This is a genomic window from Morganella psychrotolerans (assembly GCF_001676055.1).
Classification (GTDB): Bacteria; Pseudomonadota; Gammaproteobacteria; order Enterobacterales; family Enterobacteriaceae; genus Morganella; species Morganella psychrotolerans_B.
The window spans coordinates 230,686-288,356 of record NZ_LZEX01000042.1; the positions used below are offsets into that span (position 1 = coordinate 230,686).

A 57,671-nucleotide genomic window follows, 5' to 3' on the forward strand; every position below is an offset into this window, starting at 1 on the left:
GCACCAAAGAAACCGCCACCATTCGTACCAAGGAGTTTGATCGCTTCCTGAGAGGCAACCGGTCCCATCGGTACTATCTGCTGTACGCCTTCAGGGGTGATAATCATCTGATAATCATGAAAATTCTGGATAACACCCTGAGAGATAAAAAACAGCGCAATAATGACCGATAGTGGTAATAACAACCACAGCGTGATCCGGGTGAGATCGACCCACGCATTACCGAGAGTGTGCACACTGTGTCGGCACAGTGCGCGGATCAGCGCAAAGGCGACCGCAATCCCGGTGGCAGCAGACAGAAAATTCTGCACGGTCAGCCCCGCCATCTGGCTGAAATAGCTGACGGTGGATTCACCGCTGTATGACTGCCAGTTCGTATTGGTTACAAAACTTACCGCCGTATTCAGCGCCAGATCCCATGACATTCCCGGGAAGTGACGCGGATTAAGCGGTAAATCGGCCTGTAACATCAGGATAGCCATCAGCAGAACCAAACCAAGACCATTAAACAACAACAGTGCAGTCAGATAACGCTGCCAGCGCATCTCTTCGTTGCGGATCCCCGCAAACCGCCACAAGGTTCTTTCCACGCTGCCGATAAACGGCAAAGGTGCGCCGTCAATAAAGCGCACCAGGACATGGCTGAGTAATTTTGCCGATATCAGCAAAACGATCAGAAACCCGGCAATGAGTAAAAATGCATTCGCTGCCATCAGAATTTCTCCGCATTAATTAAGGCATAGAGCAGATACGCCAAAAGCAGGATCGTGCCGGCAAGACCCGCGATAAAACCCAGACTCATAATTAATCCTTACACCAGTGAGTTATTCAGGATGCAGTCTAGGAAACGGGGTGCAAAGATGTTGCAAAATTCAGGAGGGAAGATATAAAAAAAGTGTAAAAATACAAAACCGCCCGGTAAGCATATGCCGGGCGGTTCAGAAGGACGGGGGAAAATCAGTATTATTCAGTGCGTCTGACAATATACTCGTCAACCGCAGTCAGATTTTTACAGGCCAGGGCGATGTCATGATCACACCCTTTCTGAAAGAATTTCCGGCTTTTTACCGGGTCGATATAAAAATAATACGCACCGAGATCCACATATGCCTGAAACTCACCCTGTACGATAGCTTTATTATAATATTTCGTTGCCTGGCCAATATCGTCCACTTCAGAATTATAATGCTTTCCCATCACAAGGAGACTCGCACGATGGTTTTGCTCTGCTGCTTTCAAAAATAGCGCCAGTGCTTTTTGATCACTCTGCGGCAAATACCGCCCGGCAATATATTGCATACCGACAAAAAACTGTGACTGAGCATCGCCGGCTGCTGCCTGTTGCAGAAAAATAGCCAGAGCATCATCGATATACTGACGGCCTTTCACCACATCGCCCGGTGTACCGGCACCTTCTTCATACGCCACGCCCAGACGAAACATTGAATACGCATCACGACCGGCAGCACCCGCCTGATAGTAGCTAAAGGCTTTTTCCGGTGAGGCTTTCACACCATAGCCATGCTGATAAATATCGCCTAATTTTCCGTTTGCCGGAATATAGCCGGCATCAAGAGATTGCTGAAATAAAATACGGATAGCCCGGTAATCCGGTGGCGCAATACGTCCGGCGGAATCAGCTAATAAAGCCTCACCCCAGTCATAATTTTTCTCTGCCGACGCCGGTGGAATACATATCAGTGAAATAAATATACTTACTATAACGCCAAGGTTTTTCATATTTACTGTCCCTGTACAACCTTTAATAACATATTAATCACCCGGATAACTCCGGATTACACCATGTAATATAATTGAAACATAAATATAGGTAAAATGTCGAGATCATCGCAATGTTATTATTGAAATTAATGTTATTTTAAAACTTAGACTCTCACCAAAAATAAATACCATGTGAGTATTACTTAGCTAGGTTGAAACGGATTTCAATTAAATGAAGATACCTAAGATAATTCATCAAATTAACACTCTCGGAATACAATCATCAACAAAAAATGAATTACAGGCAATGTCAGAACTAAAGTGTAATAACATTGACTGGGAATACCGATTTTATGATGAACAGCAAATTTTTTTTATTTTTATTCGGCAATGACAAGCAGCGTTATATGGATGCCTACTACAGCATCAACCCCGTTTATGGTGCTGCAAGAGCTGATTACTTTCGGTATTTAATTATCCGTGAGTTTGGTGGTGCTTACTTTGATGTAAAAAGCTATACAACGATATCATTAAATAAAATCATTCAACCTGATGATGAAATGGTTATTTTCAAATGGCAGGGACACCCGGAACTATCCTATGAAGGTTATGGCATTCATAGTGAAATAAAAAAAGGAACGGAGCATCAGCAATGGAATATATTATCGACACCAAACAATAAATATATTAATAATGTTGTTGAAAGAGTTACTCAACATATTGAAAATTATACACCTGAAAAATACGGTGTCGGTATGTATGGCGTACTCAGGACAACCGGACCCATTGCTTATACCAATGCGATTAATGAATTAGATTGTTATGACGGAATACGGTTTGCAGGAAATAATGCTGATAATCATGTTATTTATGCAAAAAATCACTACAGAACCAGTAAGCATTACTCTCAATTATATGAACCAATTATTTTACGCGAATGAATAACAGAAGTATAATGACTCACATAATGTGTCAAAGAGATATAAATTTCCTGATATATCCCGACATATATTGGTTCATAAAATGCTTATGGAATATGCAATGAGAATCGCTATCGCAGCAGGATTATTTTGTACCGCCCTTTTTTTTTACATCTGCGCTTAACGCGCAACCGTCCCCGGTAAAGCAACAGGAAGCCGCCGCCCTGAGCGGTAATATTACGGCTCAAATAAAACTGGCTGATAAATATCTGGCACAAAAAGAGACTGTGCAGGCGGAGTACTGGTACAGAAAAGCGGCAGAGCAAAACAACCCTTATGCGCAAAATGCCCTCGGTAAACTACTATTGCTTGGCGACCAATCCCCTGATTCACTGATGCAGGCGAAAATCTGGTTTGAAAAGGCTGCAACACAACAATATGCACCCGCGCAAACCAACCTGGGTAATGTTTATCTTCATTTAGCTGATTTAAATGATAAAAAAAAATAATAATATTGTGCATGCCCGCTACTGGTTTGAAAAAGCGGCCCGCCAAAATGTCGCTGTTGCGCAATTTCAGCTGGGTATGATGTATCTGCATGCCTGGGGAGTAAAACAGGATATCAGCAAAGCCAGAACCTGGTTTGAGAAAGCCGCCGCACAAGATCAGCCTGATGCACTTTATCAGCTTGGCCTGATGTATTACGGCGGCAAAGGATGCGAAGGTGATAACTGCGCCATTGCCCGCCATTTTTATGAAAAAGCAGCTCTTCAGTCACATGGTACGGCACAGTTCTATCTTTCAATGATGTATTTACAGGGGCACGGCGTGGCGCAGGATTATGACAAAGGCGTATCCCTGATGCAGGCGTCATGTGATAACGGTGAACCGGAAGCCTGCCCGTGGGCAAAAAATCTGACAGAAGAGAGCGATAAATTCCGTCAGATTTTTTCGGTAAAATAAACCGGTTCAACCGCCCAGATAGGCGCTTCTTACGGCTTCGTTAGCCAATAGCGCCTGACCGGTATCTTCCAGTACCACCCGCCCGTTTTCAAGTACATAGCCTCTGTCTGCCAGTTTCAGCGCCTGGTTTGCATTTTGCTCCACCAGGAAAATCGTCATCCCGGCATCCCGCAACTCACGGATAGTGTCAAAAATCTGCATGATAATGATGGGGGCGAGCCCCAGAGACGGCTCATCCAGTAACAGTAACTGCGGACTGCTCATCAGTGCGCGCCCTATCGCCAGCATCTGCTGCTCACCGCCGGACATAGTTCCCGCCCTCTGATGACGACGCTCCTGAAGGCGTGGGAAGAGTTCATACACCTGTGCTATCCGGCTCTGATACTGTGATTTAGTGGCAAAAAAACCGCCCATTGCCAGATTCTCTTCCACCGTCATGCGCCCGAAAACCCGCCGACCTTCCGGCACCAGCGCAATATCTTTGCGCATAATTTGTGCTGTCGGCAGAGAAGTAATGACTTCGCTGTTATAACGGATCTCACCTTCGGTTGCCCGTGGCTCACCGCACAAGGTACTGAGCAGTGTGGTTTTTCCGGCGCCGTTAGCACCAATCAGGGTGACGATTTCCCCTTTTTTAACTGACAGACTGACCTGATGCAGCGCCTGAATTTTGCCGTATTGTGCGCTGACATTATTAAATTCCAGCATTAATACGCCTCCCCTAAATACGCGCGGATCACATCAGGATGATTACGAATTTCAGCCGGTGTGCCGTTTGCCAGCGGTGTTCCCTGGTTTACCACATAGATCCGGTCAGAAATCCCCATCACCAGTTTCATATCATGCTCAATCAGCAACACCGATACATTATGCTTTGCGCGCAGCTCAATAATCAGTGCATCCAAATCGTCTGTTTCTTTCGGGTTCAGCCCGGCAGCAGGTTCATCCAGCATCAGAATATCCGGACGGGTCACCATACAGCGGGCAATTTCCAGCCGCCGCTGCTGACCATACGCCAGATTTCCCGCCTGACGGTTTGCCACTGAGGTCAGTCCGGTGCGCTCCAGCCATACGATGGCATTTTCCATGGCTTCGCGCTGATCCCGGCGGAATGACGGCAGTGTCAGCAATCCTGCCAGCAAACCGCTTTTGTGAAGCTGATGCTGCGCCACCAGCAGATTTTCAATCACGGTCATCTCTTTAAACAGGCGCACATGCTGAAAAGTACGGATCATCCCGCGCTTTGCGATAGCCTGCCCGGATAAGCCCTGTATCGGTTTACCGCGCAGCAGAACCTCTCCGCCCGCCGGTTTATAAAATCCGGTTAAACAGTTGAAAATAGTGGTTTTCCCGGCACCATTCGGGCCGATCAGCGAGACAATTTCGCCCGCACTCAGGTGCAATGAAACCTGGTTTACTGCCAGCAATCCGCCGAAGCGCATTGTCAGGTCTGATACCTGCAATAATGTGTCTGTCATTGTGCGCCCCCGGTTTTCTCAGCAGAGCCGGTACGGATTTTCAGATGCGGGCGTGACATCGGCAATAACCCCTGCGGACGCCAGACCATCATCAGTACCATCAATGCACCGAGCAGCAACATGCTGTAGGCATTCAGATCCCGCATCATTTCACGGGAAACCACGAGGATCACTGCCGCAAGAATAACAGAGGTTTGTGATCCCATACCGCCCAGCACCACCACCGCCAGCACAAAGGCCGATTCAGCAAAGGTGAAAGATTCAGGGCTGATAAATCCCTGACGTGCGGCAAACAGAGTTCCGGCAATACCGGCAAAGGCGGCGCTGATGGTGAACGCTGTCAGTTTAATACGTGTCGGACTTAACCCTAAGGAGCGGCAGGCAATTTCATCTTCGCGCAGCGCTTCCCACGCACGTCCCATCGGCATACGCAGTAATCTGTTGATGATAAATAAGGTGATAATCACCAGCAGCAGTGCAACCAAATAAAGGAAAATAATGCGATCCCCGGGGTCATACGCCAGACCAAAGAAATTATGAAAGGTATCCCAACCGCCCTCTTTGGCAGTTCTGCCAAATTCCAGCCCGAACAGAGTGGGTTTAGGGATCTGACTGATCCCGTTCGGTCCGCCGGTCAATTCGGTATTATTCAGCAGCAGAATACGGACAATTTCCCCGAATCCGAGAGTGACAATCGCCAGATAATCCCCCCGCAACCGCAACACCGGAAAGCCAAGCAGCAGCCCGGAGAGCGCGGCAACAATACCTGCCAGCGGCAGGCTCTGCCAGAATCCCCAGCCGAAATAGTGATTCATCAGCCCGTAAGTGTAGGCGCCGATAGCATAGAAACCTGCGTAACCCAACACCAGCAGCCCGGACAGCCCGACCACCACATTCAGCCCGAGACCGAGCATCACATAAATCAGTGTTAAGGTAGCGATGTCCACACTGCCGCGTGAAACAATAAACGGCCAGATAATTGCCGCGACAATAATCAGCCCGGCGATAATTTTTTGGGACGTTGTGGAGCCGTCAAAGTCCGGCAGCAGCCAGTTTTTTTTCGGCAGACGTGCCGTAAGCTGTTTCAGTGACGGGCGCACCAACTGAAAAACAAAGACAAGCACACAGCCAATACCGATCCACTCCCAGCGGATACTGTCGGCGTTGCGCACAACAAGCTGTGTGCCGTCGAGTGACAGTTGCAGCCCCATCATAACCGAGGCCAGTACAAACAGGGTCACAGTGGCGATAATGGCATTTATCCAGTGAGATTTTGTCATACTTTTTCAACCTCCGGACGCCCTAAGATCCCGGTCGGCATCACCAGCAACACAAGAATCAGCAAGCTGAATGAAACCACATCTTTGTATTCCGTACTGAAATACGCAGAGGTCATCGCTTCAGAAATACCGAGGATCAACCCGCCGATCATGGCGCCGGGAATACTGCCGATCCCGCCGAGAACCGCAGCAGTAAAGGCTTTCATTCCGGCCATAAAACCAATGTACGGATTGATCACGCCATAGAATTGCCCTAACAGAACCCCGGCGACCGCCGCCATTGCCGCGCCGATCACAAAGGTCAGCGCTATCACGCGATCAGTATTGATCCCGAGCAACCCGGCCATTTTCAGATCTTCCGCGCAGGCACGACACGCCCGTCCCATGCGGGAGTAGCGGATAAACAAGGTCAGCGCCAACATCGCCAGCACGGTTACTACCCAGATAGTTATCTGCATAGCAGAGATGGTCGCGGCAAATCCGCCGCTTTCACCCAGTGTCCAGCGCCCCTCAATCAGCCCGGGCAACGCGAGATCACGCGAGCCTTGCGACAGACTGACAAAGTTCTGCAGAAAAATGGACATTCCGATCGCCGAAATCAGCGCAATCAGCCGCTTTGAGTGACGGACGGGCCGGTATGCGACCCGTTCGATACTCCAGCCATACGCCGATGAAATCACAATCGCGGTAATAAATGCAGCGGTTATCAGCAACCAGCCGACATCGATCCCCAGCATCATCAGACCGGCAATCACGATAAACGAGACGTAGCTGCCGATCATATAAACTTCGCCGTGGGCAAAATTGATCATGCCGATAATGCCGTACACCATCGTGTAACCGATAGCGATCAGAGCGTAAGTGCTTCCCAGCGTTAATCCGTTCAATAATTGCTGCGTAAAATATAATAATTGTTCTGACATAGCGCACTCCCTGAAATACACGGCCTGCATAAGTTACTGCGGCGGATCAGTTCAGCGGTGAAGATGTTCCGTCTTTGTGCCACTCAAATACGCCGAATTCGAACCCTTTCAGGTCGCCGTTTGGTGTCCAGTTCAGTTCGCCCATCACCGTTTCAACCGGTTTTGCTTTCAGGTCAGCCGCGAGATCAGCTGGTTCCATACTGCCGCTGCGGGTCATTGCGGTAGTCAGGGATTGCAGTGCCGCATAGGTTGTCCAGATAAACGGCCCTGATGCATCCAGCTTTTTCGCACTCAGTGCATCAACAACCGGTTTGTTCGCAGGGACCTGGTCATAGCGTTTCGGCAGTGTTACCAGCATGCCCTCTGAGGCATCACCGGCGATATTTGAAAGTGAAGAGTTCCCCACGCCTTCCGGTCCCATAAAGCGGATATTCAGGCCGTTCTGTTTTGCCTGGCGTAAAATTTGTCCCATTTCAGGGTAATAGCCGCCGAAATAGACGAAATCGACATTCTCTTTTTTCAGGCGGGCAACCAGCGCGGAGAAATCTTTATCCCCTGCGGTCACACCTTCAAACAGCACCTCTTTCACACCGGCTTTGTTCAGGCTCTCTTTGACGGAACGCGCCAGACCTTCACCGTACTGCTGTTTGTCATGCACAACAGCGATGCGCTGAGGTTTGATGTTATTCATAATGTATTTTGCGGCAGTCGGTCCCTGGTCAGAATCCAGCCCTGTGGTGCGCATTATCAGAGAGTAACCACGGGTGGTTAAATCCGCATTGGTCGCCGCAGGGGTGATCATCAGAACGCCTTCATCTTCATAAATATCTGACGCCGGCTGAGTTGAAGAGGAGCAGAGGTGTCCGATAACATAGCGCATGCCGTCATTAATAACTTTATTGGCAACCGCAACTGCCTGTTTCGGATCACAGGCGTCATCATATTCTTTGATAACCAGCTTATTACCATTGATGCCGCCTTTGGCATTAATATCTTCGACGGCCTGGCGCGCACCGGTAAATTCCATGTCGCCGTATTGCGCAACCGGACCGGACATCGCCCCCACAACCGCAACATTGATATCTTCTGCATATACTGTTGCACTCAGTGCACAAGAGACTGCCCCGGCAATGATTGCTGTTTTAATTTTTTTATTCATCGGAAATATCCCCGTCGGTTATCTGCTGAGTGACCGAAAATCAGTAAATTACGCGCATTACATAAATTAATGCTTTATTTTCATGTTATTAATCAGGCTTTTTATGCTGAAAAGCAAATCACAGAGGGAGATAATTGCATCACATGAAGAATAATATCCGGTAAAAATCGGGTGTTTTTCCGGCTAACAACAGTGTTATAAACTGGTTAATGATTCGTTACGGGCTACTTAATGCGGAAATTCTCCGGTAAAAAAATAATTTTCCCTCACTATTCCGATAGCTTTGTCCGACATTTGTTATTAGATTCAAACGAGAAATACCCTTATTCATTCAAACTGCAGGTTCGTTGGCTGCGGTCAGCCAGCCGGGTCACATACTGATGTATGCTCCCCGACCGTCTTCTCTTGCCGCCTGCCTGCATCTTGAATGACGTTGGGTAGATATTATTTTTTATAAAATTCAATTTATTACTTTATTTTATCCGGTTCGGGATTTTCCTTTATAATTGTACTGATGAAATGGTCCGCCACATGAATAAGATGATGAGCATGATCGCACTCCTTTTTGCGCTCCCGCTGAGCAGTAATGCCGCCACGCCGGTTCAGTGTGATGAAACCGCACGCACGATCAATCAGCAAAATACCTTTATTGTTACCGGAACCGCGTATCACGGTCCGGTTAAATCCATCAGTACCACCTCTTACCGCTCCATGGGGCTTATCCTGTGGGTGAAGGAAAAAATTCAGTTCGATTCCTGTGCCGCCCTCACACAATATGATTATGAATACCGCGAGATGGCAATGGAGGAGGGACAGGTGCCGATCACCCAAAACACACATGTTGTTCCGGGATTTCCGGATCAGGTCATGCTCACAATCAGCAGCAGTACCCCCGAAGATACCCAGTTGAACACGATAATCAGCCAGGACTACGGGCGGGATGCAGACCAGCGGATAACCCGCCTGACAGAATCGTATGAAATTAAACCGGAAGGTGATACCTGGCAGACCGAAACCCGGTATCGTTATCACGAAAACCGTCTTGCATCTGAAAAAGAGACGGAAGGAGATGAAACGCGGATCACCATCTACCGTTATAACGATGACGGACTGCTGACAGAGAAAGATCAGCCAAATATAATGACGCAGGAATATGCCTACAACGATCAGAAGCAGATAATTAATATTACCCAGAAATTACCGACATTCTGGGGCAAAAGTGCCTATTCTTATACCTGCTTTAAATGGGATCAGTACGGAAACTGTGAATTACAAACAATGATTAAAGCTATTCAGTTACAGGATTCCGCCGCTATTCAGAGCAGCGGGATCACACTGGAATCCCGCTACGAATATTACTGATTTTTTATTTTATATCCGACGTCATTCAAGATGCAGCCAACGAACCTGCAGTTTGAATAAATAAGAGTATATCCCCTAAATAATTCGGGATGCCTGTAGGCGACAAGCGAAGACCGCTGGGGAGCATACATCAGTATGTGACCCGGCGGGCTGAGTGCGGTCAACACCCAGGCATCCTGAAGTATGACGGGGATATTTTTATTGCCAGGGTGGCTGCAACATTACGGGCAGTTACCTCAACATTCTGAGCCGCCTGCGCCAGTGCGTCCTCCTGAGAACTGATGCCACGGACAACAGAAAAAACCGCGTCAATGCCGTGGTCATGCACACAAGCATAATCATCACTCATGCCACCAACCAGTGCGATAACCGGTATGCCGCAGGCTTTTGCCACCCGCGCCACACCCACCGGGGTTTTTCCGTGGATGGTCTGGCTGTCCATGCGCCCTTCACCGGTGATCACCAGATCAGCGCCCTGTACCACACGGTGCAGATCCAGTGTTTCGATAACCATCTCTATGCCGGGCTGCATTTTAGCATCCAGCCACGCCATCAGCGGAACACCCATACCGCCTGCCGCACCGGCTCCCGCGACATCAATCACGGATTTTCCGGTCAGAGATTCAATGATTTCACCATAATGGTGCAGTGCGACATCCAGCTCAGTGACAACTGCTGGTGTTGCCCCTTTTTGCGGCCCGAAAGTGGCAGATGCGCCTTTTGGTCCGCACAGCGGATTATTGACATCACAGGCAACGACAAATTCTGTCAGTGACAGGCGCGGGTCCAGTTCCCGCATATCGACAGACGCCAGCGATGCCAGTGCACTGCCGCCAAATGATAAAGAGTAGCCCTGAGTATCACGAAATACCGCGCCCAGCGCCTGCATCATACCTGCACCGCCGTCATTTGTGGCACTGCCGCCTATCCCGAGGATGATTTTTTCAGCGCCGTCATCCAGCGCCGCCAGAATCAGTTCCCCGGTGCCGAATGTTGTGGTGATACGCGGATCACGCTTTGCCGCCGGTACCAGATGTAAACCGGATGCCGCCGCCATTTCAATAACAGCGGTTTTACCGTCACCGGACAGCCCGTAGAACGCGGTAACTTTATTACCCAGCGGCGCAGTAACCGTCACTTCTTTCAAAGTTCCCTGTGTCGCCTCAATCATTGAGACAACCGTCCCTTCCCCGCCATCCGCCATCGGCAATTTAATGTACTGCGCGTCCGGGAAAATAATTTTAAAACCGGCTTCCACAGCATCGGCGACCTGCATGGCGGTCAGGCTCTCTTTAAAAGAGTCCGGGGCAATCACTATTTTCATACTTACTCCTTTAACCGCCAAATCCGAAGACACCGAAAATCAGTGTGGAAACAATCGCTATCACCAGCCCGACCAGGGTTTCGTATGGCAGCAGCTTCAGACGCTCATGCACCTGCATATTCACACAACCGCCCGTGGCATGGAAGAAACTGCCGTGCGGCATCTGATCAAGTACCACGGCACCGGCGTGTACCATTGCCGCACCTGCCAGTGCTGTCACACCAAGGTCGAGCAGTGTGGAGCTGAATACCGCAGAGGCCACCGCAGTACCGGCGGTTGTTGAGGCAGTCGCCATTGACATCAGCGCCCCGGAAATCGGTGCCAGCAAATAGGAAGGTAATCCCGAGGCGGTCAGTCCGTTAATCAGCACATCTTTTAACCCGGAGTTGGCGATAATACCCGCCAGTGTTCCGGTACCCAGCAGCATAATTGCAACCGGTGCCATACGGCTCAGACCAGAAGTAATAAAGTGATTGGATTGGCGGATGCGCCCCATAATCAGCGCCCCGGTTAATCCGCCCAGTGGCAGTGCGATCAGCGGATCAACACTGATACCCGCAATCGGACGCAATGACAGCAGAAAAATCGCGACCAGCGGTGCACTCATGGATGCCCAGAAACCCGGTAATTCACCGTGCTGCGTCACAATCAACTCTTCTTTTGTCACTTTTGAGCCACGGTGAACCAGGCGTTTCGCCAGGAAATACGCAACAATCAGCCCGAAAATCCCGGGGACAATCCCTGCTGCCATCAGAGAGGTGAGCGGCACATTAAAGTTATCCGCCGCCGCGATAGTGTTCGGGTTTGGTGACATCACGTTACCGGCTTTCCCGCCGCCAATCATTGCCAGCAGGATCGCCATTTTGGAGAGATCAGCGCGGTGTGCAATCGCCAGCGCAATCGGTGAAACCGTAATTACCGCGACATCAATAAAGACGCCGACGGCGGTCAGCAGCAGTGTTGCCACCGCCAATGCCAGCAATGCCCGCTTTTCACCGACTTTGCGGACGATGGTTTCGGCAATGGTATTTGCCGCACCTGACTCAATCAGAACCCCCGCCAGAATACCGGCAGCAAGAATACGCAGCACAGCATTAGTTATGCCCTGTGCGCCGGTCACCATCAGCGTCACCGTCTGTATCAGATCAGCCCCGCCAACCAGCCCTCCGGCCAGTGCGCCCGCCATCATCCCGTAAACCGGCGGTACTTTTTTAAGTATTAATCCTATTGCCACAACCAGCGCAACCATTGCGCCCAATGCTGAAACTGTCACCATGAGCTGTCCCCTCCGGTAATTATGATTATTTGAATAAAACGGCGTTTATTATGGCGCGGCAGAACAGGATTAGCTTGAGAGGTTCCGACAAAAAACGGATAGCCGGAATGGCGTAACTTGTAGAATGCTACAAAAGGCTATTCGGTGAGGATCCCGAAATACAGCTGAATAACTGATTCTAATCTATTGATATTTAAGCCAGTAATCGATTCAACACGCGTGAGACGGTAGCGCAGTGTATTTGTATGAATATGCAGCATTTTTGTAGTTTGAGACAGATCACAATTCTGATCAAAATAGGTCTTCAGTGTGTGGCATAACACATTTCGGGTATCTGCCGCCTTCAGTTGCTGCCAGGCTGAGGTCAGTTCAGCCGCTTCCCAGCTGTCACGAAATCCCTGCAATAATGCGGGCAGCTTAACTTCATCATAAAAAATCGTTTTCTGCTCATACGCCGGGGTCAGCCCGAGTTGTTGTACCGCGCAGGCACTCTGCCATGATCGGTGTAATCCGTTGTTTGCGTGAAAGAAACCACCGACATACATCTGCAATTCAGGCGAAGAGGGTAGCTGCCGCCGTAATGCCTGTAACTGTTTGCGCAACGGCGAAACCAGCCGGAAATTCTCATCACATATGACAGGTTTGAGGACAACAAGGGAATTGATGCCGCGAATACTGACCAGAAGATCCATTTTCAGATTATCAATGTATTCGACTAACTGATGAAATTGTTCATGATCCGGCGCCGGCAGAGAGAGGATCAGCGCAACACGGGGTTTGTCAGGCGAGATCCCGAGATAAGCGGCGATAGATTTAACCGACTGCGGCTGCTGCTCCGGGCTTATCAGCTGACTGACAAGTTCATCACGATAACGCCTGTCCCACTGTGATTTTTCAAGTAAATCGACCTGTTCAAGAACCAGTTCGGCGGCCATGCGCACCAGTTCGGCATAGTTGCGCACCTCATCCGGTTTACCGGAAATTCCGACCACGCCGACCATGCTGTCACGGAAAATCACCGGCAGATTAATCCCCGGTTTTACCCCTTTCAGTGTCGCTGCCGTTGCCTCATCAATCTCAACAATCCGGTTTTCCGTCAGTGCCAGTACCGCACCTTCATGGCGCTGGTTAACCCGCTGCGGATCACCGGAGGCAATAATCACGCCCTGCGCATTCATTACATTCACAGAATAACTGAGGATTTGCATGGTCCGCTGAACAATCAGCCGCGCGGTTCGCTGGTCAAGCCGGGCCGGGGTCATATCAGGACTTTACGTGTGTCAGTTTTGCTGCCGCAATAGCCGATTCAATGGCTTTTCTTGCCAGCGGGCTGTTGCGCCAGCAAGTGGAGCCGGTCAGCGCGGCACCGGCACTGAGTAGTGAGGGCGCATCTGCGGTGGCAAGCTGAGTCAGTGTCGAAAAACCCATCTGTTCCAGGCGCTCAACCACTTTGGCGCCAACACCTTTTACCGCTAATAAAACGGCTTTGTCTTCGGGGGAAAATGGCATATTGCTCCGTAAATGACTATACCCTTATTCATTCAAATTGCAGATTCGTTGGCGCAGGGAAGACTGCATCCTGAATGACATTGGATATACCAGAAAATCATACGGCTACCATAACAAATTGCGGGAAAAATGGGAGCGGAGAAAGAGAAAAAGAGACTAAAAGGAATAATTCAGAGCAGGGAGGATGATAACGGGTAAAGGAATGAAAAGCATGCGCGCCATGGATGGCGCGCCTGAGCTTACAGGGAGGTATTCACAGCGACTTTTCATTTTGCCCGTTATCAGCATACCGGACACAAGACACAATCAGTCTTCAATAGCCTGGCGCAGTTTTTTCATGGCATTTTTTTCCAGCTGGCGAACACGTTCAGCAGAAACACCATATTTATCAGCCAGTTCCTGCAATGTTGTTTTGCTGTCATCATCCAGCCAGCGGGCGCGGATAATATCACGGCTGCGCTCATCCAGGGTATCAATCGCCATGGTGAGTTTATCTGTGGCGTGGTTATCCCAGTTATCTTCTTCAATTTCATCTGCGAAATCAGAGGATTTATCCTCCAGAAACAGCGATGGCGCTATAACCGGATGATCACCGTCGTCGTCATCGGACATGTCAAATGCCATATCCTGCGCCGCCATACGCGATTCCATCTCCAGCACATCTTTGCTGGTGACACCCAGTTCCTGAGCAACCATTTCGACTTCTTCCTGGTTAAACCAACCCAGACGTTTTTTAGATTTACGCAGATTAAAGAATAGCTTACGCTGTGCTTTAGTGGTGGCGATTTTTACAATACGCCAGTTACGCAGCACATATTCATGGATTTCTGCTTTGATCCAGTGAACCGCGAATGACACCAGACGCACACCCATTTCCGGATTAAAGCGGCGCACCGCTTTCATCAGCCCGATATTTCCTTCCTGGATAAGATCCGCCTGAGGCAACCCATAGCCGGAGTAGCTGCGGGCAACATGGATGACAAACCGCAAATGAGACATGATGAGCTTTTTCGCAGCATCAAGGTCGCCATCATAATAGAGGCGCTCAGCCAGTTCTTTCTCTTCCTCTGCCGTCAGCATCGGATACTGGTTTGCCGCACGGACGTAAGCTTCAATGCTTCCCTGCGGAACCAATACTAAGGATTGGGTATCTTTAGTCATTCAGTCCTCGATATGAATAAAAATGACGTCGGCAGACGATAATGACAAATAGTGTACAGCATGAGGCGCAGTTACGCCTACCACTTCGTGCCTGCGCTATGAAGTACCGGCGGAGAGAGAATTGCCTTCCGCCGGTCTGCCGGTCTGCCGGTCGGTTATTGCGGCATAAAATGGCGTAAATGACGAACTGTAGCCAGCCAGGCGGCAATCCAGCCGATCATACCGGAAACCAGCACAATCAGCAGTGCCTCATCCCAATCCAGCCCGGTTAAGGTGAATGTTGTACCGAAAATTGCCGCGACACCTGTGACAACCGCCGCTAATTTCCATACCAGCAGTGATGATAATAACAGTGATAATATTGCCCCTGATGCCCCCAGCAACATACCACCGTTCAGGAACGGACGCAGAATAAAGCCGTCTGTTGCCCCGATAAGCTTCATCACATTGATGGTTTCCCGGCGGCTGAAAATATTGAGCCGGACACTGTTACCTATTACCAGGAACAGCGCGATGATCATCAGAACGCCGATAATTGAGGCGATTTGCCCGACAAGCCCGGTCAGTGCCGCCAGGCGGGCAAACCAGCTGTCATCCATACGGACTTCATCAATTCCGGACAATGCGCTGACACGATCACGCAGTGTCATCAGTGTATCACTGCTCTGCATATCAATTTTCGGCGTTACAATAGCAACAGCCGGTAACGGGTTCTCTTCCAGCATATCCAGTGCAGTGCTGAAGCCGGACCAGGCACGGAATTCTGTTATCGCCTGGTCGCGGGAGAGATAATTAACATTATCCACGCCGTCGAGGGCTTTCAGTTCATCCACCAGCTTTTGTCCGCCCTGCTCATCCAGACCTTTATCCAGATAAACAGTCAGTTGCGGTGTCGGATACCACTGCTCCGCGGCATGACTGACATTTTTCCACACGATGTAAAAAACACTCGGCAGTGTCAGGGAAATCGCAATCACCATAACGGTCAGCAATGTGGAAAGTGGCTGGCGCAACATATCACCGACCGTATTTACCCACGCATGACGCCACTGTTCACGCCAGCCGCCTTTCAGCGCTTTGGACTTGGACGGTATTTTTTTTACGGGTTTACGCGGTTGCTTAGCCATGAAGATCTCCCGTCATACGCCCCTGACTCAGAGTGAGCACACGGTAATTCCGGCGCTCAATCAACATAATATCATGTGTTGCCATCAGAACTGTCACACCCGCCCGGTTAAATTCTTCAAACAGACGCAGGATCCCTTCTGATAACTCACTGTCGAGGTTCCCGGTCGGTTCATCCGCCAGCAGCACTCTCGGTTTATTCACCACCGCACGGGCAACACCCACGCGCTGCTGCTCCCCGCCGGAGAGCTGAACCGGAAAGTTACGTGCTTTATCGAGCAGTCCGACTTTATCCAGTGCGGCACTGACACGGCGGCGGATATCTTCCTGACTCGCGCCGGCAATGATAAGCGGCATCGCCACATTGTCATACACTGTGCGATCCATCAGCAGATGGTGATCCTGAAAGATCATACCGATTTGGCGGCGCAGAAACGGCACCTCACGGTTTGTCAGGCGGCTGATATTATGTCCGTCAAATGAAATAGCCCCGTCACTGGGACGCTCAATTCCGCAAATCAGTTTCAGCAGGGTACTTTTCCCTGCGCCGGAATGCCCGGTCAGAAACACCATCTCAGCAGGGCGGACATGAAAATCCACCCCCTGGAGTGCCTGCCGGCCGCCTAAATAGGCTTTACTGACGTGTTCAAAGCGGATCATGGATGATTAGTCCTCCCGGGCAAAAAGTGCCTCAATAAAATCATCGGCTTTGAAAGGACGCAGATCGTCAATACCTTCACCAACCCCGATATACCGGATAGGAATACCGAATTGATCCGCAATGGCAAAGATAACCCCGCCTTTCGCCGTACCGTCAAGTTTGGTCAGAGTCAGCCCGGTCAGCCCCACGGCCTCATTAAAGAGACGCGCCTGACTGACGGCGTTCTGCCCGGTGCTGGCATCCAATGTCAGCATAATTTCATGCGGGGCATCCTCATCGAGTTTTTTCATCACCCGCACGATTTTCTTGAGTTCTTCCATCAGGTGCGCTTTATTTTGTAAGCGCCCTGCGGTATCTGCGATCAGGACATCAACGCCTTTCGCTTTTGCCGACTGGATAGCGTCAAAAATCACAGAAGCCGGATCAGCCCCGGTATGCTGTCCGATAACAGAAATATTATTGCGTTCACCCCAGACCTGAAGCTGCTCAACCGCAGCTGCGCGGAAGGTATCTCCGGCAGCAAGCATCACAGATTTGCCCTGAGCCTGATACTGACGCGCCATTTTACCGATAGTGGTGGTTTTTCCGACGCCATTCACGCCGACCATCAGGATCACATACGGTCTTTTATCTTCGATAACCAGTGGCTTATCTACCGTTGCCAGGATCTCGCCCATCTCTTCACGCAATTTGGTAAACAAGGCTTCCGCGTCTTTCAGATCACGGCGGCTGGCATGCTGTGTCAGGCTGGTAATAATTTTACGGGTGGTGTCCACCCCGACATCCGCCACAAGCAGCTGTTCTTCCAGCTCGTCGAACAGATCGTCATCAATTTTTTTGCCACGGAAAATACTGAAGAAACCGGAGCCGATATTTTCACGGGTACGCACCAGGCTGCGTTTCAGGCGGGCAAAAAAGCCCTCTTTAGCCGGTTTTTCCTGTGTGGCGGCCGGTGCAGGAGATTCATTTTCGATCTCTTGTGCATCTTCTGCATCTGCCTGCGCCTGTGCAAGGCGCAGCGCTTCTTCTTCCTCAGCCAGACGCTGTTCTTCTGCTAACTGCACCTGTTCTGCTATTTCAGCATCACGGCGGGCTTGTTCTTCTGCTAACCGCGCCTGCTCTGCCATTTCAGCATCATGGCGGGCTTGTTCTTCTGCTAACCGCGCCTGCTCTGCTATTTCAGCATCACGGCGGGCTTGTTCTTCTGCCAGGCGCTGTTGTTCAGCAGCCTGCGCCAGACGCGCGTCTTCCGCGATGCGCTGCTGTCTGGCAGCCTCTGCGTCACGCAGTGCCTGTTCTCTGACCAGGCGTTGTGCTTCTTCTGCACGCTGCTGCTCTGCGGCTTGTTCTTGTGCAAGACGCTTTTCTTCCGCTATACGCTGCTGTTTGGCTGCCTGTGCATCACGCTGGGCCTGCTCTTCGATCAGACGTTGCGCATCTTCTGCACGCTGTTGCTCTGCTGCCTGTTCCTGCGCAAGACGCTGCTCTTCTGCCAGACGCTGCTGTTTGGCAGCCTCTGCATCACGCTGAGCCTGTTCTTTACCAGGCGTTGTGCTTCTTCTGCACGCTGCTGCTCTGCGGCCTGCTCTTGTGCAAGACGCTGTTCTTCTGCCAGGCGCTGCTGTTTGAGCGCCTGCGCATCACGCAGTGCCTGCTCTTTCGCCTGACGTTGTTCTTCTTCTGCCCGCTGCTGTTCTGCCGCCTGCTCTTGCGCAAGACGTTTTTCTTCCGCTAAACGCTGTTGTTCACTGACTTCTGCGTTACGACGTGCCTGCTCTTGCGCAAAACGCTGTTCTTCAGCAGCTTGTGCATCGCTGCGGGCTTGTTCTTCGGCTAACCGGGCCTGTTCTGCCATTTCAGCATCACGCTGAGCCTGTTCTCCGGCTAATCGTGCCTGCTCTGCCATTTCGGCATCACGGCGGCTCTGCTCCTGCGTTAAACGGGTCAGCTCTGCAATTTGTGCATCACGGCGTGCCAGCTCTTCGGTTAAACGTGCCTGCTCTGCAATTTGTGCATCACGCTGAGCCTGTTCTTCGGCTAAGCGTGCCTGCTCTGCCTGTTGTTCCTGACTCTCCTGTGATTGATTTTCATCATCTTTACGACCAAAACCCAACCAGGAGAAAAAACCTTTTTTCTTATCTTTTGCCACAGCCACTATACCCCTTGCACACTGTTACCCGTCACCCCCGGCGCCTGCGCGTTCCGGAAAATGTTGAGCAGATATGGCGTAATTATCATCATTAATTGTGAATTAGACGCAGTCTATCATTTCACAGGATGGTTGCGCATCGGCTTTCCGTGATTTCAGGTTAAATTTAAACGAATTTTTACAAAACATGCGTATAATATGTCGCTGTTTTCCCGTCAGATATACCCTTATTCATTCAAACCACAGGTTCGCCGGTTGCGGGAAGCCTGTCTGCATCCTGAATGACGTTGGGTATATACTCGTCATACTTCAGATTAATAAGTTGCGAAAGTTATGGTAAAAAAAGCACATAGCGCACCTCAGGGGCAAATCCGTATTATTGCCGGTCTGTGGCGCGGACGAAAACTGCCGGTTCTGACACACGACGGCCTGCGCCCGACCACTGATCGCGTGCGTGAAACCCTGTTTAACTGGCTGATGCCGGTGATCAATGGTGCGCGTTGCCTTGATGCATTCGCGGGCAGCGGTGCGCTCGGGTTTGAAGCCCTCTCCCGCCATGCCGCTGCCGTGACATTTATTGAACTGAACCGCGCGGTTGCCACGCAAATTACGGCTAACGCCCGTTTGCTGGCCTGCGATCACGCAACAGTGGTAAATCAGAGTGCGCCGCAGTTTCTGGCACAACCGGGAACACCGTTTGATGTGGTGTTTCTCGATCCGCCGTTCCGTAAAGGGTTATTACAGGAAACGGTTGATTTGCTGGAACAAAATGGCTGGCTGAGTGCCAATGCCATGATTTACGCGGAAGCGGAAGCAGAATCAGATCCGCTGGTTATCCCGGCAAACTGGTTGTGTCACCGGGAGAAAGTGGCCGGTCAGGTTGCGTATCGTCTTTACCTGCGGCAGGCAACTGCTGAGCAGGCTAATTAACAGGAGTCCGTATGTTCTGGATTAATATCGGCCGGTTGCTGATGTTATCAGTGTGGAGTTTTTTGATTTTCAGCCTGGTTCATCCGTTCCCGAAACCACTGAATATTTTTATGCATATCGCCACTTTTTTTTATGGTCGTGATGCACGGTTTGCTGATGGCGATGTTCAATGCCGGTCAGCCGAAAGATAAAAAACTGACCGCCGCCGGCAAACTCAGGGTCTTTCTGTTCGGCGTTTTTGAGCTGCTTATCATGCTGCGTCGTCAGCAGGCAGAACTGAAATCCCCGCCTGCGGGCGATGACGACAAACACGACCAGCCCTGATCAGCGCAGCGGCTCATAACGGATAAAACGGGTGCCCTGCATAAAAAGCGTTCCGCGTGAATGCAGGGTTATCTCCCGGTATTGCGCCTCTTTTATATATACCACGATAGTTTTCCCGGACAGCGGGCGGAAATGCACCTCATAACGGAAGGTTTCCGGGAAGACCACATCCCGCTCGCGTGAGCGCATATTCGGGTACGGATAATCCTTTTTCTCTGCAACCGTCACTTCAGATGTTGTTACGACAGAGCTGTCATTAATCTCATTTTGCTTTCTCTGTTCGAGGAAACGACGTGCTGCCAGTACAATAATAAGTGCGGCAACAATAAAACCTAATAATCCAAATTTATTCATGGGTATGCTTGTTTTCCTGCAATCTTGTTGATCGTGACCTGTAAATACGGGATATTAGCAAATATTCAGGTGTTATTCGCCCTCAACATATCTAAAGGACACCCCATGAATTGGCCATTTATCGCTGTACTTTTTTCCGGCTGGCTCTATATCGATGCCGCCTACCGGGGACCGGACTGGCAGCGCTGGGTCTTCCGTCCCGTCACTCTGCTGTTGTTACTACTGTGGGCATGGAGCGGTGATTACGGGCTGGATATCTCCGGTTACCTGGTGTGCGTCGGGCTGTTAGTCGCGATTGTGTCTGACACCATCCGCCTGGTCGCAGACAATAAAATCGATCTCTCTTTGTACACCAGTGCCGTGTTTTATCTGTTGTATGCCCTGAGCTTCGCCCTGCTGAATAATTTCACATTTTATATTCCGTTGCTGATTACATTGCTGGTGATTGCTGTCGCCGTTCCGGCATTGCTCTGGTACAAACTCGGCGATCACAAAATTCCGGTACTGACCGCACTTCTCAGTGCGCTGGTGATGGCGTGGCTTGCCGGTGAACAGTTCTTCGGGCTGGGAACCGATTATAATTTCTCCCTGATGATCGGGGCATTCTGTCTGGTACTGAACCTGATCCTCTGGCTGGTGAACCGCTTTCTGTTCTCGTTTAAGCTGGCAAAAGCGGTCTATTCCACTTTCTATTTCCTCGGTCACTTCCTGATTGTCCGCGCGATCACACTAATGTAATCACGCCACAAAACAGCAGGAACGCACAATTTGCCTAAAATTATGTGTTCCTGCTGTTGACTCTGGAGTCTACTCCAATGTGTACACTTCCTGTTAATGAGACAAATTAACAACAACTGAACTGTTGAACAGGGAGGTGTTTATGCACCCGAACAAAGACAAACATGAGCATACGCACAGCACCAGCTGCTGCTGCACCGGTAAATCAGAGTGCTCCGCCGGTCAGACCGCGGCGGCACATCAGAGCCATGATCATGATGCACATGACCACAGCGAACACGCGCAGAAGGAACATGACGAAGATGAGTCCCGCGCGCATGACCATGCCACGCACGATCATGCGCATACTGACTCACATCATGACCACGCCAGCCACGACCATGCACAGAGAAGTTGCTGCTCACACGATAAAGCCGCAAATGATGATGTCACACCGCCTGAGTTATCCGGCAGCCGCCGTTATAACTGGCTGATTGAAGGTATGGACTGCCCGAGTTGCGCGCGGAAAATAGAAACCGCCGTCGGCAAAGTCGCCTCAGTCAGACAGGCAAAAGTGATGTTTGCCACCGAAAAACTGGTGGTGGATGCCGGTGAAGATGTGCGCGCGGCAGTCACAACTGCTGTACAACAGACAGGCTTCACGCTGTACGACCTGAATGACAAAAATGCAGCACCAAAGAAAAAAGAAGAAGTCAGTCTGCTGAAACAAGCGGCACCAATGATTATCCTCGCGATACTGATCGCCCTCAGTTACGGGCTGGAGTTGATTAATCCGACCCTGGGTAAATATGCCTTTATCGCGTCAACGCTGATCGGGCTGTACCCGGTTGCAAAAAGTTCGTTTCGCCTGATCCGTTCCGGGTCGCCGTTTGCCATTGAAACACTGATGACGGTTGCTGCCGTCGGCGCGATTGTTATCGGTGCCACAGAAGAAGCGGCAATGGTTATCCTGCTCTTTCTGCTGGGTGAAATGCTGGAGTCTTATGCGGCAGGCCGTGCCCGCCGTGGTGTCAGTGCGCTGATGGCACTGGTACCGGAAGATGCGGTGGTGATTAAAGACGGCAAAAAGACATCTGTGCCGGTTTCACAACTGCGTCCGGGCGATATTATTGAAATTGCACCGGGCGGACGTTTACCGACCGATGCCGAACTGCTCAGCGAATTCGCCAGTTTTGATGAAAGCGCACTGACCGGGGAATCCGTTCCGGTTGAGCGGGCACAGGGTGAAAAAGTCGCGGCAGGCTCGCTTTCCGTCGACAGAGCAGTACAAATGAAAGTGGTTTCTGAACAGGGACAGAATGCGATTGACCGCATCATGACGCTGATTGAAGAAGCCGAAGAGCGCAGAGCGCCGATTGAGCGGTTTATCGACCAGTTCAGCCGTTACTATACGCCGATGATCATGCTGCTCTCCGCGCTGGTGATTGTGGTTCCGCCACTGTTTATGGGTGCTGAGTGGTATCCGTGGATCTACCGTGGTCTGACGCTGCTGCTGATTGGTTGTCCGTGTGCGCTGGTGATTTCCACCCCTGCGGCGATCACCTCCGCACTGGCAGCTGCCACCCGTCGTGGTGCGCTGATTAAAGGCGGTGCCGCACTGGAACAACTGGGTACAGTGACCACCGTTGCCCTGGATAAAACCGGCACACTGACAGAAGGTAAGCCACAGGTTACGGATATCGTTGCGCTGAATAATCACAGTAATGCGGATGTTCTGACCTTTGCATCATCAGTTGAAAGCGGCTCACACCACCCGTTAGCCAAAGCGATTCTTGAACGCACAGCTGAACTCGGACTGACCATCACAGAAGCCGATAACCGCAAAGCACATGCCGGTAAAGGGGTTGAGGGTAACCTGAATGGTACAAATGTACTGGTCAGCGCTCCGGGCAAACTGGCAGAAGGTCTGCTGACGGAAGCCAATGCAGCTGAAGTTATCCGCCTTGAAAATGAAGGGAAAACCGTGGTCGCGGTGGTCGCAGACCAACAACTGACCGGGCTTATCGCCATGCAGGATACACTGCGTGACGATGCCGTGGAGGCTATCGCACAGTTGCGCAACATGGGCGTCAATGCGGTGATGCTGACAGGGGATAACCCGCGTGCCGCCGCTGCTATCGCCAATGCGGTCGGAATGGATTTCCGCGCAGGGCTGATGCCGGAAGATAAAGTAAAAGCGGTGATGGCGCTTAATGAAGAGCACCGCACCATGATGGTGGGCGATGGTATCAATGACGCGCCGGCAATGAAAGCCGCCGGTATTGGTGTCGCCATGGGCAGCGGGACAGACGTGGCACTGGAAACCGCCGATGCCGCCCTGACCCATAACCGCCTGACCGGTATTGCGGAAATCATCGCGCTGTCCCGGGCAACACGCAGAGTTATCCGCGAAAACATTGCTATCGCACTGGGTCTGAAAGCGGTCTTCCTGGTAACCACGCTGATGGGGCTGACCGGGCTGTGGGTCGCGGTACTGGCTGACTCCGGTGCAACCGCACTGGTTACCGCCAACGCCGTGCGCCTGCTGCGGGCAGTGAAAAAGTAACCCGCTGATATCGCAATGCTGTAAAACATAATGCAGTAAAACAGAAAGGGGATGCAAATTGCATCCCCTTTCTGTTACCGGCTATAAACTACCGGTTACCGGACCACTAAAATCGTGGCTTTAATGTGTTTGAGGTACGCCACAATCGTGAAAGTGACAATCACCAGCAGTGACCAGGAACCCCACTTTCCGGCATGGACTGTTGCCCACGCACCAATCTGGTTCGGATACTGCCAGACACCAAAAAAAGTCCCGAAATTTTCTGCCAGCCAGATAAAAAAGCCAATCAGCACAAAACTGAGTAACAGCGGCATTCTGCGCTCTTTATCATACGGCGTGAAATAGACCATCGTGCGCGCATACAATCCCAGAATAAAGGCGGTGAGATACCAGCGGTAATCGCCGATAAAATGATGCGCAAAGAAATTGACATAAATGGCCAGCGCGACAAGCGTTGCCAGCCAGTAGGGCGGGAAATTTTCAATACGGACATGCAGGAAGCGCCAGGCCTGAATCACATAACTACCGACCGCCGCGTACATAAAACCGGTAAACAGCGGCACATTCCACAACTTTGTATAGGCAAAGTCCGGGTAACTCCATGACCCGATAGCCGATGAGGTTTTGAATAATTCCATAACAAACCCCACGACGTGGAAAATACAAATCGCTTTCAGTTCATCCACCGTTTCCAGCTTTTTCCACACCATACCAATCTGAAACAATACCGCCAGGATCAGCAGGAAATCATAACGCGGAATACCGTAAACACCTTTTGCAGGGACTAAAAAGAGTGCCAGAAAAAAGAAGGCGGCAAATAAACAGGCTCTCGCCTCTTTCAGACCAAAAAACCAGAATTCAAGGATAAACCGGCGCCAGCCGGTCAGTGACGAGTGTTTCTGCGCCAGCAGAAAGGTATCGAGGCTACCAGGCATGGAACTGTCCCTGAAAAATAATTACAGCGCACTGTCATGTTTACAGATCAGATAGCGGTACGGCGTATTATCTGTGTCCTGTGCGACCAATTCGTGCTCCATAAACCGGCAGAAGCCCGGGATATCCCGCGTGGTCGCAGGGTCATCTGCCAGCACCAGCAAGGTTTCTCCCGCATTCATGCCGCGAATGGTTTTACGCACCAGCATTACCGGCTCAGGGCAGCGCAGCCCGAGGGTATCGAGGGTTTTATCAACACAAGAAAAAGCATCTGACATCATTGTTGTCCCGTCAAAGAAAATGGCGGGGAATTATACCGCAAATAACAATACTACGCCTGTGTATCTGTTTTTAGTGCCTTACATTAAAAACTGTTATTTCAGCCCGCCGTTCTGTCAGACAGACTGTTGTGGTATACCTTCTACGGAGAACTGAAATGAAAAAACAAACACCACCGTGTCTGATCCCCGCATTATTAACCTGTTTACTGGCAGCAGCCCTACCGGCAGAAGCTTGTACCCGGCTGGTCTATAAGGGAAATAATGAGCATGTTCTGACTGCCCGCTCAATGGACTGGTCACATACTATCGGTACCAATTTATGGCTGTTTCCCCGCGGCATGTACCGTGAGGGCGCCCCCGTTGATCACGGGCTGAGATGGACATCCCGCTACGGCAGTGTCATCGCTTCCGGCTTTGATGTTTCCACAACAGACGGCATGAATGAAAAAGGCCTGACGGCAAACTTGCTCTGGTTGTCAGAATCCGTTTATCCGCCGGACAGTAAAGACAAATCTATTCTGTCTATCTCCGCATGGGCACAATATATTTTGGATAATTTCGCTACAGTTAAAGAAGCAGTGACGGCTCTGCGCAAATCAGAATTTATTGTTGTATCCGATGGTTTTCCGGGTGCCGGGAAATATGTATCACTGCACCTGTCTATTTCTGATGCTACAGGTGACAGTGCAATCATTGAGTATATTAATGGTAAGCAGGTGATCAGCCATTCAGTCAACTATTCTGTACTGACAAACTCTCCGGTGTACAGTGAGCAAATCGCGCTGAACAACTACTGGAAAGAAATTGACGGGTTCAGTTCATTACCGGGAACAAGCCGTTCCGCAGATCGGTTTACCCGGGCCTCTTTTTACAGCAACCATATCCCCCGGACACTCACAGAAGATGAAACGCTGGCGTCTGTGTTCAGTATTATCCGTAATGTATCAGCACCTTATCGCTTGGAAAACCGTGCCAATTCAGATAAAGTGGCCACCAAAGCACCGCGTTCTTCCACACGCTGGCGTACCGTGGCGGATCAGAAAAACAAAGTGTACTTTTTTGAATCGGTCGTAACGCCTAATACATTTTGGATCAATCTGAATGATCTTGATTTTTCGGAAAAAACCGGAAAAGTGAAAATGTTGGGGCTGGGCGAAAAACAGTCGAATATCTATTCCGGTAATGCCGCAGGGGCATTCATTGAAGCCGAACCTTTTGAGTTTGCCAGTATCAGCTATGCCGCTGAGCAATATGAGATTAGTGAGAAATAAATCGTTTAGTTCCCCGCCATCCGGCAGGGAACTATCAGTCACGACAACAAAGACACCCGCTTTGATTTTGTTGCGCAAACGGCGTATCATCCTGCGCTGAGTTTATTGGGTTCCCTAACCCCAACCACCAAAAAGGTACAATATGTTTAATTTATCCCCCCGGCAGCGGCTTATGGCGCTGACCTGGTTATCGCTTTTCCATATTCTGATCATTACCTCCAGTAACTATCTGGTGCAGTTGCCGATCACTATTTTCGGCTTCCACACGACCTGGGGCGCATTTACCTTTCCCTTTATTTTCCTGGCAACTGACCTGACAGTGCGGATCTACGGCGCACCATTGGCGCGGCGAATTATCACCTCTGTGATGATACCGGCACTGGCTATCTCCTATGTTGTCTCTGCCCTGTTCTTTCAGGGCGACTGGCAGGGATTTGAGGCGCTGACACACTTTAATCTGTTTGTGGCACGAATTGCCGCCGCCAGCTTTATGGCTTATGCCCTCGGGCAAATTCTTGATGTGCGCGTATTCAACCGCCTGCGTCAGAACCACCGCTGGTATGTTGCGCCTGCTGCTGCGATGTTTGTCGGCAATCTGATTGATACGCTCGCCTTTTTCTTTATCGCCTTCTGGCGCAGTACCGATCCGTTTATGGCGGCAAACTGGGTGGAAATCGCGCTGGTGGATTACAGCTTTAAAGTGACCATTTGCATGCTCTTTTTCCTGCCGGCTTACGGCGTGCTGCTCAATCTGATCCTGCGCTCGTTTTTCGAACAAAAAGACGACGATTCTCTGCCCGCGCATCACTAACCTGTCATTTTTCTGACACGCAGAGTGATTATCCTCACTCTGCGCTGTCGGCTGTATCACATTTTCCCCATCTGCTGCAGTACTCCCGGCCATTACAGTGCGTCAGGTCTCACATATCCGTTGTTGTAACTGATAGTCTGATTCAGACGGAATAATCCCTCACAGACACCATAACGCGATGCATTCAGGAGTTTGAGTATGTTAAAAGTGATCCAATCTCCGGCCAAATATATTCAGGGCCCGGACGCGCTTTACCATGTGGGTAAATACATCAGACCACTGGCAGAAAAAACGTTGGTAATTGCTGATAAATTTGTCCACGGACTGGTAGGCGAAATCGTAAATGAAAGTCTGAGCGAGTATGAAGTTTCCGGTGTCGTTGAGATCTTCGGGGGCGAATGTACCCATGAAGAGATCGAGCGCCTGACCAAACTGGCGAAAAACCATAAATGCCAGGCGGTTCTGGGTGTCGGCGGTGGTAAAACACTGGATACCGCAAAAGCGGTTGCGCATTTTGCAAAGATACCGGTGATTATTGCCCCGACTATAGCCTCCACAGATGCGCCGACCAGCGCACTGTCCGTTATTTATAATGAACTCGGCGCGTTTGACAGCTACCTGTTCTATCCGCAGAACCCGAATGTGGTTGTGATGGATACCAATATTATTGCCCGCGCCCCTGCCCGCCTGCTGGTTGCCGGTATGGGTGATGCTCTGGCTACCTATTTTGAAGCCCGCGCATGCAGTGCAGCCGGTAAAATGACCATGGCAGGCGGCGGCACAACGCTGGCGGCGCTGGCTCTCGCCGGTCTGTGTTTTGATACGCTGCTCAGTGACGGCATCAAAGCCAAACTTGCGGTGGAAGCCGGTGTCAGTACCAAAGCGGTGGAAAATATTATTGAAGCCAATACGCTGCTCAGCGGCCTGGGTTTTGAAAGCGCCGGTCTTGCGGCAGCGCACGCTATCCATAACGGTTTTACCGCACTGGAAGAGTGCCACCACATGTATCACGGTGAAAAAGTCGCCTTCGGCACAATCGTTCAGTTAGTGCTGGAAAACGCTCCGGCAGAAGAGCTGGAGATGGTTCTGGAGTTCTGCGTACAGGTCGGTCTGCCGATTACACTGGAAGAACTGGGTGTGGATTGCATCGGTCCGGAGCTGGAAGAAAAAGTGATGGCGATTGCCGAACTGAGCTGCGCCGACAACGAAACCATCTACAATATGCCGTTTGAAGTCGATTCAGACCAGGTTTACGCCGCCATCATGGCAGCCGATCGCATGGGTCGCGACTGGCTTTATTAATTGATTATGTAAGTTAGTTTGGGATGCTTGTGGGTGTTAAGTGAACGTGGGCATCAGATAAAATAAATGGACTGGTTCCGGATGCAGGATTACAACCGGAATCAGTCACATGAAAGCCTGAATAATCTTCCGCCTGAGATTTCTCGGAAGTAGTTGAAAAACTCTAATCAGAGTTGCTTCAGATAAGGGGAAGGAAGTCGACTGTCCACATTGGGACATCAGGTTTTTTATCCGCTGATATTACTCATATACAAAAAACTATTAAGTGAAATAAAAATTATATCCACGTCGGAAATTAAGAACTTTCTGTGATTTATATAGGCAACTAGTTAAAACGCTATCTCTCTTGTAAGCTATACAAATAAAATAAGGGGTAATCTGTAAAATAAATTTAAAGGGTGTATTTATGACTAAGAATTTAATATTTATTTCATTATTCGTATCAGTGCTTGCTATATCTGGTTGTACTCAAAAAGATCGGGATGCCATATCCGATATGACTTATGCTTTAACCGGAGTACCCGGAGCAAAACATAAGAATGCGCAAAATGGTGAATATCAAGGTGGTGAAACCGACGGTCAACGGAGACTAAGAGAAAGACAGGAACAATTTGCGAAGAAAAGAACACAATGGTATGGCAAATCAATTGATGACCTCATCGAATCCTGGGGTAGCCCCTGGGGAATACACCAAAGAACAGATGGCGGCAAACAATATACCTGGAAGTATTTGCAATATATGAATAATGGGGCAAATCACACCACGTGTGTAGATAACTTTACTACCGACAAGAAAGGTATTATTAAAAAATGGACATCTCAAGGTTGTTGGGATCATATTTAAATTTGATATTTTTATGTGCAGTAAAAATTATGGACCCTGTATTACAGGGTCGAGATAGCTATCACTGAAGAAAATAATACAGTAGATATCAAATAGTAAGACATTATTATCCCCCTCAGTTTTATATCCTAACCCTATTTTCCTTATGCAGTTTATAAGGAAAATAGGAAGTTAACTAGTTACCTACATAAATAACAGAGTATTCTTAATTTTCGACAACATTTATTTTTTGATTTTACCATTTAAGTTTTTCGTTCGTCTGCTGTCTGCTTTCCCTAAAATAAAACAACTATAATTAGATTATGGCATTAGCGGTAATCCTCCCGAAAAACCAGAGTGTTCATAAGTGGAATTATTACCATGGCTTTTTTAGGCGGTTATGGGATTATTGAAAAAGCAGCAAGAGCTAAAGATAGGTTGTATATTAGTCATCTTATACTATTCCACACTCTGCATTTAAAAAATATAGAAATGGCGTATTTTGTGGTAGAGCCTATAATATCTCCTGAGTTATATATGATAAGTAGTGAAAAAAAAGACGGTAAACCAAGTATTTGAGTCTATAGTTAGAATGGCTTACTCTAAATAAGGAATTGGAAGATGAAGGGATTTTTAAAAGTTGAGCTAGAACATTTACGATTATATTTGATTGGCTTATTCCTTGTTACATTGTTAGGACTTCCTGAATCGTTGATCTTTTCTATTATTTTATTTGTTATGTTGATAGTTCTATACATTAAGCCTATTTATTTTTTAATAAAAAAGAAAAAATAGGCTTATTTGTTTTATTATATATTTTGCGTGTTAATTGAGTAGCCACTGGTTCCTGCTGTTATATGACTCCACGAAATTGATTCATATCTCAAAAGTATTTTTTCATGAGAGATTATGTTTGAACGATTATTTTTTTCGGGAATGATTGATTGAAGTCAACAATAGTTGCTTTTGTTATCTTTATTTAAAAGTATCTTTCTAACTTTCCAGATTGACTTATTCTGTAAAAACTAAACTCTGCATTTAATAATTCATTTACAGCTACTGAAACACCTAACAATGGAGATGATTTATCTATTGATTTTGTAAACAAAATGGGATGATGTACAGAGTTTTGCATTCGACTTATATTATAATCAATATCTAATACTTGCATTTGATCTTTGTGGCTTTCTTGATATCGATTTCCTATTGAATCAAGGGTTGAACAACCCGCTGATATTAACCCTTGTTTCTCACCTTGGGTTTTCATGAGTATCTGGCTTTTCATTTTATTTCCCCATGTGATATTTAGCTTTAGTAAGCCATTGTTTCTATCGTAAGGCAATAAAAATATCAAATAAATACTTAACCTACCGAGGTAAATTTGTTGCGTTTTTTACACTGAAATGATGACGATTTTTAAAGAAATAGTTCACAAGCCATTTTGAGTTAGGGTACTTATAATGCAGGGGTAGCCGAATATTCAAGACCACCGAAACCAAAGGCTATCCCCGGTGGTGATCTGTCCCCCGCCCCCAAAAACACAGATAATCTCCAAGGTTTATTACATTAAGGATTAATCCTGATTTTATCCGCGGTGAAATTAGCTACTCTTCCCTCATCTGATGTTCGGTCATTGACCTTATTATTTCTGAATCGGAATTTTAATCATGCGAATAATACCCTGGTTTATTGTTGGATTATCCGCCACCCTTCTTGCCGGTTGCGGCAGTTACGACCCCATCGACCGCACTATTGTCAGTTCTAAAGTCCTTCGTTCTACCGATGCCTTTAACCCGACCGTTACCAACCGGAGTGAAGATAGCTTTATTGGTTTCTCCTATGACCCGAAGAAAAAAGAGTTTCTGATAGTCGGGGAGAAATATTCCTATATTGCGCCGGTTGCAAAGAAAGTGCAGTTCATCATCGATACCCCGGCTATCCGCGATAATATCCGCGTGCGGTATCGTGATGAAAAGGGCTGGGGAGTCTGGGATTACAAACTGGTTGATAAAAACGGTATTCCGCTGGAGAAACCGGAGTTAAGTGATCTCACCTTAATTCTGTGTTTTAACAACACAGTTGCGCAGTCACAAATTGATGAATACAAAAGAACATTTGAATCAAGCCGGATTTATTTTACTCTTTTCCTGAAAGAGCCGTGCTTTTATTTCCCGTTGGGTGACAGCCGCGCGCAAATGTTTACCACCACGCCTGAATCAAAGCGGGCAATAAAAACAAAACTGCCGCGCCCGTTTCCGTATCTGATTGATACCGTCACAGCCAAAGACAAAGCCACACTGGAGTCTCAAAACCGCAAAGCAAAAGCCCTTTCTCCGCTGGCAACCGTTGCGGACGGCCTGCTGACATTTGGTCAGTATCTGGCACTTCCTTTCACTATCTGGCACTAAAAGTACAGGTTACGGATGAAAAAATATTTTTTGCTGCTCTCACTGCTCCCGCTGCTGAATGGTTGTATGTCCGATGAAGAATGGCGCGCCATGAAAGCCTCAGAAAAGGCGGCGGGCGAGCGGGAAATCTGTAAAAAGGGTTCGCTGACGCTCGGGCGGGATTACGCTCTGGCGGGTGTGGAAAGCGCGCCGGGTCTGGTGCAATACCGGGAACTGTGTGAAAAACACGACTTTGTGGTTGATCAAAAACAGTGGGACAGCGGACACAAGAGCGGCGTGGCACAATATTGCACCCCCTTGCAGGCCTATAAAACCGGGAAACAAAATTACATCTATGAAACCACTCTCTGCCGGGCAAAAGCTGCGCGGATATCTCAGCTCAATGCGGCATGGGCAATGGGACAGCGCTGGAAAGATATTAACTATCAAATAAACGAGCTGGAAACAGAATATAACGATCTGGAGAGTACCATCAGGGATCTGGACTACCGTAAAGACAGAATGGAAGATAAAGAGGATGCCCGCGAAGCCCGCTATCTGCTGCGTCGTCTGAAGCAGGAACAGCGTGATTCTGAACGGACTCTGCGCCAGTACCGCAGCCAACTGAGCGCGCTGGACAGCCAGAACCTCTCCGCTATCGTGAAATATAATTGATCAGACATATAACGGATAACCTGATGATAAAAATTGTCTCCGTACGGCGTATTTTGCTGCTCTCTCCGCTGCTTCTGCTGACGGCCTGCGGCGCTATTGGTAATGCCAGTGATAATTTTGATGCAGAGCAATATAATGCCTCTCCCGCCGGGATCGCTGAATCACAGGCGCGGGAAGCCGAACGCATGAAAGAGGTGCAGATTCTGCACGAAAAAGAGAAACAGGTTTGTCTGTCCTATCAGGCTGACTGGCGCAAAACCGGATATGATATCGGAACGCGGGGCGGCAACGCGCAATACTATAATTCAACTCTGCGTGATTGTGAGCGTTACAAGCTGAAATTCAATCAAAAACAGTGGGAAGCCGGTTATCAGCAGGGGCTGAAAGACGGTTACTGTGTTTATAATACCGCGCTGTATGTCGGGCCTGAGTACGCGTTTGATAATATGATGGAAACCTGTTCGCCGCTGCTTTCAGAGCGTCAGCGGCAGAATATGCTGATCTTTTTCACCAAAGGCCGGATCATTGCAGATCAGAAATCCGAACTGTCCGATGCGAAATACGAACTGTCTCAGCTGGAAAATAAACTGCGCTACAGTGATGACAGTGAGACTTCCCGCGAAGATCGCCGCGAGTACCGCTCGCTTAAACACACAGTGGCTGATTTACAGTACAGGCTGGAGCTGCTGCACTCTGAAGCACAGCGGCTGATACTGGAAACCGGCGGCCGGTAATATCAGCCGCCTGTATGAATACTATGCGGCAGGCAGGATCTCTGCCGCTATGGTATCCACTGCCTCTTTTAAATCTTCCAGCGTTATCTGTTGCTGTTTGTTACTCAGCTGAACCCCGTTATTCTTCCTGATCGCCTCAAGATGAGCCGTTTTCGTGACTGAATCTGTAATTTTCCATTCAAAAAAGAGATTGGTATCCGCATCCCGGTTACCGACCGCAAGCTGAGTTCCGGCAATAATCAGCATCACCGGCAGCACTTCATACGGCTTCATCTCTTTGTTTGTCAGACTGACCGAGGTTATCACCCCGCTGAAATGCAGCACTCCGGGAGCGGCAGTTTCCGTCAATGTATAATGTTTCGCCAGTTCCCGTTTGATTTGCTGATTAGTGTAGTTGAGCAACACAGTCATAAATTGTTTGCCCATCTGGTTATTTTTATTCAGCGGCCTGAAAGACACGGGGGTAAAAATAAGTTTGGTTTCCGGCTTGTCTGTCCTGAACTCCGTTGATGTCCATGCTTTTATTTTATTGCCGGACACCGTATCTTCTTCATTCAGACGCTGATAGTCACTCAGAAAACCTGATTGTTCCGTCGTATCAGGCAGGCGGCTTGAACATGCCGCCAGCAGAAAGAGCGCTGCCGCGGTTATGATGGATTTTGTGACTGTATTCTTTGTTGCTTTACTCTTTGTTGCTTTACTCTTTACTGCACAACACATATTACGCTCGGTATCTTTATGATTTTTAAAAAGTTACCGGGATGCTAACACTGAAAAATATAATAATATGAATAGAAAATGCGATTTACCCGGTTGTTGGGTATAACCCCTTTTACTCAGCGGCAAAAAACCGGCCGTAGCCGGTTTATATAATAACTTATTAATATCAAAGATAATTTATGCCAATGCCCGCGCCAGCAGGGAGATCGGATGCTCACATTTTTTGCTGGTGGACATTTCAATCTGCCATTTGCAGGTTTCGCAGTCACTGATCACCATATCAATGCCGCACTCTTCTATCTGGCGGAAAAGCGGCGAGCCAATGGCCTGCGAGGTTTCATAATTTTCTTTTTTGAAACCGTAAGTCCCTGCAATACCACAACATTGTGAATCCAGCACGATCAGTTCCACGCCGGGAATTGAGCGGATAAGTTCGAGTGAATACGCCGTCCAGCCCATTTTTTCCATATGACACGGAGTGTGATACCCCACTCTCAGCGGCGTATGACGCAGCTCAGGTTTGCGCCCTTCCTGCATCAGCCGGTAGAGGTAACGCGTCACCAGTTCAATGTTATCACGCAGCGGTGCGGTATCCACATCCAGAATATGCGGATATTCATCCCGCAGTGTGAATGCGCAGGTCGATGAGGTTGCAATAACCGGCATGTTCTGCTCAACAATAGCTTTAGTGAGCGATTCCACATTCACCGCCGCCTGTTTTTTTGCCTGTTTTTCAAAACCATTGGCGATCAGTGCCACACCACAGCATTTTTCCCGCTCCAGCAACTGCACACCGATCCCCATGCTGTTAAAAACGCGGATTAAATCTTTACCGAGCTGCGGATGGTTATAATTCACATAGCAACCATGGAAATAGGCGACCTGCTCACTGAATGTATTCTGTACCGCCTGCTGTTTTTTGTACCAGCGGCGGAAGGTTCCGAAAGAGTATTTCGGCAGTTCGCGGCGATGGTCGATTTTCAGTGCGGCATCCAGCAATTTACGCACCGGTTTCAGCCCGGTAATGGTATTCACAACCGGCGCAAACGGCGAGGAGAGCGATCCCATCAGGTCGGTATGGCTTAAAATCGCATCACGGATTTTCGGACGGGACGGATGATACGCCAGTTTTGCGCGCGCAATAATATCGCCGATTTTCACATCAGACGGACACGCCACTTCACAGCGTTTGCAGTTGGTACAGAGTGTCAGCGCATCGTCATACAGCATCGAATCTTTCAGGCGCAACCGCTCTCCGTCAGGACCGGCTTGTTTCGGACCCGGATAGTCCGGGTTAACTTTTGCCACCGGACAGTAAGTTGTGCATACCGTGCATTTTATGCAGTTCTCAAACAGTGTTTGTCCCGCGCTCATGCATTCACCTCCGTTTCATGCATTCCTTTTTTGTCAGCCGCCGCCTGCGTCAGGATCTGCTCTGCGGCGTACATGGCTGTCGCCAGTGATACCCCGGCGCCACACCCTTCCTGTAGCGGGTTATAGCCGCCCAGCACCGCGCCTATTGCATAAAGATTGGAAATTGTGCCGTTATCATCGGCCGGGTTCAGATGTGCATTTACCGCCACACCCGCCTCCATATAGCGCTGACGCGCAAACAAATCTGCTGATGTCCATGCATTGCGCGCCAGAGTTTGCGTTAAACGCAGATTGAGTAACGGCTCATAGATATGGTCAATATCACTGACCAATCCATTACTGAAGAAACTGCCGGATGCCAGAACAAATTGATCCGCCTGCAACGGAATATCGCCGTGATTACGGCTGAATAACTGTGTGATACGCGAGCCTTCGCGGCGTGCTGAAACCACCGTATCGCCCGGCATCACAAACCCGCCTGCGCGGCGAAATCGGTTCAGCAGCGCCTGGTGCAGACGGATCCCTAACAGAGAGGGTGGCAGCGTCGGTAACTGATACACGGTTTTACCGAGCTGTTGTTGCAAAAATGCCACCGCATCCCGGTCATCCAGACCAAAACAGGCGGGTAACACCAGCGCCTGCTCTGTGATACCACACTGTTTCAGTTCGTCTGCCAGCTCCTGCCGGTTCTGCGGGATATCCAGCAGGCGGGCAATATTAACAGAGCGGAATTCACTCGGATTATTACGCAGCTTATCCAGACACGGCAGATGAATAGTATAAGCCTGCGCCGGATGCCCCGAACGGGTGAGTGCTGCCGCCGTCATTTCTGCCTGAAAATCAAGAAACCCGGTGATACCGATAATGGCAAGCGGCGGCAGATCTGCGCTGTTTTTTTCCTGTAAAACCGGCACAACCGCAGGGCTGAGCCAGCTCATGCGCCATTGCCCCATCGGGGTTAAACGCCAGTGGTTTTTCTCTGCCTGCCCCTGTAATTGCAGCTCATCCTGTTGCAGCAGCGCCATTGCCTGACTGATTGCCCGGCGAACCCCGCATTCACCCATCACACTATAAGGATGAGACGGTGCCTGGCGCGCCAATTCGGCCAGAGCAGAAAAAGGCTCGGTCACCGGCTGCCCGTCCGGCAGAGCCGAGAGCAAATCCAGCGAGGCGGAGGAGAAATGCAGCGCGCTTTGTCCGGCACTGATAATCGCACAGCTCAGTCCGCTTTCCGCCAGTTTTACACCGCAGGTCAATCCTGCCAGCCCGCTGCCCGCTATCACCACATCATATTTCATACTGTTCTCCCTGCCCGTCATCTGCGCCGGTTTCCAGGCCGCAAAGCCCCTGATAAACCCAGCTGGTGAATTCACTTTCACGCAGCGCATTTCCCCATGCTATCGGGCGAACCCCTTTCCAGCGCTCATTGAGAAAATGCATCAGTTCTGTTTCCGATTTTTCCGCTGTGGTGACCTTCAGCTGTGTCAGTAAACCGGCGGCACGACAGGCACACAGTTCGCCCTGACAGGTTCCCATACCCACACGGGTACGGCGGCGTAAATCGAGCAGGTTTTTCACTGTCAGACTTTCCACCGCATAACGCACTTCACCGGCGGTGACAGCTTCACATTCGCATACCAGGCTTTTATCAAGGCGCGTGGTGTGCGGCAGTTGTGCAGCACGGTCGCCGTGACGATAAACCGCAGAGCCGCGTAGTGGTGCCGGCAGAGAAATGACTTTACGCAGCGTTTGCTCAGCCGACTGTGCAGAGCCCGGCAGCGGTTCATCGGCTGTTGAGCAGAGCGCGGCGTGTCCGAGTTTTTCGCACACCATATTTGTTGCCCATTCTGCCATCAGGCGATATGTCATCAGCTTGCCGCCGGTGATCGTCATAAAGCCGCGCAGTCCGTCGCGTTTTTCGTGATCGAGCAATACGATGCCGCGGCTGATATTGCGCCCGGTAGGATCATCATCTGCCGCCACCAGCGGGCGGACACCTGCGTATGCCCGCAGAATACGCGCCTGCGCCATAGCCGGTGCCAGGCGTGACCCTTCGCGGATCAGCGTATCCACTTCATCCGCGGTGACAATCATGTTGTCGATATCATCATAGGGAATATGAACTGACGTGGTGCCGATAAGCGAAATGGTATCGCCCGGCACCAGGATATCGGCATCACTCGGTTTACGGCAGCGGTTGATCACCCGCTGGTTGATACGGTGTCCGAGGATCAGGAGCGATCCTTTGGCAGGCAGCATGTTAATGCGCAAATCCGCGTACTCCGCAATGCGCTGTCCCCAGATCCCCGCCGCATTCACCACCACATTGGCATACAGCGGATAGCGGCGCTGTTCATGATGATCATAAACCTCCACACCAATGACCTGATCGCCATGACGTAAAATGCTCATCACTTCGTGGTACGTCAGCACCTGCGCGCCGTGTTCGCGGGCATCCAGCATATTGGCGGCGGTCAGACGGAACGGATCGACCGTGCCGTCCGGCACTTTAACCGCACCGAGCAGTGCCGGGTTAACGGATGGCTCAAAACGCAGCGCCTCTTCCGGCGACATCTGTTGTGTATCAATGCCCGCTTCACGGCAGGCATCCATAAATGTGTTCTGATACTCAGGGGCGTCTTCCGGCAGTGTAATGAATAACCCGCCGGTATCGTCAACACAGTGACGGGCTATCCGCCGTAAAATACGGTTTTCCGCAATACACTCACGGGCGGATTCAGGATCGGTCACCGCATAACGCGCGCCGCTGTGCAACAGACCGTGGTTACGACCGGTCGCGCCGGTCGCAATATCAAACCGCTCCAGTAATAGTGTACGCAAACCGCGCCGGGCACAGTCCCGAGCCATCCCGGCACCGGTTGCCCCGCCACCGATAATAATGACATCGGTTTCATTTACAGGTGAATCAGACATATGTTCCTCTCAGTCACATTCCTTTTGTACCCTTATTCATTCAAACTGCAGGTTCGTTGGCTACGCTCATCCAGCCGGGTCACATACTAGTGTATGCTCCCCGTCTGTTTTCCCTTGCCGCCTTCCTGCATCCTGAATGACGTTGGGTATATTATAGAGAGAGCTTAGCCTGTTTTTACAACGCCGTGATTGATAATGAGCAAAAACGAAAATAAAAACGCAAAATCGGCGCGAAAAAAACCATAGTCGTGATGAATGTCACATACCTGCAACACCTGTTATTTTTACCGGTGAAATACCCGAAAACTGACTGATTTAGCAGATATTTTCATGCCGACTCACACTGCTACCATTTATTTATTGTTAAGCCAATAATATGCGCTATGCTTTTATCGCTAATTATCTGTTTACTCTATATATTCGCCTTAACGTAAAAGAAACAAAATAATATACAAATAAATAATTACTCAAGTTATCACACTGAGTTACAAGGTAATCATCCGTAAAAACGTACAATTAGCGATGAAAACCCTTGGTTACATCAAATTTAAACGATCCGCTATTCGCTATACTTCAGACAAGGCATCATTTTATTACGAATCTGTAACCGCGAATGATTGGTATTCCAATCGACTGAAAGGATTCGGTTACTGATAACAATTTTAAATATTCGTTTTAGATCCATTTTTGTATTTTAACTTTCGATTTACCTGAACAATGGAGAAGCACAGTGCAAACCTTTAATGCCGATATCGCAATTATCGGGGCTGGTGGTGCCGGGTTACGGGCAGCAATTGCTGCCGCAGAAGCCAACCCGCACCTGAAAATTGCTCTGATCTCAAAAGTCTACCCGATGCGCAGCCATACCGTTGCCGCAGAAGGCGGCTCTGCGGCTGTGACGCAATCCCATGATTCCTATGATTATCATTTCAATGATACGGTGTCCGGGGGCGACTGGTTATGTGAGCAGGATGTAGTTGAGTATTTTGTTGAGCATTGTCCGGCTGAGATGACTCAGCTGGAACTGTGGGGCTGCCCGTGGAGCCGCAAAGAAGATGGTTCCGTGGATGTCCGTCGTTTCGGCGGGATGAAAATCGAGCGGACCTGGTTTGCCGCCGATAAAACCGGCTTCCACATGCTGCATACGCTGTATCAGACCTCGCTGAAATACCCGCAAATCCAACGTTTTGATGAGCATTTTGTTCTCGATATTATTGTCGATGAAGGTCAGGCCCGTGGTCTGGTGGCACTCAATATGATGGAAGGCACGAAAGTTCAGATCCGCGCCAACTCAATCATTATGGCAACCGGCGGCGCAGGACGTGTTTACCGTTATAATACCAACGGCGGTATTGTGACCGGCGATGGTATGGGAATGGCCTTCCGCCACGGTGTTCCGCTGCGGGATATGGAGTTTGTCCAGTATCACCCGACCGGTCTGCCGGGCTCAGGCATTCTGATGACAGAAGGCTGCCGTGGTGAAGGCGGGATCCTGGTTAATAAAGATGGCTATCGCTATTTGCAGGATTACGGTATGGGACCTGAAACCCCGCTCGGTCATCCTGAAAACAAATACATGGAACTCGGACCGCGCGATAAAGTATCTCAGGCATTCTGGCATGAGTGGCGCAAAGGCCGCACAGTGAAAACAAACCGTGGTGATGTGGTTTATCTGGATCTGCGCCATCTCGGTGAGAAAAAACTGCTTGAGCGCCTGCCGTTTATCTGTGAATTATCAAAAGCCTATGTCGGTGTGGATCCGGTAAAAGAGCCGATCCCGGTTCGTCCGACCGCGCACTACACTATGGGCGGCATTGAAACTGATCAGTATTGTGAAACCCGGATCAAAGGGCTGTTTGCGGTCGGTGAATGTTCGTCTGTCGGCCTGCACGGGGCTAACCGCCTTGGTTCAAACTCACTGGCAGAGCTGGTGGTCTTTGGTCGTCTGGCAGGGGAACAGGCAGCAAAACATGCGCAGGAAACCCATTCCGCCAACAGTAATGCTATCGATGCCCGCACAGCGGATATCGAAAACAACCTGAAAGCACTGATGAACCAGAAAGGCACAGAAAACTGGGCAAAACTGCGCGATGAAATGGGCGAGTCCATGGAAGAAGGCTGCGGTATCTACCGGACGCCGGAACTGATGCAGAAAACAGTCGATAAACTGGCCGAGCTGAAAGAGCGCTTTAAACGGGTTGAAATCACCGATCACTCCAGCGTTTTCAATACTGATCTGCTGTATACCATTGAATTAGGATTTGGTCTGGATGTGGCGGAATGTATGGCGCACTCGGCAATTAACCGCAAAGAGTCCCGTGGTGCACACCAGCGTCTGGATGAAGGCTGTACGGAGCGTGATGACGTCAACTTCCTGAAACATACCCTCGCTTTCCATAATCCGGATGGCTCGCCGCACCTGGAATACAGTGATGTGAAAATCACCAAATCCGCGCCGGCAAAACGTGTTTACGGCGGCGAAGCTGCTGCGGCTGAACAGGCGAACAAAGAGAAGGAAAACGTCAATGGCTGAGATGAAAATGCTGAAAATGTCCGTCATGCGCTATAACCCGGAAACGGATAATGAGCCGCATCATGTGACCTATCAGGTGCCTTACGATGAGCAGACTTCACTGCTTGATGCGCTGGGCTATATCAAAGATAACCTGGCGCCTGACCTCTCATACCGCTGGTCATGCCGTATGGCTATCTGCGGCTCCTGCGGCATGATGGTCAATAAAGTACCGAAACTCGCCTGCAAAACATTCCTGCGGGAATATCCGCAAGGAATGCAGGTTGATGCTCTGGGAAATTTCCCGGTCGAGCGCGATCTGGTGGTCGATATGACACACTTTATTGAGAGTCTGGAAGCGATTAAGCCTTATATCATCGGTAATGATCGCAAGCCGTCCGAAGGACCGAATAATCAGACACCGGGACAGATGGCAAAATATCATCAGTTCTCAGGCTGTATTAACTGCGGTCTTTGCTACGCCGCCTGTCCGCAGTTCGGGCTGAATCCGGAATTTCTCGGCCCGGGTGTCCTGACTCTGGCGCAGCGTTACAACACTGACAGCCGCGACCATGGCAAGAAAGAGCGTATGGCGCAAATCAATGGTGATAACGGCGTGTGGACCTGTACATTCGTGGGCTACTGCTCTGAAGTCTGTCCGAAACATGTGGATCCGGCGGCAGCAATTCAGCAGGGGAAAGCCGCCAGTGCGGAAGACTTTATTATTGCCCGTCTGAAACCACAATAAGGAAGAGAGAGATGACGACCAAACGTAAACCTTATGTGCGTGAAATGACACCGACATGGTGGAATAAGCTCGGCTTTTACCGTTTTTACATGGTGCGCGAAGGCACGGCGGTTGTTCAGCTGTGGTTCAGCCTGCTGGTGATGTACGGCGTTTACTGCCTGAAAGGCGGTCCCGCTGACTGGGCAGGTTATGTCCAGCTGCTGCAAAACCCGGTTGTGGTGTTAATCAATATTCTGACACTGGCCGGTACGCTGCTGCATACCATCACCTGGTTCCAACTGGCACCAAAAGCAGTTAACATTGTGATTAAAAACGAAAAAATGGGACCGGAGCCGATTGTTCGCGGGCTTTGGGTGGTTACCATCATTGTTAACGCCGTTATTCTCGCCGTTGCACTGCTGTGATAAGGAAGGAAGCCGAAATGATTAATCCGAATCCGAAACGCTCACAAGAACCGGTTTTCTGGGGTTTGTTTGGTGCGGGCGGTATGTGGAGTGCGATTGTTGCACCTGCCGTTATTGTGCTGCTGGCCTTTATGCTGCCGTTTGATATGGCGCATGGTGCGCTCAATTACGGGCGGATACTGGCATTTTGTCAGAGCTTCATCGGTAAAGTGTTCCTGCTGCTGATGATTATCCTGCCAATCTGGTGTGCGCTTCACCGCCTCCACCACTGTATGCATGACCTGAAAATCCACGTCCCTGCCGGACGCTGGGTATTTTATGGTTTAGCCGCGATCCTCAGTGTGATGGCTGTAATTGGTGTGTTTACCCTGTAATCACGGTAACTGCCTGATCAAAAAGACCGGCTCTTTTGAGCCGGTCTTTTTGTTATTGCACCATTATTATCTATTATGCCACTTCTGCCATATTCAACTGCCAATAGCTGAGCTGAACATGAGAAAGCCCGCGAAACGTCAGTGTGGCAGGCTGCGCGGGAAAATAACGGTTACTCATTACCGCTACACCATCATTGATAAAAATCTCAACACTGGAATGATCAGTAAAAATGTGGAGTTGTGTCACTTCACCCTGCCAGTAACGATGCAGCCAAACGCCGCTGATCAGACTGCGGCGTGATAAACGGACTTCCTGTCCGTCATAGGAAAAAATCAGCTGTTTACTGAAATTAAGAATAAGCGGTCCGGTCAGTTTGATGATAACTTCCAGGCGTCTGGCATTAAGCTCCAGGGCATTATCTGCCTCACCCGACCACTGTCCGCCTGCCCCGCGCAGTTGTTTAAGCTCGCTGAGCGGTTGCTGATACAAATGCCCTTTGCGCAATGACAATTCACGCGGACAGGTCATCTGGTGGATCCAACCGTTTTTGATAGTCGGTTGCAACATTTCTTCACCATCAGGCACCCCCATCCAGCCAATCATAATACGGCGGCCATCTTCAGCGAGTGATGTCTGCGGTGCATAAAATTCAAACCCGGCATCCACTTCATTCACCTGAGGTTTATGGTGGTAAATTTTGCTTTCATAATCGAACTGTCCGACCAGATAAGTGCTCGGATAGGTATTAAGGAAGCGGGTTGCTTCACGGGGCATTCCCTGAGGACAGCATAATAAAATCCATTCACTGTTCAGTTTAAACAGATCCGGACACTCCCACATATATCCTGCATCGCCCAGGCCACCATAATGACTGCCGGCCAGGATACCGCGCAGCGTCCAGTCGCCCAATTCAGTAGTATCGTACAGCAGTACCCTGCCTTTATCATTATTGTCACGGGCACCCAGCACCATATACCAGCGGTCATTATGCCGCCAGATTTTCGGATCACGCACATCACTGCTGTACCCTTCCGGCAGCCCGAGTACCGGTCCGTATTTTTCAAATCCACCGTCAGGTTTCTCCCGCGCCAGACACTGCCTGGACATCCGGGAGCCGTCACTGTATTCAATATTACCGGTATAACAGAGTGTCAGAGTGCCTTCGTTATCCACCGCACTGCCGGAAAAGCATCCGCCGGAATCATTATTTCCGGAAGGCAGCAGCGCAACCGGTGCATGAAACCAGTGAACCAGGTCTTCTGAGTGCCAGTGTCCCCAGCATTTTTTCTCATGCTCACAGCCGAAAGGATTCCATTGATAAAACAGATGCCAGCGACCTTTATGATAAATAAATCCGTTAGGATCATTCATCAGACCGCAGACTGGCGCGGCATGCCAGCCGGATAATGCGGATCCCGCTGTGCACGCCCCTGATGCTTCATTAAGGCCTGAATAATCCCTGACAGCAGTGTCGCCTGAACCATATACTTATCCTCGGTGTTATCTTTCAGAAACCATGAAACCATAAACACGGTACTGAATGCGAGTACCATTCCCTTCAGATAATTCAGAATCTGTACCCAACGTCATTCAGGATTCAGGCGGACTGAGTGCCGCCAACAAACCTGCTGTTTGAATGAACAAGGATATATCATTACTGTCTGTCATCCGGGTGATTTTATTGTCCGGTACATAACCGGCAATCGCATTGATACAGAGATAAGAACTTCGTGAACATATAATGAAGTTACATACTACCGGGTTAAATCACAGGTTTTCAATATCACTAAATCATTTAATTTCATAATTAATATTTATCACAAACCAGATCATTGTGCGATAAGAAAAAAACAAAAAACCCGCATATATGCGGGTTTATACATAACAAAAATCGAATTATTCCTTTATGACAGTACCTGTACAAAAATTAAGATTAACCTTTATACAAACAGATGTTTTCAAAAAAAATAAAACTAATTTTTGTTATTGCTTGTTCATAAAAAGCGGTAATTAACCTAATAATTTACCGAACAGTTTACCAACAACAGGGATACCTTTCAGAGCAGTCTCAACACGGCCACCCAGTTTGTTACCCATACCACCAACCAGTGCTGCGCCTTTTTCTCCGCCAAATTTAGTACCGATACGGCCACCAAATGAAGTCATAGCATCCTGCAGACGACCAGCACCAGAAACGGTATTAACTTCAACGATATTTAATTCTTTCATTTTTAATCCTTTACGCCCATCCCGGGCAATATAATGTATATATCCATATTAAAGTACTGCGATAATATGCTTATCGCCACTTTTTATTTTGTCACGCAATTAATGTGACGCGGCTATTATAATCCCGGAAACATAAAGAAACAAAGTTCTAAATGATTATTTAATTCATGACGAAAAGTGTTTTACACTATAAATACAAACATTAAATATTAATATTACTTATATCTGAATGCGATGACTATTACGTGCAAATCTTAGCCAGAAAATCATAGTGATAAAAAAAAAACACCCGATGATAATTCGGGTGTTTTTTTTAAAACCGAAAAAACCGGCAGGAATACTATGCGTTACCACGCAGAAAATAAGAAACATCTTCTTCAACACTTTCCATTGCCAGCAAAGCATCCAGCGTATCGCGGGCTTCCTGCTCATCAATAATGCTCATCGCAAAACCGACATGCACTAATACCCATTTGCCCAACATAGCTGCCGTTTCACCTTCACAAACCAGCGCGATGTTTACATCCCGTCTGACACCACATACTTCAACTTGCGCATTGTCTGTCGCAGATTCACCTACAGTGACAATTTGCCCGGGAATACCTAAACACATAACCGGCTCCTGATTTGCTAAAATACCCTTACGGGGTTATTCAATTTCGATTTGCTTCACCTGCATGGCATCGCTGCTGTCTACCTGAAGATTATGACTGCCGCAATGCGGACACCCGGTACTTAATCCGGGCACACTGACCATCTTCTGACAGTCACGGCACCAGGCTTGTGCCGGTACAATGGTAACATGCAGCTCAGCACCTTCCGCCACCGAATCACGGCAAACGATATCAAAACAAAAATGCAGCGCATCCTTTTCAATACAGGACACGGTACTCAGTTCAAGCCAGACTCCGGTAACGCGCTGCGCCCCGCTCTGTTTTGCCTGCTGTTCAATAATATCAAGCGCATTCTGACATAACGTAACTTCATGCATCAGCCGGGCCTCAGGACATCAGATCAGCCGGCATTTCAAATGCTGCACGGCGACGGCGCTCTTTTACAATCTCATCCATACGATTACGGTCAACAACGATCAGTGCCTGAGTCGGACACACTTCCACACATGCAGGACCACCCGCACGGGTATGACAAAGATCGCATTTATGGGCTTCAGCACGATACTGCGGGATAGTATTCAGTGCGGTAGCCATCTGTGCAACCGGACGGCTGATCACTTCCATAGTGCCGTAAGGACAGGCAATCACACAGGTTTTACAGCCGATACATTTTGATTGATCGACATAAACAAAATCATCTTTACGGCTGATGGCACCGTTCGGACACACATTGGCACACGGCGCATCTTCACACTGGCGGCAGACAACCGCTGTACTGACCGTGTACCCTTTCATTACATGGATACGGGGGAAAAAACCGTCCTGAACCATGGTTTCAATACCGGTTTCCTGCTCTTGATGAGCAACGACACAAGCGACCTCACAAGTGTGACAGCCAATACATTTTTTTGGGTCTGCAATGATGAAACGGTTCATCATACTCTCCTGAATGATACACGACGACCTCACACCCGGCGCTCCCGGTGCAGCCATCTTTTGATTAGAATAATCAGAAAATAAGCATGCATCGTGCCAGTTTCGCATTTTTTTTTAAAATTCAGTGAAATCAGCGTATTAATAAATAGTACTATCGTACTGTGTGCCATACTAAAAATAGTCGTCACACAATTCGACATTTTTGACGATAATTTTTTTATCGTTATGTGTCATAATATATTAAGTTTTCACCCCGCAGAAAAATAGGGGATTGGATCAAACTTAAATCAGACAACGATATTCTTTTTTTATAGAGTCATTACAATAATGGTTATTACCTCTCTGAAACTTATTTATACCTATAACTATTCAGAGCAGGATTATTTTTAAGAGCAAACCGTCCAATCAGGAATGATAAAGACGAACACGAGCGGAGACGTTGTGGACAATACTGAAAAGACCGAACACATACGCCATGAACGTGACCAGTACAGAATATTGGTTGATATCACAAATTCTGTCCTGTCCCATCTGGAGATGGATGGATTAGTTGCTGAAGTATCCCGTGAAATTCACCGGTTTTTCGGACTGAGTCAGATAAGTATTGCACTGTGTGACAACTACAGTTCTGCGGTATATCTTTGTTATTCAAGTTATTATCAGCGCACTAAACCGGTTGAGAAAACACTGTACCATCTGAATGAACTGCATCCGGATTTGGCACAGGTGCTCGACAGCAATCAGCCTATGCGACTGACACTCAACAGCGGAACACAAGATCCGCTGTATCAGCATGTCTGTGCCCAGGGAATGTCAGAGACACTGCTGCTCCCCCTGGCTTTTAACCATAAACCACTTGGTGTTTTGGTGTTATCCCATGAAAACAATACTGTTTTTACGGATGATAGCTGCAATTTACTGAAACAAATTGCGGCCCGGTTTGCAATTGCTGTCGATAATGCGGCGGCTTACGGGGAAATTACCCGTCTGAAAGACAGCCTGAAGCATGAAAATCTGTGGCTGAATGAACAGATTCATAATAATGAAAGCTTCAGTGAAATCATTTTCCAGAGTGATGCAATGCGCAACATTCTTGAGCAGGTGGACCTGGTTGCCAACAGTGACAGTACGGTACTGATCCTCGGCGAAACCGGTACCGGGAAAGAACTTATCGCCCGGGCAATCCATCGTCTGAGCGCCCGCCATCACCGCAGTATGATTAAAATGAACTGCGCGGCTATCCCGTCAGGATTGCTGGAAAGTGACCTGTTCGGACATGATAAAGGCGCGTTTACCGGGGCTGCCACAACACACATCGGCCGCTTTGAAATGGCAGATAAAAGCACGCTGTTCCTGGATGAAATTGGTGATATGCCGTTGGATCTCCAGCCAAAGCTGCTGCGGGTATTACAGGAGCGGGAGATTGAACGGATCGGCGGTAATAAGGTTATCCCGGTGGATGTCCGGCTGATAGCCGCCACTAACCGTAACCTGAAATCGATGACAAATGACCGTGAGTTTCGTGAAGATCTCTACTATCGTCTGAATGTGTTTCCTATCTGGATCCCGCCGCTGCGTGACCGTCCTGAAGATATTCCGTTACTGGCGACCTGGTTCACACAAAAGATTGCACAGCGGATGAACCGGAAAATTGACTGTATTCCCCGCGATTCACTGGAAAAACTGGCCCGTTATCCGTGGCCCGGTAATGTGCGCGAGCTGGAAAATGTCATTGAACGGGCTGTTATCCTCACGCGCGGTAACACATTGAATATCCAGTTGCATGAGCTTAATATCCCAAAGCAGTCCCGCCTGAAAACGGCGCTTGAAACCCCAAGTTCACTGGAAAAACGGATGCAAACCACCGCACCGGAAAATGATGATGAAGAGCGGAACCGGATTATTGATGCCCTGAAAGCAACCAATGGTGTCGTCGCGGGAGCCCGCGGAGCTGCAACGCGTCTGGGACTGAAACGCACCACGTTATTATCCCGTATGCAACGGTTAGGTATTTCTGTACAGGATATATTTGAAGAAGATAATCATTAGTCGAATATTTGTTTTTATAAATACCCGTTTAAATAAGAATGCGTCTCAAGAAAAAGTATTTCGCAATTAAACCGAACATACCCGTCTTAATATGTTCACTTACTCTTTATGCAAGACATTGTCAGCCGAAATCAAAAACTGAATTAATACCGTTTAATTATTAATTTAATAATTAAACAATAATAAAAAACCAGCGGTCATTTCTGAGCGCTGGTTTTTTTATCATATTACGACGACCAAATTAACACCCTTCAGCGGCTTCCCGCAGGCGGCGCTTAATCGCAGTATATTCCTGAACGACATAATGTTCAGCCTTATGCTGATCCGCAATAGGTTCAATGCGTACCGCACAGTATTTATATTCCGGTGTTTTGGTAATCGGGCTGAGGTTTTCTGCCACCAGCTCATTACACGCACCAATCCACCACTGGTAAGTCATGTAAATCGCCCCTTTGTTAGGACGATCGTTGACATTTGCACGGGTGATAACTTTACCCTGACGGGACGCGACCCAAACCAGTTCCTGATCTTTAATGCCGAGTTCTTTCGCATCAGCGGTATTGATCTGAACAAAGCCAGGTTCATCTGCCAGTGCAGCCAGTGCTTTACAGTTACCGGTCATTGAACGGCAGGAGTAGTGACCGACTTCGCGGACTGTTGCCAGTACCATCGGATATTCATCACTCAGCTTATCAATCGGCGGATGCCAGTCACAGGTATAGAACTGCCCTTTGCCGTTCGGGGTATCAAACTGCCCGCCGTCATACAGGTATTCTGTTCCCTGGTCACTGTCATCAACGTCACGGCACGGCCACTGGATATACGCCAGATCCGCCATTTTTTCGTACGTTGCACCATAATAGATAGGGCAGAGTTCACGTAACTCATCCCAAATCTCTTTGGTGTTGTTGTAGTGCATCGGGTAACCCATCGCTGTGGACATCAGACTGATAATTTCCCAGTCTTTTTTCACATCACCGACCGGCTCAACCGCTTTATAGAAGCGCTGGAAGCCGCGATCCGCTGCGGTATAAACACCTTCATGTTCGCCCCAGGATGTCGCAGGGAAAATAACGTCAGCAATTGCCGCCGTTTTGGTCATAAAGATATCCTGGACTATCAGCAGCTCCAGTTTGTCGAAAGTACGACGGATAGTGGCCAAATCCGGCTCAGTCTGGAGCGGATCTTCACCCATCACGTAGTGTGCTTTCAGCACGCCTTCATCAATAAAGTGCGGAACTTCACTTAACGGAATACCTAATTCTTCCGGCATTTTATCAATGCCCCAGAATTTGGCGAATTTCTCCAGTGATGCTTTATCTTCCACATACTGATAGCCCGGCAGTGTATTCGGCAGTGCGCCCATATCACAGGCACCCTGAACGTTATTCTGACCACGGACAGGGCCGACACCAACATGCGGTTTACCCATGTTACCGGTCAGTAACGCCAGACTGGTCAGTGCGCGGACAGTTTCCACACCCTGATAGAACTGCGTAACACCCATACCCCACAGAATGACCGCGTTTTCAGCTTTCGCATACATACGGGCGGTTCTGCGGATATCTTCGGCTTTAAGACCTGTTGTCGCTTCCACTGATTCCGGTGTGTATGGCGCAACTAACGCGCGATACGTATCGAATTGCTCTGTATGTGCATCGATAAAGGCTTTATCGTGCAGATTCTCTTCGATAATAACATGCGCAAATGCATTGATAAGCGCAATGTTAGAGCCGTTTTTCAGTGGTAAGTGAATATCTGCAATACGCGCAGTTTCAATATAACGCGGATCACAAACAATAATCTGAGCACCCTTCTCTTTCGCTTTAAGAATACGACGGGCGACGATAGGGTGTGAGTCTGCGGCATTGTAACCGAAGACAAAAATACATTTGGTATCTTCAATCTCAACGATTGAATTACTCATTGCGCCATTACCGACCGAACGCTGCAGACCTGCAACCGAAGGGCCGTGTCAGACACGCGCACAGCAGTCGATATTATTACTACCGACCGCTGCACGTACGAATTTTTGCATCACAAAGTTAGCTTCATTACCCGGACCACGGGATGACCCGGTAGTCATAATCGCTTTCGGGCCATACTTCGCTTTAATATCCAACAGACGGGAACTGGCAAACTCAATCGCCTCTTCCCAGGAAACGGGTTCCAGTTTGCCACCGCGTTCGCGGCGGATCATCGGACTCTTTAAGCGGGGGGTTAAAATCTTGGTGTCATGAATGAAGTCCCAGCCGTAATACCCTTTCAGGCAAAGCTCTCCTTCATTGGTGTGACCATTTGCGCCCTCCGCGCCAATGATCTTCCCGTTCTCCACCTTCAGGTTAATTTTACAACCTGAGGCGCAATACGGGCAGACGGTGATGATTTTTTCCATCAACATTGCTCCTATATCGTATCTTAGCGGATAAATACCGCCTTATCGCCACCAATCATGCAGGGTTTATGCCAGTTTTAAGATTTAAACTGAATTTCTTTAACCTGTTGAATGCTTTTATATTATTTTTATATTGTTTTTATAATTAATAACTGTGACAGGCGACGGTACGGACGGACTCGTCAAAAATGTCGAACTTTTCTCACCGCTATCAGGTGATGACACTGACACCGGCAGGTTACTTCAGAACAACTTTACAATTGCATGATGAATTATATACCCTTATTCATTCAAACTGCAGGTTCGTTGGCTGCACTCAGCTAGCTGGGTCACATAGTTTACCTATGCTCCCCATCTATCTTCCTTTGCCGCCTTCCTGCATCTTGAATGACGTTGGGTAAAACAATGATAAAGAAGTGTATGATGATGGTGATCAATCATCCGTGCGCTGGTTTTTTCCCGTATTTCATAACAGTTTGCGAATAATTTCGCCCTGATTGTCGATATCGGTTCCGGGGTGCTGCTCTACAATGACAATGACTTAATTTTGCTGCTCTTTCCCGCCTGATAATGCGCGTGGCTCCGCGTATTATCAAAATAATAAAAGAGAGATAAATACCTGATATGAAAGTTAATGATATTTTAATTGCCCTGCTGGTTGCCGTGATTTGGGGGGTAAATTTCGTGGTCATTAAAGTGGGGGTAACCGGCATTCCGCCATTATTCCTCGGTATGCTGCGCTTTCTGTTTGTTGCGATCCCCGCCGTATTTTTTATTCCACGCCCGAAAATTGCCTTCAGCCGCCTGGTTATTTACGGCCTGACTATCTGCTTCGGTCAGTTTGCATTTTTGTTCAGTGCCGTAAAAGCCGGAATGCCGGCAGGTATTGCCTCTGTCGTGCTCCAGTCTCAGGTCTTTTTCACCATCGTGCTCGGCGGATTGATCCTCAAAGAGTCACTTAAATTCAGCCAGGTAATTGGTATTATTGTTGCGGTTGTGGGCCTGACTGTACTGGCAAAAGGCGGGGATTCCGGCAGTCTGACGGACATTCCTTTTATGGCACTGATGATGACGTTGGCAGGCGGTTTTTCCTGGGCATGCGGTAATATCTGCAACCGTCTGATAATGAAAGAAACGCCGGATTGCAACGGAATGTCACTGGTGGCATGGAGTGCACTGGTACCGATTATTCCGTTTATTCTGATGTCACTGTATGTTGAAGGTGCGGACGCAATTATCAGCAGTATCTCTCATATCAGCCTGCTGACCGTGGGGGCGATTATGTATCTTGCCTATCTCTCCACCTTTGTCGGTTATACATTGTGGAGCCGTTTATTAGGCCGCTATGAAACCTGGCGGGTAACACCATTTGCCTTACTGGTGCCGTTCGCGGGAATTGCCAGCAGCGCGCTGTTGCTGGGTGAAACCATCACTATGATGCAGTTCGCCGGTCTTGGCTTTATTATGGCGGGGCTGATTTTGACGGTGTTCGGTAAGCGGTTGGTGTCGATGCTGACACGCAAACAATCGGTCTGAGCAAAAAGGCGGCAAATTTGCCGCCTTTTTAAACCATCAGCCGGACATTAACGCTAATTTCTTTTGCCGTTCTCCCACTCTGCATTATCATGAAGAGACTCACGGCTCTCATACAATGAATTCTCTGTTGTCATATTATGCAAAGAAGGACGTGGTGAATCCGGTACCGGTGGCGGTGTCTGTTCTGCCGCAGGCCGATACCCGTCAATCTCCTCATACAAAGGGTCGCTAATCTCACTGTAAAGTGATTCAGATAATACCGGTCTGGCTGAATCCGGCACCTGTGGCGCGGACGGCTGGCAGATATCGGCCATATCATCAGCGGAAACATAGATATTTTCAGTACCGGTATATCCGGTATGATCATACACAGAAGCATACGAAGTATCGCCACCCATGCTGTCATAAACTGTATTTTCCGGCTGAGCATCAAAGCCGGGTAATGACTGTGCCGGACGCGAAGCCATATCCATGGTTATCTCTCTGCCGGGTTTTGCGCTGCCCTGCAGCCCGCTGAGATGATTACCGAATGACGAAAGCACATTGGAAAAAGCAGATTTAATTGCATTCCAGGCATTTGATAATATTGACTTTATCCCGGATGAACTGACGTATGACGATGAGCTGTCTATGCCCGCTGAACTATATATTTCATTATCCATGTGCTGAAGCACCTGGCTTGCTTGTGTTCCCTGAACTGCTCCCATAATAACTCCCTTTATGGTGTTTTAAGATCCGGATTTTACTTCTTTATGCAGATTTATCAGTGTATTAAACTGCTCAGAAGTCTGCACCATTTTTGAACAACCCGTTTCACGTAACTGTAAAATTATTTCCTCAGGTGTATTCTTGTTACCCTGCTTCAATATTTCCATTGCCCCGGCAACAACGCCGGTACGACCGATTCCGGCACTGCAATGAATAAATGGCTGAGGGTTGTAACTACTGTCTTGTTTAACCTTCTGCTCAATTTTCTGATTAATACCTGAAACCAGTTTCGTCAGTGTCGAAGAATCAACAGTAGTACGGTCTTCCCAGTTATTAACATGTATAACTGATATAGGTGTTGTTTTACCGTTTACTGTTATTTCTATCCGGTAATTATGCAATTCCAGGTTACCTGCCATTGCAGTACGCGCTGCCGGGTTAAATTTGCATGCGACAGAAACATCGCTATATTGATCACTTTCTTTGAAATAAGCAGGAAGCCTCCTGCCCTCAATATCCTTATCAGAAGAAAGCACGACCAATACCGCCGGTTTTTGATCTGCCAGCATACATAGATGGTCGCGAAGTCCTTCTGGTTTGGGGAACTGACTGCGCATCGCCAGATCCATCCCGTCAACCTTCATTTGGTTTGCAGGCAAACCTTTGCCTTGTGGTGTAAACAGCTGGGTTGCTGCACAGGTATCAATATTACCAAAGCGTTGGTGATTGGTTCTGGCAATAAAATTGTCCGGATCAAGCCGGTCTGATGTTTTTATTTCCAATTGCTTGAAAGCATTTCCCGACATGCCCGTTTTCATATCCTGAACAAAAGGTGTCAGTTTAGGTGCTGCTCTGCGTTGTGCCAGTGATAAATGCGCCCCCTCACCCGGTGCGCGTACCTGTAATGATGGCGGAGATGGTGCATGAAAAGATGGAGGCTGCATAAATTCATGCATCCGTGACGGGGGAACCGGGGCAGGTCTTGATGGCGGCTGCATAAATACCGGTGTTTGCGGCAGTGGCTTCGCTGTTGGTGCTGAAACGTTATACACCGCATTACGATGGTTTGGATCTGCAGTTGTGTGATGCTGACGTAACTGAACACTATCTGAAAGCGTATTATCCGGCCGTGGTAATGGTGCCGGAGGGCGGCGTTGCGTCCCCTGTAATTCCATTGTCCGCCCGTGATGCTGTACTGATTTCGGCGGCAAAGACGGAGGTGTATCCTGCTCCCGATTGTTCTGAACAGATAAGTGCTGATGAATATAAGGCATCATAATTCCTTTTATAATTAATGAAGCGCCAGCAGATAATCGGCAGACTTTAAAATATATTCAAATAACTCAATGACCTGACTGTCTTCCGTTCCGCTCAGAGGTAAACGGCTCCAGATAACCCACTCTTCTTTTTCATTCAGTGAGATAACCGGCTGGTACGCCAGTTGCGTCAACGCATTTAGCTTCAAAATATTTTGCAGCAACTCATTATTTTGAATAATGTTCGGTACTTCCCCGATATTGGCAGACAAATACCACTCTGTGGCATCAATCACTGACAGTGATAATGAATAACGGCTATCAATTGTTAACATAAATGTATGCTGGTCATCCGCCGGCGGTGGAACATCCAGGCCAATGTGACGTAACAACATGACCACAATACGGTGAAAAGAATATAAATCTGGCATACCTGTTTCCTGATTTAACGAAATGATGTTTTCAGTATGACGAATAGACTGAAAAATACTTTAATATTTAGTTCATATGAAAAACAAATACCATCTCAACAATAAAAATCAGGTAAACAATAAAACACAGCATCATCTTCTTTTTATTAAAGAAATAACATCAACATGGAATAAAATAATTACTTCTATATGTAAAAGGAAGGAATGAAAATGAAACTAACTAACATACTACCAAGTGCACACAAAGCATCCCCTGAAAACAAATGTCTTAAAAACATGTCAGAACTACCTTATATTAATAAATTACTTCAAAAACTAGACTCACTTAAAAATACAAATGTAAAATTTGAAGGGCAATATGTTAATTTCAGGTCAGATATTGTTAAATTGAGTAAAAATGTGTTATCACTTCATTATAACGCCGAACTAACCGACCTTGGAATAAAAGACAAACCAGAACAAATAAAAAATGAACCAGCCAAAACAACATTAAATGAAAGAGCAAAAGAATGGTATCAACAGGAGAGAAACACTATACCGGTGGCAATTATCAAGCGGGAAATTGACCATGTATGTGCAGAGAAAAAAATAGGATTAACGTCGGAGGAAATAAACAGAATAGTCGACATAGTAAATGAAAAACACATACAAAATAACATGTTAGCAAAAGACGGGGCAACCTACTCAACAATGTTCTCTTTGAAGTTGGATGGGGAATTAAGTAAAAAAAATAAATGAATATGGAATAAAAGACAAACTGATTAGTAATTTTACAAAAAGCATGCCTGAGTTCTCAACTCACCTTGAAAAAGAATTAAAAACAAACAAATTAGATAAGAAATATTCCGAATACAAGAAACAAATCCTTGAGCAACATGATAATACAATTATGAAAATGCAAGGAAAAATAAAAACAGACATATATAACACTCTGACTGAAAACATTTACAATGCATTATTATGTAATAACGAAACCGAACAAACGCTGGATTTCAATGCTATAAAAGAAGAGACCAGAGCACAGGCATTGCTTATAACAGAAGAAAAAAATAGCGTCTCTTACAACACCTCCTGATAAAATAAACATTGAGAATATTATTCATAAATCACTTGATTTAAATATGAAGGTAACCTCAGAAATACAGTACACTCCCTCCATAAATAATGTATCAGATAAGGAAACTGATGATTTATTTAATTCCATTGAAAAATATATGTTAAAGGGAAATATATCTGATCAGCGTGCATATTTAGGCAATAAAAAAGTATAAAACATTCCCGGCGGTTGACCATGAGGCGCTATATTATTGAGTCCGGTGCCACCAGAGCAATCACCCTTGATACTATGGCAAATCCGGACTAACGCTGAACCACCTCAGAGGGGATATTCCTGCAATATCCCTTCTGAATATCAGGATTTATTCCGCGCACTTATCATTCGCCTGAAACCACAAACACGCTACATTACGCTAACAGTGATTAATCTAACATTAATGAAATAAATTAACACAAACGCGATCAGAACGCTGGGAACTAAGTAGAATTAGTGATATTCCTCTGCAGTACAATTTGATAATAACAAACTGAAACTACGCCTCTTTACTCATTCTGACAGGTGAAATTATGAAAGCGTTCAAACAACTCACGGGCTTTCTGCTCGCGATTGTCGGTGCCTTTGCCCTCGGATATATCGCGCTGAACCGAGGTGAGCAAATCAATGCACTCTGGATTGTGGTCGCGGCTGTCTGTATCTATCTGGTGGCATACCGGTACTACGGAATTTTTATTGCTGAAAAAGTATTAAAAGTTGATGCAACCCGCATGACGCCCGCGTTTAAAAATAATGACGGGCTTGATTATGTACCAACAGATAAAAAAGTCCTGTTTGGTCACCATTTTGCAGCTATTGCCGGTGCAGGCCCGCTGGTTGGTCCGGTTCTGGCAGCGCAAATGGGCTATCTGCCCGGCATGCTCTGGCTGCTGGCCGGTGTGGTATTAGCGGGTGCGGTACAGGATTTCATGGTGCTGTTCGTCTCTACCCGTCGCAACGGGCGCTCCCTCGGAGAGCTGGTTAAAGAGGAAATGGGCAATGTTGCCGGTGTTATCGCCCTGATCGCCTGTTTTATGATTATGGTGATTATCCTCGCCGTTCTGGCCATGATTGTGGTGAAAGCCCTGACACACAGCCCGTGGGGAACCTACACCGTCGCCTTTACTATCCCGCTCGCCTTTTTTATGGGAATTTACACCCGCTATATCCGCCCGGGCCGTGTCGGGGAAGTTTCTGTTATCGGGCTGGTTTTCCTGATATTTGCCATTATTTCCGGCGGATGGGTGGCAGAAAGCCCGGTCTGGGCACCGTATTTTGATTATAACGGCGTTCAGCTTACCTGGATGCTGGTCGGCTATGGTTTTGTCGCGGCAGTTCTGCCGGTCTGGTTACTGCTGGCACCGCGTGATTATCTGTCAACCTTCCTGAAAATCGGTACTATTATCGGTCTGGCAATCGGTATTTTAATCATGCGCCCGATGCTGGAAATGCCTGCGCTGACTAAATTTATTGATGGCACCGGCCCGGTCTGGGCAGGCGATCTCTTCCCGTTCCTGTTTATCACTATCGCCTGTGGTGCCGTATCCGGCTTCCATGCGCTGATTGCCTCCGGTACGACGCCGAAAATGCTCGCCAATGAAAACCAGGCTTGTTTTATCGGCTACGGCGGTATGCTGATGGAATCGTTTGTTGCCATTATGGCGCTGGTCGCCGCCTGTGTAATAGACCCGGGCGTTTACTTCGCCATGAACAGCCCGATGGCAATGCTCGCACCGGCAGGCACTACTGATGTGGTCGCGTCAGCCGCCAGTGTGGTGAGCAGCTGGGGCTTCCAGATAACCCCTGAAACCTTAACCAATATCGCCAATGAAGTCGGCGAACAGAGTATTATCTCCCGCGCAGGGGGCGCGCCGACACTCGCAGTCGGTATGGCATATATTCTGCATGGTGCGCTCGGCGGGCTGATGGATGTCTCTTTCTGGTATCACTTCGCCATTCTGTTTGAAGCCCTGTTTATCCTGACAGCTGTCGATGCCGGTACTCGTTCTGCCCGCTTTATGTTGCAGGATCTGCTCGGTGTGATTTCCCCTGCACTGAAACGAACAGACTCACTGCCGGCAAACCTGACCGCCACCGCGCTGTGTGTGCTGGCCTGGGGTTATTTCCTGCACCAGGGGGTGGTCGATCCGCTCGGTGGTATCAATACCTTGTGGCCGCTGTTTGGTATTGCCAACCAGATGCTGGCAGGTATGGCGCTGATGTTGTGTGCTGTGGTGCTG

58 protein-coding genes and 3 pseudogenes (2 of these 61 only partly in view) are annotated in these 57,671 nt (G+C 48.5%); 26 read left to right on the top strand and 35 right to left on the bottom strand.

The genetic code is table 11. The features are described from left to right. From kdpA to AYY17_RS16680, 3 genes are all read right to left on the bottom strand, one after another. Positions 1–713, bottom strand: partial view of a potassium-transporting ATPase subunit KdpA gene (kdpA, locus tag AYY17_RS16670; protein ID WP_067425487.1) — the start only. Its footprint begins 970 nt before the window's first position; the window shows 713 of its 1,683 coding nt (coding positions 1–713); the start codon lies at positions 711–713; the stop codon falls past the left edge of the window. Further along, complete coding sequence (gene kdpF, locus AYY17_RS16675; protein WP_067366813.1) at positions 713–802, bottom strand: K(+)-transporting ATPase subunit F; 90 nt, start codon at positions 800–802, stop codon at positions 713–715. The genes kdpA and kdpF overlap by 1 nt, the downstream gene beginning before the upstream one ends. 161 nt (positions 803–963) lie before the next feature. After that, positions 964–1,740, bottom strand: a complete 777-nt coding sequence (locus AYY17_RS16680) for a tetratricopeptide repeat protein (RefSeq protein WP_067425490.1) — start codon at positions 1,738–1,740, stop codon at positions 964–966. A 335-nt stretch (positions 1,741–2,075) separates the two neighbouring features. On the opposite strand from AYY17_RS16680, the gene AYY17_RS16685 reads away from it, so the two are divergent. The 3 genes from AYY17_RS16685 to AYY17_RS16690 all read left to right on the top strand — a co-directional run bounded on the left by AYY17_RS16685 (position 2,076) and on the right by AYY17_RS16690 (position 3,605). Continuing rightward, positions 2,076–2,663 (top strand): glycosyltransferase, encoded by a 588-nt coding sequence (locus tag AYY17_RS16685; RefSeq protein ID WP_082981432.1) that lies wholly within the window; start codon positions 2,076–2,078, stop codon positions 2,661–2,663. A gap of 248 nt (positions 2,664–2,911) precedes the next feature. After that, positions 2,912–3,151, top strand: coding sequence for a tetratricopeptide repeat protein (locus tag AYY17_RS21355; RefSeq protein ID WP_328585545.1), 240 nt, complete (start codon positions 2,912–2,914; stop codon positions 3,149–3,151). Further along, positions 3,135–3,605, top strand: a complete 471-nt coding sequence (locus AYY17_RS16690) for a tetratricopeptide repeat protein (protein ID WP_067425494.1) — start codon at positions 3,135–3,137, stop codon at positions 3,603–3,605. The genes AYY17_RS21355 and AYY17_RS16690 overlap by 17 nt, the downstream gene beginning before the upstream one ends. A gap of 6 nt (positions 3,606–3,611) precedes the next feature. On the opposite strand, the gene livF is transcribed toward AYY17_RS16690, so the two are convergent. From livF to AYY17_RS16715, 5 genes are read right to left on the bottom strand one after another with little or no spacing between them, the layout of a single operon-like run. Beyond that, positions 3,612–4,313, bottom strand: a complete 702-nt coding sequence (gene livF / locus AYY17_RS16695) for a high-affinity branched-chain amino acid ABC transporter ATP-binding protein LivF (protein WP_067425497.1) — start codon at positions 4,311–4,313, stop codon at positions 3,612–3,614. Further along, positions 4,313–5,083, bottom strand: a complete 771-nt coding sequence (livG, locus tag AYY17_RS16700; RefSeq protein ID WP_067401274.1) for a high-affinity branched-chain amino acid ABC transporter ATP-binding protein LivG — start codon at positions 5,081–5,083, stop codon at positions 4,313–4,315. Before livG ends, livF begins: the two co-directional genes overlap by 1 nt. Then, positions 5,080–6,363, bottom strand: coding sequence for a high-affinity branched-chain amino acid ABC transporter permease LivM (locus tag AYY17_RS16705; RefSeq protein WP_067425500.1), 1,284 nt, complete (start codon positions 6,361–6,363; stop codon positions 5,080–5,082). Before AYY17_RS16705 ends, livG begins: the two co-directional genes overlap by 4 nt. After that, positions 6,360–7,286: a high-affinity branched-chain amino acid ABC transporter permease LivH gene (gene livH, locus AYY17_RS16710; protein ID WP_067425502.1), complete on the bottom strand. Its 927-nt coding sequence runs from the start codon at positions 7,284–7,286 to the stop codon at positions 6,360–6,362. Before livH ends, AYY17_RS16705 begins: the two co-directional genes overlap by 4 nt. Before the next feature lie 46 nt (positions 7,287–7,332). Further along, positions 7,333–8,445, bottom strand: a complete 1,113-nt coding sequence (locus AYY17_RS16715) for a branched-chain amino acid ABC transporter substrate-binding protein (protein WP_067425505.1) — start codon at positions 8,443–8,445, stop codon at positions 7,333–7,335. Between the two features lie 531 nt (positions 8,446–8,976). Here AYY17_RS16715 and AYY17_RS16720 point away from each other — a divergent pair. Then, a complete protein-coding gene (locus AYY17_RS16720) occupies positions 8,977–9,807 on the top strand; it encodes a hypothetical protein (RefSeq protein WP_156656734.1) in 831 nt (276 codons plus the stop codon). 160 nt (positions 9,808–9,967) lie between these two features. On the opposite strand, the gene AYY17_RS16725 is transcribed toward AYY17_RS16720, so the two are convergent. From AYY17_RS16725 to AYY17_RS22805, 10 genes are all read right to left on the bottom strand, one after another. Continuing rightward, positions 9,968–11,131, bottom strand: coding sequence for a glycerate kinase (locus AYY17_RS16725; protein ID WP_067425511.1), 1,164 nt, complete (start codon positions 11,129–11,131; stop codon positions 9,968–9,970). A gap of 10 nt (positions 11,132–11,141) precedes the next feature. After that, positions 11,142–12,407 (bottom strand): GntP family permease, encoded by a 1,266-nt coding sequence (locus AYY17_RS16730; RefSeq protein WP_067425514.1) that lies wholly within the window; start codon positions 12,405–12,407, stop codon positions 11,142–11,144. Positions 12,408–12,544: 137 nt separating this feature from the next. Then, positions 12,545–13,669, bottom strand: a complete 1,125-nt coding sequence (locus tag AYY17_RS16735) for a sugar diacid recognition domain-containing protein (RefSeq protein ID WP_067425516.1) — start codon at positions 13,667–13,669, stop codon at positions 12,545–12,547. Position 13,670: 1 nt separating this feature from the next. Beyond that, positions 13,671–13,916, bottom strand: a complete 246-nt coding sequence (locus AYY17_RS16740) for a Pathogenicity locus (RefSeq protein ID WP_067366772.1) — start codon at positions 13,914–13,916, stop codon at positions 13,671–13,673. A gap of 306 nt (positions 13,917–14,222) precedes the next feature. Next, positions 14,223–15,077 (bottom strand): RNA polymerase sigma factor RpoH, encoded by an 855-nt coding sequence (gene rpoH / locus AYY17_RS16745; RefSeq protein WP_067401261.1) that lies wholly within the window; start codon positions 15,075–15,077, stop codon positions 14,223–14,225. Between the two features lie 155 nt (positions 15,078–15,232). Then, the gene (gene ftsX / locus AYY17_RS16750) at positions 15,233–16,204 is read right to left on the bottom strand and encodes a permease-like cell division protein FtsX (protein ID WP_067425518.1); all 972 of its coding nucleotides are present in this window, start codon (positions 16,202–16,204) and stop codon (positions 15,233–15,235) included. Further along, positions 16,197–16,862 carry a cell division ATP-binding protein FtsE gene (ftsE, locus tag AYY17_RS16755; protein WP_067425521.1) on the bottom strand — a complete coding sequence of 222 codons (666 nt, stop codon included), beginning with the start codon at positions 16,860–16,862 and terminating at the stop codon, positions 16,197–16,199. Before ftsE ends, ftsX begins: the two co-directional genes overlap by 8 nt. 6 nt (positions 16,863–16,868) lie before the next feature. Next, positions 16,869–17,990 (bottom strand): signal recognition particle-docking protein FtsY, encoded by a 1,122-nt coding sequence (gene ftsY / locus AYY17_RS22795; RefSeq protein WP_459562077.1) that lies wholly within the window; start codon positions 17,988–17,990, stop codon positions 16,869–16,871. 47 nt (positions 17,991–18,037) lie between these two features. Then, positions 18,038–18,220 carry a hypothetical protein gene (locus AYY17_RS22800; RefSeq protein ID WP_459562078.1) on the bottom strand — a complete coding sequence of 61 codons (183 nt, stop codon included), beginning with the start codon at positions 18,218–18,220 and terminating at the stop codon, positions 18,038–18,040. A 66-nt stretch (positions 18,221–18,286) separates the two neighbouring features. Beyond that, positions 18,287–19,018, bottom strand: coding sequence for a hypothetical protein (locus AYY17_RS22805; RefSeq protein WP_067425527.1), 732 nt, complete (start codon positions 19,016–19,018; stop codon positions 18,287–18,289). A gap of 327 nt (positions 19,019–19,345) precedes the next feature. Between AYY17_RS22805 and rsmD the strand changes: the two genes are divergently transcribed. Both rsmD and AYY17_RS16775 read left to right on the top strand, forming a co-directional pair. Beyond that, positions 19,346–19,942 carry a 16S rRNA (guanine(966)-N(2))-methyltransferase gene (gene rsmD, locus AYY17_RS16770; protein ID WP_067425530.1) on the top strand — a complete coding sequence of 199 codons (597 nt, stop codon included), beginning with the start codon at positions 19,346–19,348 and terminating at the stop codon, positions 19,940–19,942. A gap of 11 nt (positions 19,943–19,953) precedes the next feature. Beyond that, a pseudogene (locus AYY17_RS16775) lies at positions 19,954–20,266 on the top strand (DUF1145 family protein). Here the strand turns inward: AYY17_RS16775 and AYY17_RS16780 are convergent. Further along, entirely contained in the window at positions 20,267–20,620 is a 354-nt protein-coding gene (locus AYY17_RS16780; RefSeq protein WP_067425533.1) for a DUF2500 domain-containing protein, read from the bottom strand. It lies immediately after the preceding pseudogene. A 105-nt stretch (positions 20,621–20,725) separates the two neighbouring features. Between AYY17_RS16780 and AYY17_RS16785 the strand changes: the two genes are divergently transcribed. Beyond that, on the top strand, positions 20,726–21,358 hold the full coding sequence (locus AYY17_RS16785; protein ID WP_067425536.1) for a lysoplasmalogenase: 633 nt from the start codon (positions 20,726–20,728) through the stop codon (positions 21,356–21,358). A 142-nt stretch (positions 21,359–21,500) separates the two neighbouring features. Then, positions 21,501–23,903, top strand: a complete 2,403-nt coding sequence (locus AYY17_RS16790) for a zinc/cadmium/mercury/lead-transporting ATPase (RefSeq protein ID WP_067425540.1) — start codon at positions 21,501–21,503, stop codon at positions 23,901–23,903. Positions 23,904–23,998: 95 nt separating this feature from the next. Here AYY17_RS16790 and AYY17_RS16795 read toward each other — a convergent pair whose 3' ends face one another. Continuing rightward, positions 23,999–24,838, bottom strand: a complete 840-nt coding sequence (locus AYY17_RS16795; protein ID WP_067425543.1) for a DUF817 domain-containing protein — start codon at positions 24,836–24,838, stop codon at positions 23,999–24,001. A 21-nt stretch (positions 24,839–24,859) separates the two neighbouring features. Continuing rightward, on the bottom strand, positions 24,860–25,114 hold the full coding sequence (tusA, locus tag AYY17_RS16800) for a sulfurtransferase TusA (RefSeq protein WP_067401245.1): 255 nt from the start codon (positions 25,112–25,114) through the stop codon (positions 24,860–24,862). A 158-nt stretch (positions 25,115–25,272) separates the two neighbouring features. Here tusA and AYY17_RS16805 point away from each other — a divergent pair, with 158 nt between their 5' ends. The 5 genes from AYY17_RS16805 to AYY17_RS16825 all read left to right on the top strand — a co-directional run bounded on the left by AYY17_RS16805 (position 25,273) and on the right by AYY17_RS16825 (position 29,903). Then, positions 25,273–26,388 (top strand): linear amide C-N hydrolase, encoded by a 1,116-nt coding sequence (locus AYY17_RS16805; RefSeq protein ID WP_067425547.1) that lies wholly within the window; start codon positions 25,273–25,275, stop codon positions 26,386–26,388. 142 nt (positions 26,389–26,530) lie between these two features. Then, positions 26,531–27,199: a 7-cyano-7-deazaguanine/7-aminomethyl-7-deazaguanine transporter gene (locus AYY17_RS16810; RefSeq protein WP_067425550.1), complete on the top strand. Its 669-nt coding sequence runs from the start codon at positions 26,531–26,533 to the stop codon at positions 27,197–27,199. Positions 27,200–27,397: 198 nt separating this feature from the next. Then, positions 27,398–28,501, top strand: a complete 1,104-nt coding sequence (locus AYY17_RS16815; protein ID WP_067425553.1) for a glycerol dehydrogenase — start codon at positions 27,398–27,400, stop codon at positions 28,499–28,501. A 406-nt stretch (positions 28,502–28,907) separates the two neighbouring features. After that, positions 28,908–29,345, top strand: coding sequence for a hypothetical protein (locus AYY17_RS16820; protein ID WP_067425556.1), 438 nt, complete (start codon positions 28,908–28,910; stop codon positions 29,343–29,345). A gap of 360 nt (positions 29,346–29,705) precedes the next feature. Continuing rightward, complete coding sequence (locus AYY17_RS16825) at positions 29,706–29,903, top strand: hypothetical protein (protein WP_067425559.1); 198 nt, start codon at positions 29,706–29,708, stop codon at positions 29,901–29,903. A 230-nt stretch (positions 29,904–30,133) separates the two neighbouring features. Here the strand turns inward: AYY17_RS16825 and AYY17_RS21360 are convergent. Next, a pseudogene (locus tag AYY17_RS21360) lies at positions 30,134–30,609 on the bottom strand (Hcp family type VI secretion system effector). A gap of 382 nt (positions 30,610–30,991) precedes the next feature. Here AYY17_RS21360 and AYY17_RS16830 point away from each other — a divergent pair. From AYY17_RS16830 to AYY17_RS16840, 3 genes are read left to right on the top strand one after another with little or no spacing between them, the layout of a single operon-like run. Beyond that, a complete protein-coding gene (locus AYY17_RS16830) occupies positions 30,992–31,732 on the top strand; it encodes a hypothetical protein (RefSeq protein ID WP_067425562.1) in 741 nt (246 codons plus the stop codon). Positions 31,733–31,747: 15 nt separating this feature from the next. Continuing rightward, positions 31,748–32,386 (top strand): DUF2799 domain-containing protein, encoded by a 639-nt coding sequence (locus AYY17_RS16835; RefSeq protein ID WP_067425565.1) that lies wholly within the window; start codon positions 31,748–31,750, stop codon positions 32,384–32,386. A gap of 23 nt (positions 32,387–32,409) precedes the next feature. Next, positions 32,410–33,120 (top strand): DUF2799 domain-containing protein, encoded by a 711-nt coding sequence (locus tag AYY17_RS16840; RefSeq protein WP_067425568.1) that lies wholly within the window; start codon positions 32,410–32,412, stop codon positions 33,118–33,120. Between the two features lie 21 nt (positions 33,121–33,141). Here AYY17_RS16840 and AYY17_RS16845 read toward each other — a convergent pair whose 3' ends face one another. The 4 genes from AYY17_RS16845 to glpA form a co-directional block, all read right to left on the bottom strand. Continuing rightward, positions 33,142–33,840, bottom strand: coding sequence for a DUF3313 domain-containing protein (locus AYY17_RS16845; RefSeq protein ID WP_067425571.1), 699 nt, complete (start codon positions 33,838–33,840; stop codon positions 33,142–33,144). Between the two features lie 177 nt (positions 33,841–34,017). Next, positions 34,018–35,214 carry an anaerobic glycerol-3-phosphate dehydrogenase subunit GlpC gene (gene glpC / locus AYY17_RS16850; RefSeq protein WP_067425574.1) on the bottom strand — a complete coding sequence of 399 codons (1,197 nt, stop codon included), beginning with the start codon at positions 35,212–35,214 and terminating at the stop codon, positions 34,018–34,020. Next, positions 35,211–36,512, bottom strand: coding sequence for a glycerol-3-phosphate dehydrogenase subunit GlpB (glpB, locus tag AYY17_RS16855; RefSeq protein ID WP_067425577.1), 1,302 nt, complete (start codon positions 36,510–36,512; stop codon positions 35,211–35,213). The genes glpC and glpB overlap by 4 nt, the downstream gene beginning before the upstream one ends. After that, positions 36,502–38,148, bottom strand: a complete 1,647-nt coding sequence (gene glpA, locus AYY17_RS16860) for an anaerobic glycerol-3-phosphate dehydrogenase subunit A (RefSeq protein WP_067425580.1) — start codon at positions 38,146–38,148, stop codon at positions 36,502–36,504. Before glpA ends, glpB begins: the two co-directional genes overlap by 11 nt. 730 nt (positions 38,149–38,878) lie before the next feature. Here glpA and frdA point away from each other — a divergent pair. From frdA to frdD, 4 genes are read left to right on the top strand one after another with little or no spacing between them, the layout of a single operon-like run. Continuing rightward, entirely contained in the window at positions 38,879–40,681 is a 1,803-nt protein-coding gene (gene frdA / locus AYY17_RS16865; RefSeq protein WP_067425583.1) for a fumarate reductase (quinol) flavoprotein subunit, read from the top strand. Next, positions 40,674–41,408 carry a succinate dehydrogenase/fumarate reductase iron-sulfur subunit gene (locus tag AYY17_RS16870; RefSeq protein WP_067401221.1) on the top strand — a complete coding sequence of 245 codons (735 nt, stop codon included), beginning with the start codon at positions 40,674–40,676 and terminating at the stop codon, positions 41,406–41,408. The genes frdA and AYY17_RS16870 overlap by 8 nt, the downstream gene beginning before the upstream one ends. Before the next feature lie 11 nt (positions 41,409–41,419). Then, positions 41,420–41,812 (top strand): fumarate reductase subunit FrdC, encoded by a 393-nt coding sequence (frdC, locus tag AYY17_RS16875; protein ID WP_067401219.1) that lies wholly within the window; start codon positions 41,420–41,422, stop codon positions 41,810–41,812. Positions 41,813–41,829: 17 nt separating this feature from the next. Continuing rightward, a complete protein-coding gene (frdD, locus tag AYY17_RS16880) occupies positions 41,830–42,186 on the top strand; it encodes a fumarate reductase subunit FrdD (RefSeq protein ID WP_067401217.1) in 357 nt (118 codons plus the stop codon). Between the two features lie 73 nt (positions 42,187–42,259). On the opposite strand, the pseudogene AYY17_RS16885 reads toward frdD, so the two are convergent. The 5 genes and pseudogenes from AYY17_RS16885 to hydN form a co-directional block, all read right to left on the bottom strand. Next, positions 42,260–43,671: pseudogene (locus AYY17_RS16885) on the bottom strand (glycoside hydrolase family 32 protein). Positions 43,672–44,197: 526 nt separating this feature from the next. Beyond that, positions 44,198–44,416, bottom strand: coding sequence for a hypothetical protein (locus AYY17_RS16890; RefSeq protein WP_067425586.1), 219 nt, complete (start codon positions 44,414–44,416; stop codon positions 44,198–44,200). Between the two features lie 340 nt (positions 44,417–44,756). Beyond that, positions 44,757–45,029 (bottom strand): hydrogenase maturation factor HybG, encoded by a 273-nt coding sequence (gene hybG, locus AYY17_RS16895; protein ID WP_067366708.1) that lies wholly within the window; start codon positions 45,027–45,029, stop codon positions 44,757–44,759. A gap of 36 nt (positions 45,030–45,065) precedes the next feature. Next, positions 45,066–45,407: a hydrogenase maturation nickel metallochaperone HypA gene (hypA, locus tag AYY17_RS16900; protein ID WP_067425589.1), complete on the bottom strand. Its 342-nt coding sequence runs from the start codon at positions 45,405–45,407 to the stop codon at positions 45,066–45,068. 10 nt (positions 45,408–45,417) lie between these two features. Further along, positions 45,418–45,966, bottom strand: a complete 549-nt coding sequence (gene hydN / locus AYY17_RS16905) for an electron transport protein HydN (protein ID WP_067425592.1) — start codon at positions 45,964–45,966, stop codon at positions 45,418–45,420. Between the two features lie 411 nt (positions 45,967–46,377). Here hydN and AYY17_RS16910 point away from each other — a divergent pair, with 411 nt between their 5' ends. Next, positions 46,378–48,015 (top strand): sigma 54-interacting transcriptional regulator, encoded by a 1,638-nt coding sequence (locus AYY17_RS16910; protein ID WP_082981434.1) that lies wholly within the window; start codon positions 46,378–46,380, stop codon positions 48,013–48,015. 241 nt (positions 48,016–48,256) lie between these two features. Here AYY17_RS16910 and fdhF read toward each other — a convergent pair whose 3' ends face one another. Further along, positions 48,257–50,410, bottom strand: coding sequence for a formate dehydrogenase subunit alpha (gene fdhF, locus AYY17_RS16915; RefSeq protein ID WP_082981435.1), 2,154 nt, complete (start codon positions 50,408–50,410; stop codon positions 48,257–48,259). Between the two features lie 624 nt (positions 50,411–51,034). Between fdhF and AYY17_RS16925 the strand changes: the two genes are divergently transcribed. Then, positions 51,035–51,946 carry an EamA family transporter gene (locus AYY17_RS16925; protein ID WP_067425605.1) on the top strand — a complete coding sequence of 304 codons (912 nt, stop codon included), beginning with the start codon at positions 51,035–51,037 and terminating at the stop codon, positions 51,944–51,946. Between the two features lie 53 nt (positions 51,947–51,999). On the opposite strand, the gene AYY17_RS16930 is transcribed toward AYY17_RS16925, so the two are convergent. Next, complete coding sequence (locus AYY17_RS16930) at positions 52,000–52,653, bottom strand: hypothetical protein (protein WP_067425608.1); 654 nt, start codon at positions 52,651–52,653, stop codon at positions 52,000–52,002. Between the two features lie 21 nt (positions 52,654–52,674). Next, entirely contained in the window at positions 52,675–53,472 is a 798-nt protein-coding gene (locus tag AYY17_RS21775; protein WP_162271123.1) for a protein-tyrosine phosphatase family protein, read from the bottom strand. Positions 53,473–53,672: 200 nt separating this feature from the next. Here AYY17_RS21775 and AYY17_RS21780 point away from each other — a divergent pair, with 200 nt between their 5' ends. Then, positions 53,673–53,933, top strand: a complete 261-nt coding sequence (locus AYY17_RS21780; protein ID WP_162271124.1) for a hypothetical protein — start codon at positions 53,673–53,675, stop codon at positions 53,931–53,933. 12 nt (positions 53,934–53,945) lie between these two features. Here AYY17_RS21780 and AYY17_RS16945 read toward each other — a convergent pair whose 3' ends face one another. Then, on the bottom strand, positions 53,946–54,341 hold the full coding sequence (locus tag AYY17_RS16945; protein ID WP_067425618.1) for a type III secretion system chaperone: 396 nt from the start codon (positions 54,339–54,341) through the stop codon (positions 53,946–53,948). Between the two features lie 210 nt (positions 54,342–54,551). Between AYY17_RS16945 and AYY17_RS16950 the strand changes: the two genes are divergently transcribed. The 3 genes from AYY17_RS16950 to cstA all read left to right on the top strand — a co-directional run. Continuing rightward, positions 54,552–55,079, top strand: coding sequence for a hypothetical protein (locus AYY17_RS16950; protein WP_067425621.1), 528 nt, complete (start codon positions 54,552–54,554; stop codon positions 55,077–55,079). 43 nt (positions 55,080–55,122) lie between these two features. Next, complete coding sequence (locus tag AYY17_RS16955) at positions 55,123–55,416, top strand: hypothetical protein (protein ID WP_067425624.1); 294 nt, start codon at positions 55,123–55,125, stop codon at positions 55,414–55,416. 548 nt (positions 55,417–55,964) lie between these two features. Beyond that, positions 55,965–57,671: the 5' portion of a pyruvate/proton symporter CstA gene (gene cstA, locus AYY17_RS16960; RefSeq protein ID WP_067425627.1), read on the top strand. The gene runs 396 nt beyond the window's last position; 1,707 of the gene's 2,103 nt are visible here — the first part of the coding sequence; it begins with the start codon at positions 55,965–55,967; its stop codon lies beyond the right edge, outside the window.

Coding starts and splice junctions, on each gene's coding strand:
- AYY17_RS16820 (WP_067425556.1), top strand. CDS start 28,908: ATGACTAAGAATTTAATATTTATTTCATTATTCGTATCAGTGCTTGCT.
- AYY17_RS16815 (WP_067425553.1), top strand. CDS start 27,398: ATGTTAAAAGTGATCCAATCTCCGGCCAAATATATTCAGGGCCCGGAC.
- AYY17_RS16845 (WP_067425571.1), bottom strand. CDS start 33,840: ATGTGTTGTGCAGTAAAGAGTAAAGCAACAAAGAGTAAAGCAACAAAG.
- AYY17_RS16780 (WP_067425533.1), bottom strand. CDS start 20,620: ATGAATAAATTTGGATTATTAGGTTTTATTGTTGCCGCACTTATTATT.
- glpC (WP_067425574.1), bottom strand. CDS start 35,214: ATGAGCGCGGGACAAACACTGTTTGAGAACTGCATAAAATGCACGGTA.
- AYY17_RS16890 (WP_067425586.1), bottom strand. CDS start 44,416: ATGAAAGAATTAAATATCGTTGAAGTTAATACCGTTTCTGGTGCTGGT.
- AYY17_RS16945 (WP_067425618.1), bottom strand. CDS start 54,341: ATGCCAGATTTATATTCTTTTCACCGTATTGTGGTCATGTTGTTACGT.
- AYY17_RS16910 (WP_082981434.1), top strand. CDS start 46,378: ATGATAAAGACGAACACGAGCGGAGACGTTGTGGACAATACTGAAAAG.
- AYY17_RS16795 (WP_067425543.1), bottom strand. CDS start 24,838: ATGCCTGGTAGCCTCGATACCTTTCTGCTGGCGCAGAAACACTCGTCA.
- livH (WP_067425502.1), bottom strand. CDS start 7,286: ATGTCAGAACAATTATTATATTTTACGCAGCAATTATTGAACGGATTA.
- AYY17_RS16955 (WP_067425624.1), top strand. CDS start 55,123: ATGCCTGAGTTCTCAACTCACCTTGAAAAAGAATTAAAAACAAACAAA.
- AYY17_RS16730 (WP_067425514.1), bottom strand. CDS start 12,407: ATGGTGACAGTTTCAGCATTGGGCGCAATGGTTGCGCTGGTTGTGGCA.
- kdpF (WP_067366813.1), bottom strand. CDS start 802: ATGAGTCTGGGTTTTATCGCGGGTCTTGCCGGCACGATCCTGCTTTTG.
- ftsY (WP_459562077.1), bottom strand. CDS start 17,990: ATGGCAGAGCAGGCGCGGTTAGCAGAAGAACAAGCCCGCCGTGATGCT.
- frdD (WP_067401217.1), top strand. CDS start 41,830: ATGATTAATCCGAATCCGAAACGCTCACAAGAACCGGTTTTCTGGGGT.
- AYY17_RS16690 (WP_067425494.1), top strand. CDS start 3,135: ATGATAAAAAAAAATAATAATATTGTGCATGCCCGCTACTGGTTTGAA.
- ftsE (WP_067425521.1), bottom strand. CDS start 16,862: ATGATCCGCTTTGAACACGTCAGTAAAGCCTATTTAGGCGGCCGGCAG.
- AYY17_RS16715 (WP_067425505.1), bottom strand. CDS start 8,445: ATGAATAAAAAAATTAAAACAGCAATCATTGCCGGGGCAGTCTCTTGT.
- AYY17_RS16840 (WP_067425568.1), top strand. CDS start 32,410: ATGATAAAAATTGTCTCCGTACGGCGTATTTTGCTGCTCTCTCCGCTG.
- hydN (WP_067425592.1), bottom strand. CDS start 45,966: ATGAACCGTTTCATCATTGCAGACCCAAAAAAATGTATTGGCTGTCAC.
- AYY17_RS16790 (WP_067425540.1), top strand. CDS start 21,501: ATGCACCCGAACAAAGACAAACATGAGCATACGCACAGCACCAGCTGC.
- hypA (WP_067425589.1), bottom strand. CDS start 45,407: ATGCATGAAGTTACGTTATGTCAGAATGCGCTTGATATTATTGAACAG.
- AYY17_RS16835 (WP_067425565.1), top strand. CDS start 31,748: ATGAAAAAATATTTTTTGCTGCTCTCACTGCTCCCGCTGCTGAATGGT.
- glpA (WP_067425580.1), bottom strand. CDS start 38,148: ATGTCTGATTCACCTGTAAATGAAACCGATGTCATTATTATCGGTGGC.
- AYY17_RS16720 (WP_156656734.1), top strand. CDS start 8,977: ATGAATAAGATGATGAGCATGATCGCACTCCTTTTTGCGCTCCCGCTG.
- hybG (WP_067366708.1), bottom strand. CDS start 45,029: ATGTGTTTAGGTATTCCCGGGCAAATTGTCACTGTAGGTGAATCTGCG.
- AYY17_RS21775 (WP_162271123.1), bottom strand. CDS start 53,472: ATGAAAACGGGCATGTCGGGAAATGCTTTCAAGCAATTGGAAATAAAA.
- AYY17_RS16685 (WP_082981432.1), top strand. CDS start 2,076: ATGATGAACAGCAAATTTTTTTTATTTTTATTCGGCAATGACAAGCAG.
- AYY17_RS16725 (WP_067425511.1), bottom strand. CDS start 11,131: ATGAAAATAGTGATTGCCCCGGACTCTTTTAAAGAGAGCCTGACCGCC.
- AYY17_RS16870 (WP_067401221.1), top strand. CDS start 40,674: ATGGCTGAGATGAAAATGCTGAAAATGTCCGTCATGCGCTATAACCCG.
- rpoH (WP_067401261.1), bottom strand. CDS start 15,077: ATGACTAAAGATACCCAATCCTTAGTATTGGTTCCGCAGGGAAGCATT.
- tusA (WP_067401245.1), bottom strand. CDS start 25,114: ATGTCAGATGCTTTTTCTTGTGTTGATAAAACCCTCGATACCCTCGGG.
- glpB (WP_067425577.1), bottom strand. CDS start 36,512: ATGAAATATGATGTGGTGATAGCGGGCAGCGGGCTGGCAGGATTGACC.
- frdC (WP_067401219.1), top strand. CDS start 41,420: ATGACGACCAAACGTAAACCTTATGTGCGTGAAATGACACCGACATGG.
- AYY17_RS16680 (WP_067425490.1), bottom strand. CDS start 1,740: ATGAAAAACCTTGGCGTTATAGTAAGTATATTTATTTCACTGATATGT.
- AYY17_RS16705 (WP_067425500.1), bottom strand. CDS start 6,363: ATGACAAAATCTCACTGGATAAATGCCATTATCGCCACTGTGACCCTG.
- AYY17_RS16825 (WP_067425559.1), top strand. CDS start 29,706: ATGGCTTTTTTAGGCGGTTATGGGATTATTGAAAAAGCAGCAAGAGCT.
- livG (WP_067401274.1), bottom strand. CDS start 5,083: ATGACAGACACATTATTGCAGGTATCAGACCTGACAATGCGCTTCGGC.
- AYY17_RS16735 (WP_067425516.1), bottom strand. CDS start 13,669: ATGACCCCGGCCCGGCTTGACCAGCGAACCGCGCGGCTGATTGTTCAG.
- AYY17_RS16925 (WP_067425605.1), top strand. CDS start 51,035: ATGAAAGTTAATGATATTTTAATTGCCCTGCTGGTTGCCGTGATTTGG.
- AYY17_RS16740 (WP_067366772.1), bottom strand. CDS start 13,916: ATGCCATTTTCCCCCGAAGACAAAGCCGTTTTATTAGCGGTAAAAGGT.
- rsmD (WP_067425530.1), top strand. CDS start 19,346: ATGGTAAAAAAAGCACATAGCGCACCTCAGGGGCAAATCCGTATTATT.
- AYY17_RS16830 (WP_067425562.1), top strand. CDS start 30,992: ATGCGAATAATACCCTGGTTTATTGTTGGATTATCCGCCACCCTTCTT.
- AYY17_RS16805 (WP_067425547.1), top strand. CDS start 25,273: ATGAAAAAACAAACACCACCGTGTCTGATCCCCGCATTATTAACCTGT.
- ftsX (WP_067425518.1), bottom strand. CDS start 16,204: ATGGCTAAGCAACCGCGTAAACCCGTAAAAAAAATACCGTCCAAGTCC.
- livF (WP_067425497.1), bottom strand. CDS start 4,313: ATGCTGGAATTTAATAATGTCAGCGCACAATACGGCAAAATTCAGGCG.
- AYY17_RS16810 (WP_067425550.1), top strand. CDS start 26,531: ATGTTTAATTTATCCCCCCGGCAGCGGCTTATGGCGCTGACCTGGTTA.
- AYY17_RS16930 (WP_067425608.1), bottom strand. CDS start 52,653: ATGGGAGCAGTTCAGGGAACACAAGCAAGCCAGGTGCTTCAGCACATG.
- AYY17_RS16950 (WP_067425621.1), top strand. CDS start 54,552: ATGAAACTAACTAACATACTACCAAGTGCACACAAAGCATCCCCTGAA.
- AYY17_RS16785 (WP_067425536.1), top strand. CDS start 20,726: ATGAATTGGCCATTTATCGCTGTACTTTTTTCCGGCTGGCTCTATATC.